The sequence below is a fragment of the Streptococcus sp. 27098_8_99 genome (genome assembly GCF_041431935.1).
Lineage (GTDB): Bacteria > Bacillota > Bacilli > Lactobacillales > Streptococcaceae > Streptococcus > Streptococcus parasanguinis_D.
The window spans coordinates 1-57,671 of the sequence record NZ_JAPVYQ010000001.1; the positions used below are offsets into that span (position 1 = coordinate 1).

At 42.3% G+C, this 57,671-nt stretch carries 51 protein-coding genes, 3 pseudogenes and 1 other annotated feature (1 of these 55 running past the window's edge); of the genes and pseudogenes, 53 read left to right on the plus strand and 1 reads right to left on the minus strand.

The features are described from left to right. Positions 1-127 precede the first annotated feature (127 nt). The 30 genes from O3605_RS00005 (at position 128) to rplL (ending at position 33,600) form a co-directional block, all read left to right on the plus strand. Entirely contained in the window at positions 128-772 is a 645-nt protein-coding gene (locus O3605_RS00005; RefSeq protein ID WP_371585003.1) for a hypothetical protein, read from the plus strand. A 113-nt stretch (positions 773-885) separates the two neighbouring features. Then, on the plus strand, positions 886-1,530 hold the full coding sequence (locus tag O3605_RS00010; protein WP_195311364.1) for a hypothetical protein: 645 nt from the start codon (positions 886-888) through the stop codon (positions 1,528-1,530). Between the two features lie 84 nt (positions 1,531-1,614). Continuing rightward, on the plus strand, positions 1,615-2,109 hold the full coding sequence (locus tag O3605_RS00015) for a YkgJ family cysteine cluster protein (protein WP_003001664.1): 495 nt from the start codon (positions 1,615-1,617) through the stop codon (positions 2,107-2,109). Next, the gene (pynA, locus tag O3605_RS00020; protein ID WP_155198918.1) at positions 2,109-2,798 is read left to right on the plus strand and encodes a pyrimidine 5'-nucleotidase PynA; all 690 of its coding nucleotides are present in this window, start codon (positions 2,109-2,111) and stop codon (positions 2,796-2,798) included. Before O3605_RS00015 ends, pynA begins: the two co-directional genes overlap by 1 nt. A gap of 123 nt (positions 2,799-2,921) precedes the next feature. Beyond that, positions 2,922-3,194 carry a 30S ribosomal protein S16 gene (rpsP, locus tag O3605_RS00025; RefSeq protein ID WP_003007475.1) on the plus strand — a complete coding sequence of 91 codons (273 nt, stop codon included), beginning with the start codon at positions 2,922-2,924 and terminating at the stop codon, positions 3,192-3,194. A gap of 20 nt (positions 3,195-3,214) precedes the next feature. Next, the gene (kphA, locus tag O3605_RS00030; RefSeq protein ID WP_003001620.1) at positions 3,215-3,454 is read left to right on the plus strand and encodes an RNA-binding protein KphA; all 240 of its coding nucleotides are present in this window, start codon (positions 3,215-3,217) and stop codon (positions 3,452-3,454) included. A 43-nt stretch (positions 3,455-3,497) separates the two neighbouring features. Beyond that, positions 3,498-3,830: a MazG nucleotide pyrophosphohydrolase domain-containing protein gene (locus O3605_RS00035; protein ID WP_049507369.1), complete on the plus strand. Its 333-nt coding sequence runs from the start codon at positions 3,498-3,500 to the stop codon at positions 3,828-3,830. 74 nt (positions 3,831-3,904) lie between these two features. Continuing rightward, complete coding sequence (locus O3605_RS00040) at positions 3,905-4,693, plus strand: alpha/beta fold hydrolase (RefSeq protein ID WP_070505545.1); 789 nt, start codon at positions 3,905-3,907, stop codon at positions 4,691-4,693. 30 nt (positions 4,694-4,723) lie between these two features. After that, a complete protein-coding gene (gene rimM / locus O3605_RS00045; RefSeq protein ID WP_014713408.1) occupies positions 4,724-5,242 on the plus strand; it encodes a ribosome maturation factor RimM in 519 nt (172 codons plus the stop codon). Then, entirely contained in the window at positions 5,232-5,948 is a 717-nt protein-coding gene (gene trmD / locus O3605_RS00050; protein WP_003007469.1) for a tRNA (guanosine(37)-N1)-methyltransferase TrmD, read from the plus strand. The genes rimM and trmD overlap by 11 nt, the downstream gene beginning before the upstream one ends. Positions 5,949-6,086: 138 nt before the next feature. Further along, positions 6,087-8,408 carry a CAP domain-containing protein gene (locus O3605_RS00055; protein ID WP_371585009.1) on the plus strand — a complete coding sequence of 774 codons (2,322 nt, stop codon included), beginning with the start codon at positions 6,087-6,089 and terminating at the stop codon, positions 8,406-8,408. Positions 8,409-8,637: 229 nt separating this feature from the next. Next, a complete protein-coding gene (locus tag O3605_RS00060) occupies positions 8,638-9,381 on the plus strand; it encodes a DeoR/GlpR family DNA-binding transcription regulator (protein ID WP_371585011.1) in 744 nt (247 codons plus the stop codon). Further along, entirely contained in the window at positions 9,378-10,289 is a 912-nt protein-coding gene (gene pfkB, locus O3605_RS00065; protein ID WP_003007464.1) for a 1-phosphofructokinase, read from the plus strand. The genes O3605_RS00060 and pfkB overlap by 4 nt, the downstream gene beginning before the upstream one ends. After that, positions 10,286-12,253 (plus strand): PTS fructose transporter subunit IIABC, encoded by a 1,968-nt coding sequence (locus O3605_RS00070; protein ID WP_371585013.1) that lies wholly within the window; start codon positions 10,286-10,288, stop codon positions 12,251-12,253. Before pfkB ends, O3605_RS00070 begins: the two co-directional genes overlap by 4 nt. Positions 12,254-12,385: 132 nt before the next feature. Next, positions 12,386-12,760 carry a DUF1149 family protein gene (locus O3605_RS00075; protein WP_003001888.1) on the plus strand — a complete coding sequence of 125 codons (375 nt, stop codon included), beginning with the start codon at positions 12,386-12,388 and terminating at the stop codon, positions 12,758-12,760. 3 nt (positions 12,761-12,763) lie between these two features. Continuing rightward, entirely contained in the window at positions 12,764-13,612 is an 849-nt protein-coding gene (fakB, locus tag O3605_RS00080; RefSeq protein WP_371585015.1) for a fatty acid kinase binding subunit FakB, read from the plus strand. 10 nt (positions 13,613-13,622) lie between these two features. Continuing rightward, positions 13,623-14,390 (plus strand): 4-hydroxy-tetrahydrodipicolinate reductase, encoded by a 768-nt coding sequence (gene dapB / locus O3605_RS00085; RefSeq protein ID WP_371585016.1) that lies wholly within the window; start codon positions 13,623-13,625, stop codon positions 14,388-14,390. Next, positions 14,387-15,598 carry a CCA tRNA nucleotidyltransferase gene (locus O3605_RS00090; RefSeq protein ID WP_371585017.1) on the plus strand — a complete coding sequence of 404 codons (1,212 nt, stop codon included), beginning with the start codon at positions 14,387-14,389 and terminating at the stop codon, positions 15,596-15,598. The genes dapB and O3605_RS00090 overlap by 4 nt, the downstream gene beginning before the upstream one ends. After that, a complete protein-coding gene (locus O3605_RS00095) occupies positions 15,595-17,463 on the plus strand; it encodes an ABC-F family ATP-binding cassette domain-containing protein (RefSeq protein ID WP_371585018.1) in 1,869 nt (622 codons plus the stop codon). The genes O3605_RS00090 and O3605_RS00095 overlap by 4 nt, the downstream gene beginning before the upstream one ends. Positions 17,464-17,472: 9 nt before the next feature. Next, complete coding sequence (locus O3605_RS00100) at positions 17,473-17,991, plus strand: hypothetical protein (protein ID WP_049474512.1); 519 nt, start codon at positions 17,473-17,475, stop codon at positions 17,989-17,991. A gap of 86 nt (positions 17,992-18,077) precedes the next feature. After that, the gene (locus tag O3605_RS00105) at positions 18,078-19,037 is read left to right on the plus strand and encodes an ROK family glucokinase (protein WP_021153285.1); all 960 of its coding nucleotides are present in this window, start codon (positions 18,078-18,080) and stop codon (positions 19,035-19,037) included. A 90-nt stretch (positions 19,038-19,127) separates the two neighbouring features. Next, entirely contained in the window at positions 19,128-19,967 is an 840-nt protein-coding gene (locus O3605_RS00110) for a thymidylate synthase (protein ID WP_371585019.1), read from the plus strand. Positions 19,968-20,170: 203 nt separating this feature from the next. Next, positions 20,171-27,892, plus strand: coding sequence for a CshA/CshB family fibrillar adhesin-related protein (locus tag O3605_RS00115; protein WP_371585020.1), 7,722 nt, complete (start codon positions 20,171-20,173; stop codon positions 27,890-27,892). A 146-nt stretch (positions 27,893-28,038) separates the two neighbouring features. Then, positions 28,039-28,548 carry a dihydrofolate reductase gene (locus O3605_RS00120; RefSeq protein WP_371585021.1) on the plus strand — a complete coding sequence of 170 codons (510 nt, stop codon included), beginning with the start codon at positions 28,039-28,041 and terminating at the stop codon, positions 28,546-28,548. Positions 28,549-28,756: 208 nt separating this feature from the next. After that, entirely contained in the window at positions 28,757-29,989 is a 1,233-nt protein-coding gene (gene clpX, locus O3605_RS00125) for an ATP-dependent Clp protease ATP-binding subunit ClpX (RefSeq protein ID WP_049496205.1), read from the plus strand. An 11-nt stretch (positions 29,990-30,000) separates the two neighbouring features. Beyond that, entirely contained in the window at positions 30,001-30,603 is a 603-nt protein-coding gene (yihA, locus tag O3605_RS00130) for a ribosome biogenesis GTP-binding protein YihA/YsxC (protein ID WP_003016353.1), read from the plus strand. Between the two features lie 149 nt (positions 30,604-30,752). Further along, positions 30,753-31,457: a glucosaminidase domain-containing protein gene (locus tag O3605_RS00135; RefSeq protein ID WP_371585022.1), complete on the plus strand. Its 705-nt coding sequence runs from the start codon at positions 30,753-30,755 to the stop codon at positions 31,455-31,457. A gap of 167 nt (positions 31,458-31,624) precedes the next feature. Continuing rightward, positions 31,625-32,422 carry a formate/nitrite transporter family protein gene (locus O3605_RS00140; RefSeq protein ID WP_371585023.1) on the plus strand — a complete coding sequence of 266 codons (798 nt, stop codon included), beginning with the start codon at positions 31,625-31,627 and terminating at the stop codon, positions 32,420-32,422. A 61-nt stretch (positions 32,423-32,483) separates the two neighbouring features. Then, positions 32,484-32,618, plus strand: a sequence feature (ribosomal protein L10 leader region). Positions 32,619-32,656: 38 nt separating this feature from the next. Further along, positions 32,657-33,157: a 50S ribosomal protein L10 gene (gene rplJ, locus O3605_RS00145; RefSeq protein ID WP_003001722.1), complete on the plus strand. Its 501-nt coding sequence runs from the start codon at positions 32,657-32,659 to the stop codon at positions 33,155-33,157. A 74-nt stretch (positions 33,158-33,231) separates the two neighbouring features. Beyond that, entirely contained in the window at positions 33,232-33,600 is a 369-nt protein-coding gene (gene rplL / locus O3605_RS00150; protein ID WP_003016256.1) for a 50S ribosomal protein L7/L12, read from the plus strand. Positions 33,601-33,662: 62 nt separating this feature from the next. Here the strand turns inward: rplL and O3605_RS00155 are convergent. After that, positions 33,663-34,370, minus strand: a pseudogene (locus tag O3605_RS00155) (IS256 family transposase); the annotation flags it as partial. A 206-nt stretch (positions 34,371-34,576) separates the two neighbouring features. Between O3605_RS00155 and O3605_RS00160 the strand changes: the two are divergent. The 23 genes and pseudogenes from O3605_RS00160 to O3605_RS00265 all read left to right on the plus strand — a co-directional run. After that, the gene (locus tag O3605_RS00160) at positions 34,577-35,020 is read left to right on the plus strand and encodes a hypothetical protein (protein WP_298619550.1); all 444 of its coding nucleotides are present in this window, start codon (positions 34,577-34,579) and stop codon (positions 35,018-35,020) included. Between the two features lie 147 nt (positions 35,021-35,167). Further along, complete coding sequence (locus tag O3605_RS00165; RefSeq protein ID WP_061455578.1) at positions 35,168-35,620, plus strand: hypothetical protein; 453 nt, start codon at positions 35,168-35,170, stop codon at positions 35,618-35,620. Positions 35,621-35,728: 108 nt separating this feature from the next. Next, a complete protein-coding gene (locus O3605_RS00170) occupies positions 35,729-36,178 on the plus strand; it encodes a hypothetical protein (RefSeq protein WP_049473195.1) in 450 nt (149 codons plus the stop codon). A 177-nt stretch (positions 36,179-36,355) separates the two neighbouring features. Further along, complete coding sequence (locus O3605_RS00175) at positions 36,356-38,092, plus strand: ABC transporter ATP-binding protein (protein ID WP_371585024.1); 1,737 nt, start codon at positions 36,356-36,358, stop codon at positions 38,090-38,092. Positions 38,093-38,105: 13 nt separating this feature from the next. After that, entirely contained in the window at positions 38,106-39,884 is a 1,779-nt protein-coding gene (locus O3605_RS00180; RefSeq protein ID WP_129824911.1) for an ABC transporter ATP-binding protein, read from the plus strand. 190 nt (positions 39,885-40,074) lie between these two features. Beyond that, a pseudogene (locus O3605_RS09955) lies at positions 40,075-40,155 on the plus strand (YSIRK-type signal peptide-containing protein); the annotation flags it as partial. Between the two features lie 117 nt (positions 40,156-40,272). Next, positions 40,273-42,102: pseudogene (locus O3605_RS00185) on the plus strand (glycosyl hydrolase family 28-related protein); the annotation flags it as partial. Positions 42,103-42,214: 112 nt separating this feature from the next. Continuing rightward, entirely contained in the window at positions 42,215-42,745 is a 531-nt protein-coding gene (locus O3605_RS00190) for a GNAT family N-acetyltransferase (protein WP_049497879.1), read from the plus strand. Further along, complete coding sequence (locus O3605_RS00195; RefSeq protein WP_049497878.1) at positions 42,735-43,394, plus strand: DNA alkylation repair protein; 660 nt, start codon at positions 42,735-42,737, stop codon at positions 43,392-43,394. Before O3605_RS00190 ends, O3605_RS00195 begins: the two co-directional genes overlap by 11 nt. Before the next feature lie 269 nt (positions 43,395-43,663). Next, complete coding sequence (locus O3605_RS00200) at positions 43,664-44,740, plus strand: aspartate-semialdehyde dehydrogenase (protein ID WP_049473189.1); 1,077 nt, start codon at positions 43,664-43,666, stop codon at positions 44,738-44,740. A gap of 252 nt (positions 44,741-44,992) precedes the next feature. Next, on the plus strand, positions 44,993-45,928 hold the full coding sequence (dapA, locus tag O3605_RS00205; RefSeq protein WP_049497877.1) for a 4-hydroxy-tetrahydrodipicolinate synthase: 936 nt from the start codon (positions 44,993-44,995) through the stop codon (positions 45,926-45,928). Positions 45,929-46,104: 176 nt separating this feature from the next. Next, positions 46,105-46,443: an ATP cone domain-containing protein gene (locus O3605_RS00210; RefSeq protein WP_003001449.1), complete on the plus strand. Its 339-nt coding sequence runs from the start codon at positions 46,105-46,107 to the stop codon at positions 46,441-46,443. A 113-nt stretch (positions 46,444-46,556) separates the two neighbouring features. Continuing rightward, positions 46,557-47,408 carry a ribosome biogenesis GTPase YlqF gene (gene ylqF, locus O3605_RS00215; protein WP_049473186.1) on the plus strand — a complete coding sequence of 284 codons (852 nt, stop codon included), beginning with the start codon at positions 46,557-46,559 and terminating at the stop codon, positions 47,406-47,408. After that, positions 47,395-48,162, plus strand: a complete 768-nt coding sequence (gene rnhB, locus O3605_RS00220) for a ribonuclease HII (protein ID WP_070505529.1) — start codon at positions 47,395-47,397, stop codon at positions 48,160-48,162. The genes ylqF and rnhB overlap by 14 nt, the downstream gene beginning before the upstream one ends. A gap of 3 nt (positions 48,163-48,165) precedes the next feature. Continuing rightward, complete coding sequence (locus O3605_RS00225) at positions 48,166-49,095, plus strand: ROK family protein (RefSeq protein ID WP_371585026.1); 930 nt, start codon at positions 48,166-48,168, stop codon at positions 49,093-49,095. Between the two features lie 60 nt (positions 49,096-49,155). Continuing rightward, on the plus strand, positions 49,156-50,004 hold the full coding sequence (gene dprA / locus O3605_RS00230) for a DNA-processing protein DprA (protein ID WP_070505531.1): 849 nt from the start codon (positions 49,156-49,158) through the stop codon (positions 50,002-50,004). Positions 50,005-50,090: 86 nt separating this feature from the next. Further along, positions 50,091-52,172, plus strand: a complete 2,082-nt coding sequence (gene topA, locus O3605_RS00235) for a type I DNA topoisomerase (RefSeq protein WP_371585027.1) — start codon at positions 50,091-50,093, stop codon at positions 52,170-52,172. A gap of 106 nt (positions 52,173-52,278) precedes the next feature. Continuing rightward, positions 52,279-52,956 carry a SatD family protein gene (locus O3605_RS00240; RefSeq protein WP_070505533.1) on the plus strand — a complete coding sequence of 226 codons (678 nt, stop codon included), beginning with the start codon at positions 52,279-52,281 and terminating at the stop codon, positions 52,954-52,956. Beyond that, positions 52,940-53,644: a DUF3307 domain-containing protein gene (locus tag O3605_RS00245; RefSeq protein ID WP_070505534.1), complete on the plus strand. Its 705-nt coding sequence runs from the start codon at positions 52,940-52,942 to the stop codon at positions 53,642-53,644. The genes O3605_RS00240 and O3605_RS00245 overlap by 17 nt, the downstream gene beginning before the upstream one ends. 154 nt (positions 53,645-53,798) lie before the next feature. Next, complete coding sequence (gene trmFO / locus O3605_RS00250) at positions 53,799-55,133, plus strand: methylenetetrahydrofolate--tRNA-(uracil(54)-C(5))-methyltransferase (FADH(2)-oxidizing) TrmFO (protein WP_070505535.1); 1,335 nt, start codon at positions 53,799-53,801, stop codon at positions 55,131-55,133. A gap of 93 nt (positions 55,134-55,226) precedes the next feature. Then, entirely contained in the window at positions 55,227-56,054 is an 828-nt protein-coding gene (locus O3605_RS00255) for an alpha/beta hydrolase (RefSeq protein WP_070505536.1), read from the plus strand. A 39-nt stretch (positions 56,055-56,093) separates the two neighbouring features. Next, the gene (locus O3605_RS00260; RefSeq protein ID WP_155199044.1) at positions 56,094-56,834 is read left to right on the plus strand and encodes an esterase family protein; all 741 of its coding nucleotides are present in this window, start codon (positions 56,094-56,096) and stop codon (positions 56,832-56,834) included. 21 nt (positions 56,835-56,855) lie between these two features. Continuing rightward, a protein-coding gene (locus O3605_RS00265; RefSeq protein WP_061455571.1) for an ATP-grasp domain-containing protein crosses the window boundary here: on the plus strand, positions 56,856-57,671 show its 5' portion. 351 nt of this gene lie beyond the right edge of the window; the window shows 816 of its 1,167 coding nt (coding positions 1-816); the start codon lies at positions 56,856-56,858; its stop codon lies off the right edge, out of view.

Consider the following 57,671-nt stretch of genomic DNA (forward strand, 5'->3'; position numbering starts at 1 on the left):
TTGTTTTAGGTTCAAAAGAAATAGACTGAATTAGAAAGGTTGGATCAGATGTGACACTTATCCTATTTTAAAATACCCACTTTCATGGTAGACTAGAGGAAAGAAAACGCTCTCAAGGAGGCTGAGCATGAAACACAAATTATGGGTCACATCACTGACGATTCTTTCTACCTGCACATTAATGGCTTGTAGTCACACCACTCAAAAGGACACAGCAGCTTCTTCTACAAAAGAAAGTAGCAGCAAAGTCGAAAAGCAAACAAGCAGCTCTTCGTCAAAGGATACTGCTTCTACAAAGAAAAACACTTCCAGTCAAGAAACCAAGCGGATTGGAAATGCAGATTATGGATACATCGATATCCCAAGTAAATGGTTCAAGTTCACGGATATCGATGGGACAGAAGCTGTCCAATATACAGATGGCAGTGGCTATAATATTGTCACCTTGAACAGCTTTACGCGGGAAAAGGCCAAAGTTCCTGCGGATATCGAGTTTAATGCTGAATTTCTAGCCAAGAAACTGGCCGTAATGTGGCAAGATAACCAAGATGTTGGGAAGATGACGGGAGCGCGGACTAAAGTCGCAGGTCTGGACGCCTACCAGCTTCAAATTGTCATGAAATCTGGTCAATACCTGATTACTTGGATCTTCCAGAAGGGTGATAAAGTGTATACTATTTCTTTTGAAGGGGATGCAGAAACCTTGAAAACCTTTATCCCATACATTGAAGACACTTGGAGTCTAGATGGAACAGGCGCTGTGACGGATTGATGAAGAGAGGCTAGAATCATTTCTAGTCTCTTTATGCTATAGAAATCGCACTTTCAAATCCTAGAAAATCATGGTAGACTAGAGGAAAGATAATACATCATTGAGGAGAGAACATGAAAAATAAGTTTCTACTCGCGTCTGTTACGTTTTTGTCTGTTGTCAGTCTGTTTGCTTGTACTAGTCCAAAGAAAGAGACTAGTAAATCAAAGGCAGCGTCTAGTTCCACTAATGTGGTGAAAGAGACTACAAAATCGAGTAGCAAGGTAGAGAAAGAAATATCAGATAGTGATAAGGGGACTGTAGAAACGAAACGAATCGGCTCAGCAGATTATGGTTACCTCAATATCCCAAGTGACTGGAAAAAGAATGATAGTATCCAAGTCGGGGATAATATTCAGTATACAGATAAAAACGCCTTCAATATTATTGTTTTAAATGCTGCCACTAGAGAAAAAGCAAATGTCCCCGAAGGAGTTGAATTTAATGCAGAGCTAATAGCTCAAAGGTTGGAGAGTAGGTGGAATGATTATAAAATTGTTGAGAAAATGACAAAATCTACGACGACTGTTGGAGGAAATGAGTCGCTTAAAATACATATATTTCTCAAGTCAGGTCTGCAGGTTGCTGGTTGGGTATTCCAAAAAGATGATAAGGTTTATTTGATTATTGTTGAAGGATTTGAGAAAACAATAACTCAATTTACTCCTTATGTCGAAAACACTTGGAGCTTAGATGGAACAGGCGCTGTGACGGATTAGTCAAGTGAGATAGATCGCAAGATCTATCTTTTTTCACGTTCTTTGTGGTATAATGCTTCTATTGTTTAAAAGAGGAAATAGAGGATGACACAGGAAATTGATATTGAAAAATACCATCAGTTAGCTCTCCAAAAGCAAAAGGAGCACCGCAAGGTATTGGCGAATCTCAAGAAGAAACCGCCTAAGAATTTAGATAAAATAGCGCAAGAAATCCACGATGAAGTTTTCCAAGAAATCGACTGTACGGCTTGTGCTAATTGCTGCAAGACCTTAGGGCCCGATTTTAAGGAAGCGGATATCACGCGGATTGCCAAGTATTTCAAGATGAAACTTCCTGCCTTTGAGGCTGAATTTCTTCAAGTTGACGAAGATGGGGACAAGGTTTTTAAATCCATGCCTTGTCCTTTTCTTGGTGGGGACAATCTCTGCTCCATCTATGATGTTCGTCCAAAAGCTTGTCGGGAATTCCCTCACACCGATCGCAAGAAGATTTATCAGATCAACCATCTGACCATCAAGAATACCCTCACTTGCCCAGCGGCTTATTTATTTGTAGAAAAATTGAAGGATCGTTTGTAATGGCGTATACATTTTTACTTTTTGATTTGGACCATACCTTGTTGGACTTTGAATCTGCTGAAGAAACAGCCTTGACGCAGATGTTAGAAGACATGAATTTTCCAGATGTACAGGCCTTTAAGGATTACTACAAACCCATGAACCAAGGGCTCTGGAAGGATTTGGAACAAAAGAAATTGACCAAGCAAGAGCTCGTGGATAGTCGGTTTGCGATTGGGTTTGCCCACTTTGGGATCACGGTTGATGGGGCTGAGATGGCTCTTCGCTACCAAGATTACATCAGTCTTCAAGGGCAGTCTTTCCCTGGTGCGGAGGACTTACTGGCCCGACTTGAAAAAGCGGGTTACCAGCTCTATGGTGCAACGAATGGAGTGACTGCCATTCAAGAAGGACGCTTGGCTCATTCTACAATCGCACCATATTTCAAAGAGGTCTTTATCTCTGAGCAGCTTCATACTCAGAAACCAGAACCTGCATTTTTTGACAAAGTTGGCCAACTGATTCCAGGTTTTAGCAAGGAAGAGACCCTCATGATCGGAGATTCTTTGACGGCGGATATCGCAGGGGGAAATGCTGCGGGGATTGATACCGTCTGGTATAACCCTGATCATAAGGAAAATACTAGCCAGGTAGTACCAACTTATACCGTTAGCAACTATCAAGAAATCGCAGATTTACTGATAAAATAAAAAATTTTAAATACTGTCAAGTTTTTTTCTTGACAGGTCTATAAAATGTGTTATAATAGATCATGTGCTAAATAGCTTGTCTATTTCACCGAAAATTAAAATATAGAAAAGAGACTTATAAAAATGGCAGTTAAAATTCGTTTGACTCGTATGGGTTCTAAGAAAAAACCTTACTACCGTATTAACGTAGCAGATTCACGTTCACCACGTGATGGACGTTTCATCGAAACAGTTGGAACTTACAATCCACTTGTTGAAGAAAACCAAGTAACTTTGAAAGAAGACCGCGTTCTTGCATGGTTGGCTGATGGAGCTCAACCTTCAGATACAGTTCGCAACATCCTTTCAAAAGCTGGTGTGATGAAGAAATTCCACGATTCTAAATTCTCAAAATAATTTTTTAAGTAGGTTGATGTATGGATACGATTGAAAATCTCATTATTGCAATTGTGAAACCCTTGATTTCACAACCGGATGCTTTAACCATCAAGATCGAAGATACTCCTGAATTCTTGGAGTACCATCTTGACCTTGATCCTAGCGATGTTGGTCGTGTAATCGGTCGAAAAGGTCGCACCATTTCTGCGATAAGAACGATTGTCTACTCTGTCCCAACTGAAGATAAAAAAGTAAGAATCGTTATTGACGAAAAATAAAAAGGCGGGACTTGGTCCCGTTTTTTTGTTGCAAGGAGAAGGAATGAAAGAAGTGACTATTCGGCAGTTACAAGCCTATTTACAAGAACATTACCAGAATACTCGGACAGAAGAAGGTTTGTTTATCAAGCTGGTTGAAGAGGTTGGCGAAGTAGCCGAGGTCTTAAATGGACGTTCTGGACGGAAAGCGGGTGTCCAAGATTCAAATGAGGAATTGGCTAAAGAACTAGCTGATATCATTCACTACACGGTCGCTATCGCGGCCATTAATGAAATCGACCTTACTAAAACTATCTTTGAAAAAGATAAAACAGCAGCCGTAAAATACCAGCACGAGCGGGATTTGGAGCAGTTTCTAGCAGATAAGTCCATTTGAGAAAATCTCTTGAACGTGATAAAATAAACGTAAGAATATTTAGTGAATTATTGTATAGAATGAGTGGTTTTGATATGAACCGATTTGAAGTAACTACAAAGATTGGTTGTCTCTCTGTTACTTATAAAAAAAGAAATAGAGTACTAGTCTGTTTAAATGGTGCTGGTTTGATACCAACTTATGAAAATTTTCTACCAATACTTGAAAAACTTCCTTCTTCAATGGGCTACCTTACAATTGATTTTCCAAATACAGGAAGGAGTTCGATTCATAACCAGGCAGGACTAAATTTTGACAGTCTGGTTGATACGGTATACGAAATTCTGAAAGGATTGGAAATTTCTGATTATATACTATGTGTTCATAGTTTAGGTGGTGTTTTGGCATTAAAGTTGATGAGTAAACCAATTAAGTGTCAAGCATTGATAGCACTTGAACCGACAACAAAAAATATAATGTTTGCTGATTTTTCCAAAAATCCTTATCCAGAAATGGAAGATCAAATGAGGATGATTGAAGAATGTGGGCCCGAAAATTATTTTAAGGGACTAACTCAAGCAACATTTGCCCCTGAAACTGATAGACTGATTTGGGAATTGATGGAAGCAAGGGGATTAGAGTTGGAAAAGCAAGTTCCTGGTTTTCAGATATCTGGAAATATTACTGCTGAAGATTTTGATAGTTTGTCCTTAGCAGATAATATTCCTATTTTCATATTTTGTCAGGCGTATAGAGAAAAAGAGTACAGAGATTCAGAATATTGGAGTACTAAAACAAAACTCATTCTAGGTGGAAATCACCACTATCTACAGTGGTCAGAGTCGGAAAAAATTGCAACTATTATTAGAGACTTGCAGAGATAAACTAATTATAAGAGGAATGTAAAGAATAAAATGAATTACTTTAATGTTGGGAAAATAGTCAATACCCAAGGCTTACAAGGAGAAATGCGGGTCTTGTCTGTGACAGACTTTGCGGAAGAACGTTTTAAAAAAGGAGCTGAGTTGGCTCTCTTTGATGAGAAGGATCGTTTTGTCCAGACGGTGACCATTGCTAGCCACCGCAAGCACAAGAACTTCGACATCATCAAGTTTAAGGATATGTACCATATCAATGCCATCGAAAAATTCAAAGGCTTTAGCCTCAAGGTTGCGGAAGAAGACTTGACAGATTTGGAGGATGGCGAGTTTTATTACCATGAGATCATCGGCCTTGATGTTTATGAAAATGACCAGCTAATCGGTCAGATCAAGGAAATCCTGCAACCAGGTGCCAATGACGTTTGGGTCGTGAAACGCAAAGGCAAACGCGACCTTCTCTTGCCTTATATCCCACCAGTGGTGCTCAATATCGATATCCCAGGAAACCGGGTGGATGTAGACATCTTAGAAGGGTTAGACGATGAAGATTGATATTTTAACCCTCTTTCCAGAAATGTTTTCTCCTTTGGAGCACTCGATTGTCGGAAAGGCCCGTGAAAAGGGACTTCTCGAGATCAACTACCATAATTTCCGTGAAAACGCGGAGAAAGCGCGCCATGTGGACGATGAACCCTATGGGGGCGGGCAAGGCATGCTTCTACGAGCGCAGCCGATCTTTGATGCCTTTGATGCCATTGAGAAAAAGAATCCGCGCGTGATCCTGCTAGATCCTGCTGGTCGGACCTTTGACCAAGCCTATGCAGAAGAATTGGCTCAGGAAGAGGAATTGATCTTTATCTGTGGCCACTATGAAGGCTACGACGAGCGGATCAAGACCTTGGTGACGGATGAGATTTCTCTTGGCGATTATGTTTTGACGGGTGGCGAGCTAGCGGCCATGACCATGATAGATGCGACGGTACGCTTGATTCCAGAAGTGATTGGAAAAGAGTCCAGCCACCAGGATGACAGTTTCTCCTCTGGCCTTCTAGAATATCCTCAATACACACGGCCTTATGAATACAGAGGGATGACGGTTCCCGATGTCCTCATGAGTGGTCACCATGAAAATATCCGTCAATGGCGCCTCTATCAGAGTTTGAAAAAGACCTTAGAACGTCGGCCAGACTTGCTAGAAAACTATGAGTTGACAGCAGAAGAAGAGAAGATGTTGGAACAAATTAAACAAGAAGACTAACAGCGTCAGCTGTTTTTCTTTTGCCTCAAAAATTTATGAAAAAAACTTTTTAAACCTACTAGTTATTGGTAACAAAATGTGGTATGCTAAGGGGTAGAGAAACTTCAAGAAAATGATTAAGTTTTGGGGGTGAGTTTAATGGGAAAGAAATTAGGAAAATCGGTTTTCACGACAGGGATTGCTGCAACAACAGTCCTATCTGGTATGTTTCATCACAAGGCAAATGCCGAAGAGGTCAAGCAAAATGAAAATCCAGAAACCAACAGCACGGAAGTAGTCGAGAAACCAATTACAGTTGATGAGTTGAAGCAAATTACTGCTCAAAAAGGCCAAGTGGTGAAAGATGTCCACTACCAAGAGCAAAAAGTGATCGATGCTCAAACGGAAGTCAAGGTTGCTGGACAAGAACTGGAAGAAAAGAAAGCAGAAGTGACGGATGCGGAAAACCTCATCGCAACGACTTCGGATGCCCAAGTTCAGAATGCAGAAAATGACGTCAAGGTGGCTCAAGCCTATGTGACTATCGAAGAAAATAAGGTTCGAGAAGCAGAAGCTGCCCATGACCAAGTCGTAGAGGCTGTTCGTCAACAGGAAAATCAAGTTACGGCTCAGGAATCTTTGGTCGATGTAGCACAAAATGAATTGAACCAAGCCAAGGCACCGATTTCAAATGATGAGAATGTGCTAAACCAGGCCTTGTTGGAGCAAAGCCAAGTCGAGCAAAGTATTCGAGAATCTCAGAATTACCTTGCGACCTTGCAAGCGAGTCAGCAAACTGGTTCAGATACAGTGGCTCAAATTGAGAACGACATCCAACTGGCTCAAACGCGTCTGACAGATTTGAAAGCGGTCATCGCTACCAAGGAAGCAGAATTGGCAGCCTTAGAACAAGCAGCGGCCAATAGCCCAGTTCAGTTAAGTCAAGCAACCTATGAAGGTTACTTGCAACACCTAGCTGACAATGGCAATGAAGCTGCAGCGAGTGCTTTAGCCCTCTACAAGCGTGGTCGCGAAGAAGACGGCTTGACAGTTGGAGAGTCTGGCTCTTTGCAAGCTAACCTCCGAGCTCTTGAAATTGCGGATGCCATCAATAGCTATCGTCGCAATGCCGGTCTGCCTGAATTGGAGCTGGATCCTTATTCCCTTCCTGCCAGTCAAGTACAGTTGGAATACTTCAAGAAAGCCAACTGGCATATGTTTAAGTATTTGCCAAATGAGAACATTGCTTATGGCTTCTCACCTGCTGGTGCGGTTGACTTTTGGTACAATGAAAAAGCGGCTTATCAAGAAGTTGCAGCTCAATATGGTCTACCAACAGACGAAACTCAAATTGATGCCAATGACATTTATATGAAAATTGGGGCTGAGGCCTTTGCTAAGGTTGGTCACTACCTCCAAATGGTAGACAACAAAGCGACAGCTTTATCAGTTGCTTATGACCCTAGCAATGCCATGTCAGAAGCAGCTTTCTTACACAGCCCGGTCCATTCAGCAGTGTCAACCAGTGCACTCGCTTACCAATTGCGTCAGGGAGCTGGCGCAACGACGACAAGATCAGATGTGAAAGCAAAATCTGATGAAGTCGCTAATCTCAAGTTAGACAAGGCCAATCAAGAGTCTCAAATCATTATCTTGCAAGGCAAATTAGAAGATGCCCGCCATGCTAATTCGAATGTAGCAGTAGAAATGGCCAATGTCCAAAAGACCATCCAAAATTACAAGATTCTTCTGGTCAGCAAGGACCATGCGGTTGAAAAGGCGAAGGCGACTCTGGATGTATCTCGAGGTCGGATTGAAGCAGCTATCCAACCAAAAGAAGCGGCACTTCAAAAAGCGAAAGATTTGTTAGCGGCTGCGCGTGAGAAATTAGATGGTTTAAAAGCGGAAGAAGCAGAAAAAGCCCAAGTCGTTCAAGAAGCGCATGAAGGCTTGAAAGCAGCTCAAGAGCGCTTGGTTGCTGCTGAAAAACGTCTTTCTGACTTTAAAAATGCTCCAGAATTATTGGTCAAAGCCCAATCCGTTTTATCAGCTGCGGTGGCTAATTTAGAGAATAAAAAAGAAAAATTGGAAGCAGAATTCACAACCCTTCAATCTTATCAAAGTGTCGTGGAACTGTTGAATTCCCAATATGAAGATCTAGCGTCACGGATGGATCCAACTATTTTAGAAGCAGCAGATATGCCAATGGATATCCGCTCAAGCAATCCAACAACTTTCTCGGATAGACCAACGGTTCTTCCAACAACTACTAATAGTCCACAAGTGCAAGCACCAACAGCTACTCCGGGGCCAAAACAAGAAGCTAAAGTAGAAGAAATCAAACCGAAAAAAGAAAACAGCCAAGCTGTGGCTGGATCTGATTCCTCCAAATATGCAGCAGCAACAACAGGTGTTGCCGTTGGGCTTCTTGCTGGATTGTTTGGTTTCAAGAAAAAGAAACAATCTTCAAAAAATGATTAAGACATACCGAAGATAGAGTGGATGCTTAGGCACTTTATTGCTTAAACTCTTCAAAGAAGATTGATGAGAGTGGGAAAAGAACTCGCTTAACAAAATGAGTTCTGTCCTGCTCTTTTTTTGTACACTTTTAGAATTCTTGAAAGAAAATGACAGAAAATGATAAAAAGTGTTGACATTTTTTGAAGATGGAGTATAATAGTCCCTGTAATCGATTGCAAAAGGAGGAGAAATGCTTAAGTCGGAACGAAAACAATTCATCCTCGAGAAGGTACTGAAGGAAAAGTTTGTTTCCTTAGAAACCCTTGTAAAAGAGCTGGGGACGTCTGAATCAACGGTTCGACGTGACTTGGATGAATTAGAAGCTGAAAGTAAACTTCGCCGGGTTCACGGCGGTGCGGAAAGCCTGCATTTTCTTCAAGAGGAAGAAAGCAATAAAGAAAAATCTATCAAAAACATTCAAGTTAAGTCAAAAATCGCGGTAAAAGCGGCAGAATTGATCAAAGATCATGACGTGATCTTTATCGATGCCGGGACGACCAATGAACTTTTGGTACAAGAAATTGTCAATCCAACGGTAACCGTGGTGACCAACTCGATTCACCATGCGACCAAGTTGGTCGAGCGAAATGTTCCGACGGTCATCATCGGTGGGAAGGTAAAATCTTCTACAGATGCTAGTATCGGAGGGATTGCGCTCAATCAGATCGGTCAGTTGAACTTTGACAAGGCCTTTCTTGGAATGAATGGAATCGATGATGAATTTTACAGCACTCCAGACCTGGAAGAAGGATCTGTCAAGCGTGCGATTATCGAAAATGCGAAAAAGACCTATATCCTAGCGGATGATTCGAAAATTGGGGTGACATCCTTTGTCAAAGTGGCTCCGATCAAGCGAGCCATGATTATCACCAATCAATGTGAACCGCAACGATTAAAGGTTTTAAAAGAAAAAACGGAGGTTATAGAGGTTTGATTTATACAGTAACACTGAATCCAGCAATTGACTATATTGTCCGTCTCGATCATGTAGAGACCGGTGCAGTCAATCGGATGGCTTCAGAAGATAAATTTGCCGGTGGTAAGGGAATCAATGTCAGTCGTGTCTTGAAACGTCTCGATATCGAGAACACAGCGACTGGATTTATCGGTGGTTTCACAGGACGCTTCATTGAAGACGTACTGACCAGTGAAGCTATTTCAACCAACTTTGTGACAGTGGACCAAGATACACGGATCAATGTCAAGATCAAAGCGGATGAGGAAACAGAGATCAATGGGAATGGCCCAGAAGTGACGGAAGCTCAGTTGCAAGAATTGCTCAACATCTTATCGAGCTTAACAGCAGATGATGTGGTAGTCTTTGCAGGATCTGCCCCATCTTCACTTGGAAATACCGTTTACAAACAATTGATCGCAGCAACTCGTGCGACAGGTGCGCAAGTCATTTGTGACTTTGAAGGGCAAACCTTGATTGATTCCTTGGAGTTCAATCCCCAATTGGTCAAACCAAACAACCATGAGTTGGGAGATATTTTTGGCGTTACCTTGACGGAATTGCCAGAAATTGAACGCTATGCCAAAGAAATTTTGGCAAAAGGAGCACAAAACGTCATTATTTCCATGGCGGGTGATGGTGCTCTCCTTGTCAGTCCAAGCGGCACTTACTTCGCAAAACCAATCAAGGGTCAAGTGAAGAATTCTGTCGGGGCTGGAGATTCCATGGTAGCAGGCTTCACTGGGAAGCTCGCAACGACGGGAGATGTCATCGAAGCCTTCAAATGGGGCGTGGCTTGTGGAACAGCGACCACCTTCTCAGATGATTTGGCAACAGCTGACTATATAAAAGAAACTTATGAAAAAGTAGAGGTAGAAAAACTATGAAAATTCAAGACGTTTTAAATAAAAACGTGATGTTGTTTGACCTTCAGGCAACAGATAAAGAGGGCGTAATCAATGAGATGGTTCAATCGCTCGTTGACAATGGTGTGGTGACAGATTTTGACACCTTCAAGGCTGGAATCATGAACCGTGAAGCACAGACTTCAACTGGTTTGGGTGACGGAATTGCCATGCCCCACAGCAAAAATGAAGCAGTCAAAGAAGCAACAGTCTTGTTTGCAAAATCAAACAAGGGTGTGGACTATGCATCACTTGATGGACAAACAACAGACTTGTTCTTCATGATCGCAGCTCCAGAAGGAGCAAATGACACTCACTTGGCAGCCCTTGCTGAATTGTCTAAGTACTTGATGAAACCAGGATTTGCGGACAAACTTCGCCAAGCAAGCACTCCTGATCAAGTGATCGCTGCCTTTGATGCAGAAGAGAAAGAAGCTGTAGCTGAAGAAGCGAAAAAAGCAGAAGCAGTCAAAGAAGCAGCATCATCTGACAAACCTCTCATCGTTGCTGTTACAGCATGTACAACTGGTATCGCCCACACTTATATGGCAGAAGAAGCCCTTATCAAAAAAGGTGAAGAAATGGGTGTTACGGTCCGCGTTGAAACCAACGGTGCATCTGGTGTCGGCAACCGCTTGACAGCTGAAGAAATCGCCAAAGCTGAAGGGGTCATCATTGCAGCGGATAAAGCAGTTGAAACCGCTCGTTTCGATGGCAAAAAATTGATCTCTAAACCAGTCGCAGCTGGTATCCGTCAGACAGAAGAATTGATCCAAACCATTTTGGATGGCAAAGCAGATGTCTTCCACGCTGAAAATGCTGCCCAAGCTAGCGCTAGCCAAGAAAAATTGAGCTTGGGTGGAGCCTTCTATAAACACCTGATGAGTGGGGTTTCTCAAATGCTTCCATTCGTTATCGGTGGTGGTATCTTGATCGCCCTTGCCTTCTTGATTGACCAAGTTCTTGGTGTGCCTCAAGATCAATTGTCTAGTCTTGGTTCTTATCATGTATTAGCAGCACAATTTAAAACAATTGGTGGAGTAGCCTTTGGCTTCATGCTTCCTGTACTTGCAGGTTACATTGGATTCTCAATCGCTGAAAAACCTGGTTTTGTAGCAGGGTTTATCGCTGGATCTATTGCTAGCTCAGGGTCAGCATTTGGAAATATCGCCTACGGTGCTGCTAAAGGTGAATTACCAGCAGCAGTATCATCTGGTTTCCTTGGTGCCTTAGTTGGTGGTTTCCTAGCAGGTGGAGTGATTCTAGTTCTTCGTAAAGCTCTTGCAGGTCTTCCACGTTCTCTTGATGGTATCCGTTCAATCCTTCTCTTGCCATTGCTTGGTGTTGGTTTGACAGGATTCTTGATGTTCCTCATCAATATTCCAATGGCTGCTATCAATACTGGTCTTAACAACTTTCTTTCAAGCTTGTCAGGTAGCTCAGCTGTCCTTCTTGGACTTCTCGTAGGCGGTATGATGGCTGTCGATATGGGTGGACCAGTTAACAAAGCTGCTTATGTCTTCGCTACAGGTACACTTGCTGAATCTGTTGCTTCAGGTGGTTCTATTGTTATGGCGGCCGTTATGGCAGCTGGTATGGTTCCTCCATTGGCAGTATTCGTAGCAACTGTATTGTTTAAAGATAAATTCACACAAGAAGAACGCGATTCAGGTTTGACAAACATTGTCATGGGTCTTTCCTTCATCACAGAAGGTGCCATTCCATTCGGTGCAGCTGACCCAGCTCGTGCCATCCCTAGCTTCATTGCAGGTTCAGCATTGACAGGTGCCCTTGTTGGTCTTGCAGGCTTGAAACTTATGGCTCCTCACGGAGGAATCTTCGTTATCGCCCTAACATCAAATCCACTTCTTTACATCTTGTTCGTATTGATTGGTGCAGTCGTAAGTGGTATCTTGTTCGGATTGCTTCGCAAACCTAAAAACTAAATATGATTAAAAGGTTGGGAATTCGCCAGCCTTTTCTTCTTGTGCTAGCGAAAAAAACACCTCATTCGGCGTTGGTATCTTGAGCTGAATTATGATATAATAAGCCTATCGCATATTTTTAGGAGAATAAAAATGGATATTCAACGTGAAAAAGAATTTGTCAGCCAATACCACTATGACGCTCGTAATTTTGAGTGGGAAAAAGAAAATGGCATCCCTGAAACAAAAGTAGATGTAAACTTTCAATTGATCAATCGTGATCAAGAACAAAACACGACTTCTTTGATTGTCATCTTGAGCTACATGATCGTTTTTGATGGGTTTGTGATCAGTGGAACCATCACTCAAATCAACCACTTATTTGGTCGTTATGTCAATGAACCAAGTGAATTCAGCAAAGACGAAGTGGAAGAATTGGCTCGCCCTTGCTTGAATATGCTCAACCGTTTGACTTATGAAGTCACAGAAATTGCCCTTGATTTACCGGGTATTAATTTGGAGTTTTAATCAATGAAATTAGCAGTGATCACGGATTCGTCTGCCTATTTACCGCAAGACGTGCTTCATCACGACGACTTATTTATTTTAGAGATACCGATCTATATCGACGGGGAGTCTTATGTTGAAGGGAAGAACCTGACACACGATGAGTTCTACCAAAAGATGGCTGCGTCTAAGGAATTGCCAAAGACTAGCCAGCCGAGTGTTGCAGAGTTAGAAGAAGTCTTATCTGGTTTGACAGCTAAGGGCTATACGCATGCTATCGGTCTTTTCTTGTCATCTGGTATTTCTGGTTTCTACCAAAATATCCAATATTTGAAGGACGAATTTGAAGGCTTGACCGTCGAATTTCCGGACTCAAAAATCACTAGTTTTCCTCTAGGAATGATGGCAGAAGACTGCTTGAAATGGGCTGGTGAAGGCCGTTCCTTTGATGAGATTGTTGCCAATGTTCAACACCAGATTGATGGAACCTCTGCCTATATCATGGTGGATGATTTGAACCATTTGGTTAAAGGTGGTCGTCTGTCAAATGGGGCTGCTATTCTTGGAAACCTCTTGAGCATCAAGCCTATTCTTCATTTTAATGATGAAGGCGTGATTGAGGTCTTTGAGAAAGTCCGGACGGAAAAGAAAGCCATGAAACGCTTGGTAGAGATTGTTGTCTCAGATATCGCAGATGGTCATTACCAAGTCTTTATCATCCATGCCAATGTTCTTGAAAAAGCAGAGGCGCTACGCCAACTGCTCATTGAAGAAGGAGTGGAAGGTGATATTCCTTTTGCTACCTTTGGAGGGGTGATTGGGACGCACTTAGGTGACCATAGCTTAGCAGTTGGGTATATCCCTATCGTTTAAGGAGAATTCTATGTCCATTAAAGTCATTATCGCAGGTTTCAAGGGAAGAATGGGACAAGCAGCCTACAAGATGGTTTCTGAAGATCCTGAGTTGGAATTAGCTGGCTTGATCGATCCATTTACTGATGAGACAGAGGTTGCAGGAGTCCCTGTCTTTAACTGCAAAGAAGATCTTGTGGGGCTAGAGGCAGATGTTTGGGTCGACTTTACCATGCCCAAGGTCGCTTACGAGAATACTCGCTTTGCAATTGAGAATGGCTTTGCGCCTGTTGTGGGAACGACTGGATTCACTCCCGAGCAGATCCAAGAATTGATAGACTTTTCACGTGAAAAGGGCTTGGGTGGTTTGATCGCGCCGAACTTTGCCATCGGAGCCGTGCTCTTGATGCAATTTGCAGCGCAAGCAGCCAAGTATTTCCCGAATATGGAAATCATCGAATTGCACCACGATAAGAAAAAAGATGCACCGAGTGGAACAGCAATTAAGACAGCTGAGTTGATCTCTGAGAAACGCGAGAAGATCCAGCAAGGTGCAGCAGATGAAGAAGAGTTGATGCCTGGAGCAAGAGGAGCAGAGTTTGAAGGGATGCGCATCCATTCAGTTCGATTGCCTGGCTTAGTCGCTCACCAAGAGGTGATTTTTGGTAGCCAAGGCGAAGGGTTGACTCTCCGTCATGATTCCTACGATCGTGTTTCCTTCATGACAGGAGTAAATCTAGGAATTAAAGAAGTTGTCAAGCGTCATGAGCTTGTCTATGGTTTGGAACACTTACTATGAGATTAGAAAAGATGCCTTCTGAGTTTCAGGAGGCTTTACCAATATTAGAGAAGATTAAAGCAGCTGGTTTTGAGGCCTATTTTGTCGGGGGATCTGTTCGAGATGCCCTCTTGGATCGTCCAATTCACGATGTCGATATCGCTTCCTCCTCATACCCAGAAGAGACCAAGGCGATTTTTGATCGCACAGTAGATGTCGGTATCGAACATGGGACCGTCTTGGTCCTTGAAAATGGTCAAGAATATGAAATTACGACCTTCCGGACAGAGGATGTCTATGTAGATTATCGTCGTCCGAGCTCCGTGTCTTTTGTGCGCTCACTAGAAGAAGACCTCAAGCGTCGTGATTTTACGGTCAATGCCTTTGCCTTAAATGAAAAAGGAGAGATTGTTGACCTCTTTCATGGACTAGAAGATTTAGAAAACAAGGTCCTTCGGGCGGTTGGCCTTCCTCACGAACGGTTTAACGAAGATGCACTCCGGATCATGCGAGGCTTTCGCTTTCAAGCCAGTCTCGGCTTTGAATTAGAAGAGGCAACCTTTGATGCCATGAAGGAGTGTGCTCCCTTACTAGAGAAGATTTCAGTAGAACGCACCTTCATCGAATTTGATAAGCTCTTGCTTTCTCCATACTGGAGACAGGGCTTGGAAGCTATGCTGGCCAGTGGAGCCTATCACTATTTGCCAGAGATGAAGGATCGTAAAGAAGCGATCGAGCGTTTGTTTGACATAGAGCTGGAATATACCTTTTCAACTTCTGAGCAAGCCTGGGCAGCTCTGGTCTTGGCACTAGAGATTCAAGATATTCCAAAATTCTTTAAGAAATGGAAGACCTCTAGAGACTTTGCCAAGACGGTGGAGCAGATCGTGGAGATTCTAAAGCTCCGAGAAAATGGAAGTCTAGACAAGCGTGCATGTTACAAGTATGAGAAGCGTTTGTTGCTAGTGGCTGAAGAGCTCCGTGAAGCGTATGCCTTGAGTGTGGATTATTTGGCCATTGAGCGTGTCTATGATAGCTTGACCATTCATGATAAGCATGAAGTCGTGGTTAATGGCGGTATGCTGATCAAAGACTACGGCTTTCAACCAGGTCCAGCCTTAGGAGACATTTTGACAAAGATCGAATATGCCATTGTCGATGGGGAACTGGCCAATGAAAAAGAGGCCATCATCGCCTATATCCAACAAGCAAAAGAGGAGGAAAAATGAGCGATTTTATTGTCGATAAATTAACCAAATCTGTCGGAGATAAGACCGTCTTTCGTGAGATTTCCTTTATCATTCACGACTTGGATCGGATCGGATTGATCGGGGTCAATGGGACTGGAAAAACCACGCTGTTGGATGTGTTGTCAGGTCGCTCTGGCTTTGATGGAGATGTGAGTCCTTTTTCTGCCAAGAGTGATTATACAATTGGCTACTTGACGCAGGAACCTGATTTTGATGATCAAAAGACAGTTCTGGATACGGTGCTATCTAGTGATTTGCGTGAAATGCAGCTCATTCGCGACTATGAGTTCTTGATGGCGGATTACCGAGAAGAGAACCAAGCACGTCTTGAAAAGGTCATGGCGGAGATGGATTCGCTCAATGCTTGGGAAATCGAGAGTCAGGTCAAGACAGTCCTTTCAAAGCTTGGGATTGAAGACCTGAATGCCAAAGTTGGGGATCTATCTGGGGGCTTGCGTCGTCGGGTGCAATTGGCACAGGTTTTGCTGTCTCATCACGACCTGCTCTTACTAGATGAGCCGACCAACCACCTAGACATTGATACCATCGAATGGTTGACCAATTTCTTGAAGAACTCTAAGAAAACCGTGCTCTTCATTACTCACGATCGCTATTTCTTGGATAATATCTCGACGCGGATCTTTGAGTTGGATCGAGGTGGATTGATCGAGTATCAGGGCAACTACCAGGATTATGTCCGCTTAAAGGCTGAGCAAGACGAGCGTGATGCAGCACTTCTTCATAAGAAGCAGCAACTCTATAAGCAGGAGTTGACCTGGATGCGGCGTCAACCTCAGGCGCGTGCGACCAAGCAACAGGCGCGGATCAATCGATTCCATGATCTCAAGCAAGACTTGTCTGGTCAAAGCAACCAGACGGATTTGGAGATGAACTTTGAGACCAGTCGGATCGGAAAGAAAGTCATTGAGTTTAAAGATGTGAGTTTTGCTTTTGAAAACAAACTGATTTTACAGGACTTTAACCTCTTGGTGCAGAATAAGGATCGCATTGGGATCGTTGGGGATAATGGCGTCGGCAAGTCCACCCTACTCAATCTGATCGCTGAGCGACTGCAGCCTCAGTCAGGTCAAGTCATTATCGGGGAAACCGTGCGGGTGGCTTATTTCTCTCAACAGATTGATGGCTTGGATGAGAGCAAGCGCGTGATCAATTTCTTGCAAGAAGTGGCTGAGGAAGTCAAGACGACTGTCGGAACAACTTCGATAGCTGATCTCTTGGAGCAATTCCTCTTCCCACGTTCTATGCACGGGACCCTGATCGAAAAACTCTCTGGTGGGGAGAAGAAGCGGCTCTTTCTCTTGAAACTCTTGATTGAAAAACCTAATGTGCTTCTCCTCGATGAGCCGACCAATGACTTGGATATCGCTACCTTGACGGTTTTGGAAAACTTCCTTCAAAACTTTGGAGGGCCCGTCATTACCGTCAGCCACGACCGTTATTTCCTAGACAAGGTGGCAAGTAAGATCCTGGCATTTGAAAATGGGGGAATTCGTGAGTTCTTTGGCAATTATACCGATTACCTGGATGAAAAAGCCTTTGAAGCAGCTCAAGTAACGGCCAGTCACAAGGTTGAAAAAGAGAAACCTGTCAAGCCCAAAGAAGAGAAGAAGCGCATGAGCTACATGGAAAAGCAAGAGTGGGCGAGCATTGAAGCAGATATCGAAGCCATTGAAAATCGGATTGCAGAGATTGAAGTGGAGATGAATGAAAACGGCTCTGACTTTGGCAAATTGTCAGCCCTTCAAAAAGAACTGGATCAGGAAAATGAGCGACTACTTGAGAAGTACGATCGCTATGAATACCTGAGCGAATTAGATGAATAAGGAGGCCCTATGAATCAATTGAACCGGATATCCCTTGGGATTTCAGCTACTATTTTTACCATTATCGGTATCGTCTTGTTTATCAATCCGATTGAGCACATCGGCTCATTTAGCTGGTTGATTTCCTGTGGCTTCTTTTTAATTTCCCTTTCGCGCTTTTCACGCTATTATAGATTGCGCCAAGCTGGTATCATTCAGCAGCAACAGCTCTTTCACAGTATGGTCGCCTTGGTTTTTGCGGTCTACTTACTGCTTTATGGCTACAAGACTTTGCCGATTGTCTTTCCAGTCACTTTAGGAATTTGGCTGATCTATCGTTCGATTTTGAACTTCCGAAAAGCCAATTTCTACTCGAGGAAGGTTGAGGAACTGTCCAAGCGTTATATTTTCTTTGCCTTGCTACAGCTCTTCATAGGTTTATTCTTAATCGTTAGCCCACTCTCGATAAGTGTCTTTCTTTTAAATATTATTGGCTTGATTTTCCTCATTTTAGGATTGCAATCCTTTAGTCTCTTGTTAAAAAGTTAAGAAAAGTTACGTGCAAACCTTTGCGTTTGATAAAAAGTCTGATATAATAGAACTGTAAGTGTTTACAAGTTTGAAAGGAGTTACAGATGTCTAAAAAAATTATTGGGATTGACCTTGGAGGAACTTCAATTAAGTTTGCCATCCTTACTTTGGATGGGGAAGTTCAAGAAAAATGGTCTATTAAAACAAATATCTTGGATGAAGGTAGCCATATCGTAGATGATATGATCGAATCCATCGCGCATCGTTTGAAGATGCTTGAGCTTGATGCTTCTGAGTTCCAAGGAATTGGAATGGGTTCACCTGGTGTTGTTGACCGTGAAAAAGGTACCGTTATCGGTGCCTACAACTTGAACTGGAAGACCCTTCAACCAGTCAAAGAAAAGATCGAAAGTGCCCTCCATATTCCATTCTTTATCGATAATGATGCCAACGTTGCTGCTTTGGGTGAACGTTGGAAAGGGGCTGGTGAAAACCAACCAGATGTCGTATTCATGACACTTGGTACAGGTGTCGGCGGTGGGATCGTCGCTGAAGGTCGTCTCTTGCACGGTGTACGTGGAGCTGCTGGAGAACTTGGTCACATCACGGTTGACTTTGATGATCCAATCCAATGTACCTGTGGTAAGAAAGGTTGTCTTGAAACGGTTGCGTCAGCAACAGGGATCGTCAACTTGACTCGTCGTTACGCCGATGAGTACGAAGGGGACTCTCAATTGAAAGTCTTGATCGACAACGGAGAAGAAGTAACGGCTAAAACGGTCTTTGACCTGGCAAAAGAAGGCGATGCTCTTGCTTTGATCGTCTACAAGAACTTCTCACGTTACCTTGGACTTGCTGCTGCTAACATTGGTTCAACCTTGAACCCATCTAAGATCGTTATCGGTGGTGGGGTTTCTGCTGCTGGAGACTTCCTCTTGGATGGTGTGCGCAAGGTCTTTGAAGAAAACTCATTCCCACAAGTGCGTGAATCTACTCAATTGGCACTTGCTACTTTGGGAAATGACGCCGGTGTTATCGGTGCTGCATCCCTTGTATTACAATAAGATGAAATGGAGATCTGGCTCGTGCTGGGATCTCCTTTTTTTCTGTCTCCTGTGATATAATGAAGACAAAACTGGATTCAAGGAGAGTATATGACAAAAGCAGATACAATTTTTAAAGAAAGCATTCGAAAGATCATGGAAGAAGGGGTCTGGTCAGAGCAGGCGCGCCCTAAGTACAAGGATGGTAGAACGGCCAATTCCAAGTACATCACGGGAGCCTTTATGGAATTCGACCTCGCAAAAGGCGAGTTTCCTATCACCACCCTTCGTCCCATCGCGATTAAATCAGCTATCAAAGAAATGCTCTGGATCTACCAGGATCAATCGAATAGCTTAGACCTTTTAGAAGACAAGTACAATGTCCACTACTGGAATGACTGGGAAGTGGGAGATAGCCGGACAATCGGTCAGCGCTATGGAGCTGTCGTCAAAAAGCATGACATTACGAATAAAATCCTCAACCAATTAGAAGCCAATCCTTGGAATCGCCGCAATATCATCTCGCTCTGGGATTATGATGCTTTTGAGGAGACCGACGGACTCTTGCCATGTGCTTTTCAGACCATGTTTGACGTGCGTCGCGTAGAAGGAGAGATCTATCTAGATGCAACTCTGACCCAGCGTTCTAATGATATGTTGGTAGCCCACCATATTAATGCCATGCAATATGTAGCCCTTCAGATGATGATTGCCAAACACTTTGGTTGGAAGGTAGGGAAGTTCTTTTATTTCATTAACAACCTTCATATCTATGACAACCAATTTGAACAAGCAGAAGAATTACTCCGTCGCGAGCCCTCTGATTGCCAACCGCACTTGGTCTTGAACGTGCCAGACGGAACCAATTTCTTTGATATCAAACCAGAAGATTTTGAACTGGTCGATTATGATCCAGTGAAGCCACAGTTGAAGTTTGATCTTGCGATTTAGTGATAAATCAAGGTTTTTTGATGCCCTGATCTATGGGTGAAATCCTTTCAGAATTAAAACAATTTTAGCTAAAAATTTTTACTCATTTTTGAGTCAAAACATTTTGAAAATCGTTCGGGTTTTGTTAAAATAGATAAGGTTTGGAAAAACTAAACAATTTAAAAAAGAATGTTAATTTATAGATAAATATGGAGGTCCATTAGATGGGGAAAGACTTATTTAATGATCGTATTAGCAGATTCTCAATTCGTAAATTGAATGTGGGTGTTTGCTCAGTACTTTTGGGAACACTTGTCATGGTTGGTACAGCCGCAAGTGCAGCCGCAGAAGAAAAGACAGATACGACAAGTGAAAATGTAGCAGCAGTGGCAACAGCGTCAGAAGCGACCGCAACATCAACAGCTACTTCAGCAGCATCAACAGCTGAAACAACGAGCACAGCTCCAACAACTTATGAAGCAAATCCAGCTGTTACAGCAGCAGCGACTTCAACAGCACCTGCTTCAACTAGCGAAGTAAGTAGCACAAGTACAGCAGCTTCAGCAACATCTGCTACCTCAACTGCACCGGGAACATCAACCGCTGCAACACCAAAATTAGAAGCAACTACGCCAGCAAACAAGGCAGAAGAAGCAACTGCAACAAGTGCAGATAAAAAAGAAACACCAACTCTTTCAGCTGGACAAGGTGTAACAGCAAACAATACAGTAGCAACGGAAGAGACAGCCCAAACTTCTGGTAAAAAACGTAATCGTCGTGCCCTTGGTGATGCCAATGATCCAAGCTTAATCGGGGATGACGTTGAAGATGCAACTTCAACACCAAAAGTTGAAAAACCAGGCCTTACAACAAATATCGATGCTAAAGACATAGCCAGCCAAATCTCTTGGTTGGACTTTGGCGATACAGCCAACTGGACAGGGACTACTACAACATCAAAAGGTGAACTTGCTCTCCAAGTCGGCGCGACCTACACCAAGGAAATTATGCCGGGCTATGTGGTTACCATCAAAGTCAAGTCTTTGAAACCCTTCCAAGCGACAGAAATATACAAAAAACGCCTTGAAGAACGAGGAGCAACAGAAGCTGAAAAAGCGACCTATGACCCCAATGCTAGAAATGGTTATGTGAATGGAAATGCAAATCCGTTTACCTTGGCGGAATTTAATGCCGGTGAAGAAGCTAAGGTTATTGCCGAGCCTCAAAACCGTTGGACTGAAATTAAAGGCGAGGGGATTGATACTGGTACAACTAAGAAAACTACTATTAGTTCAGAATTAACCGGCGGGAACATTGGGATCCAGTTTGAAGTTTCTGCGACCTTCCGTGGCAAAACCGTCAAACCTGCCATTGTCATGGCAGATGGTGAGTCAGCTAACCCTGGTGAATTGGTTCTGTTTACCACCAATGGAGAAGGATGGAAACACATTGGTGAGTGGTATAAATATGGAAAAACATATACTAGAACGTTTATTCCACAAAATACAGACAATTTATTTGGTTCAAACCCTTCCACCAATATAGACGGCATGAATTTCGGTAGAACTAATCTTGACCAACTTCGTAGAACAACTCAAGTTGGACCAAACAAAAAAGAGGTTGCCTGGAAGTACTTTGGAAGTGCTGATTTAACAACTGGAGGTCTCGGAACAGGAGTCTTCGGACCAAATATTTCTGCAAGTGATGTTGCTGTTCCTCTTGTTATGACAAAGGGAGCTTCTGAAATCGGTCTTTACATTGCTTCAGGTGGTAAACAATCTGCTATGGTTGGATTTTTCCCGCTTGATGAAGGAGATGCGCCTGAATCATACGGTAAAGCTATTCATTCGATTGCAACTGTAGATGGAATTACTGGTAAGAAAGTGAACCAACCTTATCTCGGTCACTTGAGTCCTGATATGGATGAAAACAATACCCTTGATTGGACGGGTGATGACAAGGCGACCACTGCGGATGAAGGCATCGACCAATTACTTCCAAATGATCTCAAAGGAAAAACTAATGAGCTGATCAAGATGGACCGGACACGTCCAGGTAATTACACCATTTCAGTGGAAGCTCATACGGGTGGAGCAGCAAAAGCTAACATCTATGGTTGGATAGATTTCAACCAAAACGGAACCTTCGATGAAGATGAACGTTCTGATTTAACAACTATTACCCAAGATGGAACGGCTACGTTAAGCTTTACAAAGAGTAAAACCTATATTGATCCTAGTGTCAATGAATTGGGTGTTCGGATCCGTATCGCTAAGAATGCTAAAGAAATTGAAAGCCCAACCGGTATGGCCTTCTCAGGGGAAGTTGAGGACTTCAAGACTCAAATCACCCACCCACCAAAAGGGGAATTTAAAGAAACAACTGGCCTTCAAGGTGCGAAGCAAACTGCAACTGTAGCCTTTACCGCTCGTGGTTTGCAAGGCTATAGCCTAACTGAGCCAGCAAAAATTGATGAAACAGTAGCTCCACAAATGATAGATAACCGTACAGGGCAAGTCGTTACACCTGGCGCAGATGGCTACTATGCTGTAGCTGGTCAAGGGAAGTACAAGATCACTCCAAACGGAACTTCTGTGGATGTTGAGTTCATTCCTGAAGATCACTTCCTTGGAACAGCTGACGGTATCTCTATCCGTCGTACAGACAGCAATGGCTACGATACAGGTTGGTCAACAAAATTCCCAGCTGATGAAGCCAATGTAGATACTGTTTTAAATACCATGGATGGTCTTTATATCCCAACTGTTACACCAACGGATATTGAAGGGGTAGATAAGACTTCGACAGATGTCCAAGGTGCTACTCAAACCGGTACACCAACCTTTAACACAACTACAACTAATGCTAATGGCGAAAAGATCTCTGTCACTCCAAGCTTGGAATATCCTGCTAAATTGGTGGACCCAGCGACTGGTCAAGTAACCAATGCAACCTCTGTAACAGTAGCAGGCGAAGGAACATACAGCATTGATGATGCTACTGGTAAAGTAACCTTTGTTCCAGAACCAGGATTCACAGGTACAGCTCAAGGTGTTACCGTATCCGTAACAGCTCCTGTCGGAAAAGATAAAGACGGTACCGTCCGTGATGAATACCTTAAGACAGCAACAGCTAAATACACACCAACAGTTACTCCAATCACAGTGACTCCTACAAACAAGGTTTCTGCGGACATTCAAAACGTTCCTCAAACCCAAACACCAACCTTTGATTTGAGTAGCGATAAGACTGCTGAAATCACAAGCAAGAAATTGGTAGATCCAGCAACTGGCCAACCGACTGACGAAACAACGGTGACAGTAGCAGGTGAAGGAACTTACACAATCGATCCTACTACAGGAGCAGTGACCTTCACACCTGAAAAAGACTTCGTTGGAACTGCAACTGGTGTGACAGTTCAAGCAACTGCTACAATTACCAATGCAGACGGTAAGACTGCAACTATCACATCTGATGCAACTTATACACCAATAGTTGTAGCAGCTGTTCCAACAGCAAAACCTGCAACTTCAAAAGATATCCAAGGTGCGATTCAAACCGGTACACCAACCTTTGCAGGAAAAACTGTTCAAGTAAATGGTGAAGATAAAGAGATCACCATTAAAGAAAATAGCTATAAACTTTTGGATAAAGATGGCAACGAAGTAGCAACTACTCCAGCTTATGCTGCCGATGGTACTACTGAAATCGGTACCTACTCAATTGATCCAGCAACTGGTCAAGTGACCTTCACACCGACTGATAAATCTTACACTGGTGCAGTGACACCAGCCAAGGTTCAAGCGGAAAGTTCTAACGGCATCAAGGTGGATACAACTTACACACCTGAAATCGTTCCTGTCACACCGACAGCAACACCAGCTGAAACAGAAGATATCCAAGGTGCTACACAAACTGGTAAACCTGAATTCAAGGGTGGAACAGTGACTGTTAATGGTGTTGAGAAGACAGTTGCCATCAATGAAAATGTTCCAGCAACCTTCGATGATGGTTCAACTACGAAGACTGTAGATGGTGTAGGTACTTACACTGTAGCTGCAGATGGTACCGTAACCTTTGTTCCTGAAAAAACATTCATCGGTACAGCACCAGCTGTAACTGTTGTTCGTGAAGACATGAACGGAACTAAGGCTTCAGCAACTTACACACCAACAGTTACACCAGTAACCCCAACAGCAACTCCAGCTGAAACAACAGGTGTTCAAGGTGCTACACAAACTGGTAAGCCTGTATTCACTGAAGGCGACAGCCGTGTACCAATGAATGATGATGTTGCTGCAACATTTGACGATGGATCAACAACTAAGACAGTTGATGGCGTTGGTACTTATACAGTAGCAGCAGACGGTACTGTTACATTTGTTCCAGACCCAAGCTTTACTGGTACTGCACCAGCCGTAACCGTTGTTCGTGAAGACAAGAACGGAACCAAAGCATCTGCGACTTACACACCAACTGTAAATCCAGTTACTCTTACTCCAACAAATAAAGTTTCTGAGGATATTCAAAATGTTCCTCAAACAGAAACTCCTACATTTGCATTGAGTGATGATGAAACTGCTCAAATTACAAGTAAGAAATTGATTGACCCTGCAACAGGTCAACCAACCGATGAAACAACTGTAACAGTAGCAGGTGAAGGAACTTACACAATCGATCCAACTACAGGAGCAGTAACCTTCACACCTGAAAAAGACTTTGTCGGAACTGCAACTGGCGTGAAAGTCCAAGCAACTGCAACAATTACCAATGCAGACGGTAAGGCTTCAACCATCACTTCAGACGCAAGTTACACACCAACAGTTGTAGCAGCTGTTCCAACAGCTAATCCAGCTACATCTAAAGATATTCAAGGCGCGACTCAAACCGGTACACCAACCTTTGAAGGTGCAACTGTTCAAGTTAGTGGTCAAGATAAAGCTATCACCATTAAAGATAATAGCTACACACTTTTGGATAATGATGGTAATGAAGTAACAAGCACACCAGCTTATGCGGCAGACGGTACTACTGAAATCGGTACTTACTCAATTGATCCAGCAACTGGACAAGTAACCTTCACACCAACTGATAAATCATACACCGGTGCAGTTACACCTGTTAAGGTTCAAGCTGAAAGCTCAAACGGCATCAAGGTAGATACAACCTACACACCTGAAATTGTTCCAGTAACTCCAACAGCTACACCAGCTGAAACAACGGATATTCAAGGGGCTACTCAAACAGGTAAACCTGAATTCAAGGGCGGAACCGTAACAGTTGATGGCGTTGAGAAAACGGTAGAAATCAATGAAGATGTTCCAGCAACATTTGACGATGGCTCAACTACCAAGACAGTTGATGGCGTTGGTACTTACACAGTAGCAGCAGACGGAACTGTAACCTTTGTCCCTGAGAAATCATTCACAGGTAAAGCACCAGCAGTCACAGTTGTCCGTGAAGATATGAACGGAACAAAAGCTTCTGCAACCTACACACCAACTGTAACTCCTGTCACACCGACAGCGACACCAGCTGAAACAACTGATATCCAAGGTGCGACACAAACTGGTAAGCCTGTATTTACTGAAGGCGACAGCCGTGTGCCAATGAACGATGATGTTCCAGCAACATTTGATGATGGTTCAACAACTAAGACAGTTGACGGCGTTGGTACCTACACAGTAGCAGCAGACGGAACAGTTACATTTGTACCAGAAAAATCATTTGTTGGTACTGCACCAGCGGTAACAGTTGTGCGTGAAGACATGAACGGAACCAAAGCTTCCGCGACATATACACCAACCGTAACACCAGTTACACCAACTTCAGAAGATACAACATCTACTGACAAACAAGGTCAAACGCAAACAGGTACACCAACCTTCACACCAGGTAATGAAAACGTCCCAATGGATGATGATACACCTGCAACATTTGAAGATGGATCAACAACCAAGACTATTCCAGGTGAAGGTACTTATACAGTAGCTCCAGATGGAACTGTTACTTTCGTACCGGAAAAATCATTCACAGGAACAGGTACAGGCGTAACTGTGAAACGTGTCGATAAGAACGGTACTCCAGTTACAGCTAAGTACACACCAACTGTGACACCAGTAACACCAACAGCAACTCCTGCTGAATCAGAAGCACCTCAAGGTGTGGTTCAAACTGGAACTGTAACCTTCACTGAAGGTGACCCAGTTGCACCAATCGACAAGGATACCATTACTCTTCTTGACGAAAATGGTCAGCCAGCAGCATCAGTAGAAGCGAAATCACCATCAGGTGATGTGATCGGTACCTTCACTGTTGATAAAGAAACAGGTGTTGTGACCTTCACACCAACTGATAAATCTTACTCAGGTGAAGTCGTTCCAGTTAAGGTTCAAGCTAAAGACGCTAACGGAACAGCTGTAGAAACAACCTACACACCTAAGATTACACCGGTCGTACCAACTGCTGAACCTGCAACATCTACAGATATCCAAGGTAAAACACAAACAGGCAAACCAATATTCACACCGGGTAACCCAGATGTACCAATGGATGATGATACACCTGCAACCTTTGAAGATGGTTCAACTACGAAGACCATTCCAGGTGAAGGAACTTACACAGTTGCTCCAGACGGAACCGTAACCTTCGTACCAGAAAAATCATTCACAGGAACAGGTACAGGCGTAACAGTGAAACGTGTTGATAAGAACGGTACACCAGTTACTGCAACTTACACACCAACTGTAACACCAGTAACACCAACTGCTGAGCCAGCAACATCTACAGACATCCAAGGTAAGACACAAACAGGCAAACCAACATTCACACCAGGTAACCCAGATGTACCAATGGATGATGATACACCTGCAACCTTTGAAGATGGTTCAACAACTAAGGTAATTCCAGGCGAAGGAACCTACACAGTGGCTCCAGATGGAACAGTTACATTTGTACCAGAAAAATCATTCACAGGAACAGGAACAGGCGTGACTGTTAAACGTGTTGACAAGAACGGTACACCAGTTACAGCTAAGTACACACCAACTGTAACTCCGGTAATACCAACAGCAGAACCAGCTACAACTATTGGACCAAAAGGTAAAGAACAATCTGGTAAACCAGCATTCAAGGAAGGCGATAGCCGTGTTCCAATGAATGATGATGTTCCAGCTACATTTGACGATGGTTCAACAACTAAGACTATTCCAGGAGTTGGTACTTACACAGTGGTAGCAGACGGAACTGTAACCTTCACACCAGAACCTGAATTTACAGGAACTGCACCAGCAGTGACAGTGGTTCGTGAAGATGTGAATGGAACTAAAGCTTCTGCAACATACACACCAACTGTTCTTCCAATCACTAAATTTGTTGATAAAGAAGGTAAGGAAATCCCAGGATACCCTACAGTTGATGGAGAAGAGCCAAAAGCTGAAATTCCAGGTTACCGCTTTGTGGAAACGAAGAAATTGCCTAATGGTGATACTGAACACGTCTATGAAAAAGTTACAACTTCATACGTAGACGAAAATGGTAATCCTATCCCAGGTAACCCTACAGAAGATGGGGAACAACCGAAGAAAGATATCCCAGGTTATGACTTTGTGAAGACTATTGTAGATAAAGATGGAAACATTCAACATATCTACAAGAAGACTGTGACACCAACTCCAACACCGGATCCAACTCCGACACCAGAGCCACAGCCACAGCCTACTCCACAGCCACAACCACAACCTACTCCACAACCAAAACCAGAAGAGCCAACGATTCCTGTCGTTCCAGAAACGAAAGAAGAAGTGAAGTATATCGATCCACAAAATCCTACTGCACAACTTCCAAATACAGGAACAAAAGAATCTTCTACTGCTGGTCTTGCAATCTTTAGTGCTTTAGCAGGTCTCTCATTGTTTGGATTTGCAAAACGCAAAAAAGAAGACTAAGCTAACTTGTGGCTAAGAAAAACCGCGAAAATCTCGCGGTTTTTTCTGTTTGTATTTGAAAAAATATCCTCCAAACTAGATAGTTGAAATCAGTCTTTTATAAGAAAATTTGATAAAATAGAAGTATCAGTGTAAAGGATGAGAGAATGAAAAAGATTATTGGTATCTGGGCTCAAACTGAAAATGGCATTATTGGAAAGGACCAAGTCATGCCTTGGCATCTGCCAGCTGAGCTTCAGCATTTCAAAGAAACGACCATGGGACAAGCAATTCTCATGGGAAGAGTGACCTTTGATGGAATGAATAAAAGGGTTCTACCAGGTCGGACCAGCATTATCTTAACGCAAGATCAGACTTATGATCCTGAAAATGATGCTGTACTCGTCATGCACAGCAAAGAAGAAGTCTTGGAGTGGTATCAGAACCAAGAGAAGAATCTTTTCATTATTGGAGGCAGTCAGATTTTAAGGCTCTTTTCTGACCAATTAGAAGAGTTAATCCAGACCATGATTCATGCAACGATTGATGGCGATACATTGGCACCGAGATTTGAAGAGAACCGCTATGAAAGAGTCCGTCAAGTCCATCATCCGAAAGATGAGAAGAACCCATATGATTTCACGGTCAACTATTATAAGAGAAAGGATTTAGACTAATGGAGCGAAGTGTCTTTGGTTTTTTTACAGCTGTCCTATGTGTCATCTGTTTGATTTGTGCCTTACAAACCTTTCGTAAAAAACGGTTTGGCCTCGCTATTTTATTCTTACTAAATGCTTTTACCAATCTTGTGAATTCCATTCACGCCTTTTACATGACCTTATTTTAAACTAAATAGAAACAGAAAATGACAGAAAGAGGAAATACATGCCAACGAATCAAAACAATGATATGATGGTTTATTGCTCATTTTGCGGAAAGAGTCAAGATGAAGTCCAAAAAATCATTGCAGGAAACAATGCGTTTATCTGTAATGAATGTGTAGAGTTAGCTCAAGAAATCATCCGCGAGGAGCTTGCTGAAGAAGTACTTGCTGACCTTAGTGAAGTTCCAAAACCAATCGAATTGCTCCATATCTTGAACCACTACGTCATCGGTCAAGATCGGGCTAAACGTGCTCTTGCTGTAGCGGTATACAACCACTACAAACGCATCAACTTCCACGATACGCGCGAAGACGAGACAGATGTTGAATTGCAAAAATCAAACATCCTCATGATTGGCCCTACTGGTTCAGGTAAGACTTTTTTGGCCCAAACCTTAGCACGTAGCTTGAATGTCCCATTTGCCATTGCAGATGCAACAGCCTTGACAGAAGCTGGTTATGTAGGAGAAGACGTTGAAAATATTCTCTTGAAACTTCTTCAAGCAGCTGATTTTAACATCGAGCGTGCAGAACGAGGCATCATCTATGTAGATGAAATTGATAAGATCGCTAAGAAAAGTGAAAATGTCTCTATCACTCGTGACGTTTCTGGTGAAGGAGTGCAACAAGCTCTCTTGAAGATCATCGAAGGAACCGTCGCTAGTGTCCCACCTCAAGGTGGACGCAAACACCCACAACAAGAGATGATCCAAGTGGATACCAAGAATATTCTCTTCATCGTAGGTGGGGCTTTTGACGGGATCGAAGAAATTGTCAAACAACGTCTTGGTGAAAAAGTCATCGGTTTTGGTAAAAACAATAAAGCCATTGATGAATCAAGCTCTTACATGCAAGAAATCGTTGCAGAAGATATTCAAAAATTCGGGATTATCCCAGAATTGATCGGACGTCTTCCAGTCTTTGCTGCTCTTGAGCAATTGACAGTTGACGATCTTGTCCGTATTCTCAAAGAGCCACGCAATGCCTTGGTAAAACAATACCAAACCTTGCTCTCTTATGATAACGTTGAATTGGAATTTGATGATGAAGCCCTTCAAGAGATTGCCAATAAAGCTATCGAAAGAAAAACAGGAGCTCGTGGACTTCGCTCCATTATCGAAGAAACGATGATGGATGTCATGTTTGAAATTCCAAGTCAAGAAGATGTCAAACTTGTTCGAATTACAAAAGAAGCTGTAGATGGAACTGAAAAACCAATTCTCGAAACAGCCTAGAAAGATAAAATATGGAAATTAACACACATAATGCGGATATCCTCTTAAGCGCTGCAAATAAGAGTCATTATCCTCAAGATGAAATTCCAGAAGTTGCACTTGCCGGTCGATCCAATGTCGGCAAGTCTTCTTTTATTAATACTCTCTTAAATCGAAAAAACCTGGCCAGAACATCTGGCAAACCAGGAAAAACTCAATTGCTCAATTTCTTCAATATTGATGATAAACTCCGCTTGGTAGACGTACCTGGTTATGGCTATGCACGTGTCTCTAAAAAAGAACGCGAGAAGTGGGGACGGATGATTGAAGAATACCTCACCAGCCGTGAGAACTTAAAAGCAGTCGTTAGCCTAGTCGATTTTCGTCACGAACCTTCAGCAGATGATGTCCAGATGTATGAGTTCTTAAAATATTATGAGATTCCTGTGATCTTAGTTGCTACCAAGGCAGATAAGATTCCGCGTGGAAAATGGAACAAACACGAATCGATCATCAAGAAAAAACTAGATTTTGATCCTGCTGACACCTTTATTGTCTTTTCTTCTGTAACCAGGGAAGGACTAGAGAAGTCATGGGATGCTATTTTAGAAAATGCGTTTTACGAAATAAATTGAAATGACATGAAAATGTCATTTTTGTTTTGGATTTATCTCGCAATTGTAATACAAGTGTAATATAAGTGCCTTTGTTATCTTCTATTTATATGGTATAATCTCTATAAAGATAAAAGATGATAAAAAATTAATTGGAGATAAATTGTATTATGAAAAAGAAAATACGGAATAAAACGAAATTATTTAGTTTGTTCGTTTCTGTATTAGCAGTGGGGACATTTGCTGCTGCTATGAGCGAGTACGTCACATCAGTTGGTGCTAATGATGGAACTTACCAAGCTTATTCAGACCCTACTGAAGCTTTCATCTCACAAATTGGTGAGTCAGCTCGTCAGCTCGGTCAAGCGAATGACCTTTATGCTTCCGTTATGATCGCACAAGCTATCCTTGAAAGTGGATCAGGTCAGTCTGGCTTGTCTTCTTATCCACATTACAATCTTTTTGGTATTAAAGGAAGTTATGCTGGTCAATCTGCAGTGATGCAAACTTGGGAAGATGACGGTGCTGGAAATGCCTATACGATTAATGACGCATTTCGTTCTTACCCATCTTACTATGAATCATTGCAAGACTATGTAGCTGTATTGAAACAAGGACATTTTGCAGGTGCATGGAAGAGCAACACCTCTAGTTACCAAGATGCAACAGCAGCTTTGACAGGGGTTTATGCGACAGACACAAGCTACTATGCAAAACTTAATAATATCATTGAAACCTATAATTTGACTCAATATGATTCACCAAATGTTCAAGGTGGTATTACAGGTTCGGTATACAATCCATATCGTCAACAGTTCACTTCACAAGAAATCTTGAATTTGGATATCGCTTGGGCGAACCGTTTGAATTATTAATACTAAAACAGGCATCTGCCTGTTTTTTTATTTGTTTTTAGCACACATTGATATTCGATATAAAACGTATGTGATGAAAAAATAATAATTCTCCCTGAAAACCTTTTCATTCTTTTCTCTCTATGTTATAATGATTTTATTCACAAACATTATATAAGGAGAATAGTATGTCTGAATCTAATTTTATTCAAAAAGTTGGAGCGGCGTGTAATAAGAAGGAAGATCTCTATCAGAAATCTAAAACGCGCTATGCAGTCCGTTCTATTTTTGCTGGTGGATTTCTCACTTTAAGTACTGCGGTCGGAGCTGTTGCAGCTGACTTATTAAATACCTTTGTACCTGGATCTGGTCGTTTTCTATTTCCATTCATCTTTGCCTGGGGCTTGGTTTACCTCTTATTCTTAAATGCGGAATTAACCATCTCAAATATGATGTATTTGACAGCGGGAACCTATCTAAAGAAGATCCATTGGAAGAAAGCATTGGAGATTCTTCTTTATTGTACCTTCTTTAATTTAATTGGTGCTTTGATCGTAGCTTTTCTGTTCAATCAAACAACAGCCTTTGCTCATATTGATCCAAAAGGATTCCTGGCTACGGTAGCAGAAAATAAACTCCAACGAAGCAATCAAGTGGTATTCTTTGAAGGGGTTATTGCCAATATCTTTGTAAATATTGCTATCCTTTCTTATTTATATTTCAAAGATGAAACAGCGAAGGTGCTCTTAGCTCTCTCTGCTATTTATATGTTTGTCTTTATGACCAATGAACACTTGGCGGCTAATTTTGCTTCCTTCTCATTATTAAGCTTTAATCCAGTTTCTAGCCAATTGCCACATTTTGAATTTTTAAATATATTACGTCACTATGGTGTCACCTTCTTTGCCAACTGGGTAGGAGGAGGAGTCCTTATGGGACTAGCCTATGCTTGGTTGAATAACATCAAGAGTCTCTACAACGATTAAAAAATATAAAAAAAGTTTGCAAAAGTACTTGCATTCTTTTTTTAAATGTGATAAACTAGTTTACGGTTTGAAAAAACTGCCTAAGACAGTAGGGGAGCCCGACTCATAAAAATCCTACCGAGGACAAAACGTATCAATTAAAAGAAGCGTATTGTACTTTCGTGTCTAGGTTTGGGCGCGTTTTTCTTTTGGAAAAATTCCCCAAGCAAAATAATTACGGAGGTGAACACACTAATGAGTGAAGCAATTATTGCTAAAAAAGCGGAACTTGTTGACGTAGTAGCTGAAAAAATGAAAGCTGCTGCATCTATCGTCGTTGTAGATTCTCGCGGTTTGACAGTTGAGCAAGATACAGTTCTCCGTCGCAACCTTCGCGGAAGCGAAGTTGAGTTTAAAGTTATCAAAAACTCAATCTTGCGTCGTGCAGCTGAAAAAGCTGGTCTTGAAGATCTTGCATCTGTATTCGTTGGACCTTCTGCAGTAGCATTTTCTAACGAAGATGTTATCGCACCTGCGAAAATCTTGAACGATTTTGCAAAAGACGCTGAAGCACTTGAAATCAAAGGTGGTGCAATCGAAGGCGCTGTCGCATCTAAAGAAGAGATTCTTGCACTTGCAACTCTTCCAAACCGCGAAGGACTTCTTTCTATGCTCCTTTCTGTACTTCAAGCGCCAGTGCGCAACGTTGCTCTTGCAGTCAAAGCGGTTGCAGACAACAAAGAAGACGCAGCTTAATCTTAAGCTACGCAGCGTAGCCTAGCTACAAAAAAATAAAACATAAAATTAAAACTTATTTGGAGGAAATAACAATGGCATTGAACATTGAAAACATTATTGCTGAAATTAAAGAAGCTTCAATCCTTGAATTGAACGACCTTGTAAAAGCTATCGAAGAAGAATTTGGTGTAACTGCAGCTGCTCCTGTAGCTGTTGCTGCAGCTGGTGCTGCTGACGCTGGTGCTGCTAAAGATTCATTCGATATCGAATTGACATCTGCAGGCGACAAGAAAGTCGGCGTTATCAAAGTTGTACGTGAAATCACTGGTCTTGGTCTTAAAGAAGCTAAAGAACTTGTTGATGGTGCACCTGGCGTTATCAAAGAAGGTGTTGCTACAGCTGAAGCTGAAGAAATCAAAGCTAAATTGGAAGAAGCTGGAGCTTCAGTTACTCTTAAATAATAGAGTTTCCAATCAAAATAAAAACCGAGGTTTAGGCCTCGGTTTTTTGTTTTTGAATGCGATGGGTAAGCCTGACTGACAATCTGCTCAAGCCTCTTGAAGCCATCGGTCACTACAAGAGAAACCTGTTCGATTCCTTGGTTTTGAAGCTTGTCTAACAGGGTAGACAAGAAGCATTGTTTTCATTTGGGGCGATTCCATATCCAAGAACAGCCTTCTGTCCTTCTGGTGTCATGCCAAGTACGATATGAATACATTCTTTACTAACGGTTCCATGTCTTAATGGAAGATAGGTTCTGTCAAGGAATAAAACAGAGTAATTGGCTTCTAAACTTCGCTCATGAAAAGCAGCGACATTCTCCTGAGTTGCTTTTGAGATATTAGAAATTGTGGCAGGACTATAGTACTGACCATACATTCGCTCGATGATATCACTAATTTCTCGAGTCGTTACGCCAGTTTGATAGAGTTTGATCACCATCTCTTCCAAGTGGACATCTCGACGTCCATAAGAGGGAAGCAAAACTGGACTAAAGTTCCCATTAAATTCTCTTGGAATAGTTAAATGAACTGTCCCATATTTGGTTTCAAATTTCCGTGAATAGGTTCCATTTCGACTATTGCCAGAATTATAGCCTATTTTTTCGTAAGGCTGATAACTCTGCTTGAAGCAGATCATTCATAACTGTTTCAAAAGAAGTACGGAAAAATTCATCAATATCTTGCTTTTGGGCTAGGAAGTTAAGCAAGTCTGTAGTAAACTGAGTCATAGGAATAAATTTCTTTCTAGTAATCTGTTACAACTCTACTATAACGGATTTATTCCTTTTTGTGTTTACACAACTTATTTTACACTACCCTCACTTTATATTGATTAGATAAATATACTACAAGAGTATTACATTTGTAATATTTCATTGCCGTGAGTCTGAATTGTTGTTATAATAGGCTTAATCTAACTAAAAAGGAGAAGATGATGAAAAATTTTAAACGTCTTTTATTAGCTGTTGTGGCTGTCTTTGCAGCAATCTTTTTGGTAGCCTGTGGCGCTAAAAGCGATAATGGGACTTACGTGTTTGAGCCTACTAAAGATGAAATCAAAGAAATTATGCCAAGTGAATTTCAATCTTTGATAGGTGATAATTACTCATTTACTATTTCCATTACAATTAAGGATAAGAAAGGTGAGATGAAAGTAGACACGAATGCAGGTGGTCAAAATGTTAATCAAGTGATTGAGTTGGAAGTAGACCAAAAAGCTAAAACTCTTGTCTCAGAAAATGAGTATGGGAAAGCGGAAATTACTTATCAAGTTTCAGGAAATGTGTTAACGATTAAGGATGTGAAGAATTCTTTAATGGGTGACACAGACATGTTTAATAACTACATGAAAATTGCTAAGTTCAAAAAAGTTAAATAATCCATCAGGGCGGGATTTACATCCTGCCTTTTTATTTTTCTTTGTTTATGAAAGAAATATTACAAGAATATGACATTTATAATCTTTCATTGCAGTGCATTGAAATTGTTGTTATAATAGGTTTAATCTAACTAAAAAGGAGAAGTTATGAAAAACTTTAAACGTATTCTTTTGGCTGTAGTAGCTGTTTTTGCAGTAGTTCTTTTGGTGGGATGTGGTGCCAAAAGTGATAATGGGACTTATGTCTACAAACCTACAAAATCTGAAGTGAAGGAGATCCTTGAAGAACAAGGTGCTCCAAGTTCAAGCGTAGATGCATTGATCGACAATGTTAAATTGGAAGTTTCAGTAACCATTAAAGACAAAAAAGGTAGCCTTAAAATTAAAGGTGAAATGATGGGACAAAAAACAGACCAATCATTTGATATGAAAGTTGACCAACAAAAGAAAACTCTTCAATCAAAAACAGGTGAAGGTGAAAAGGTTAAATACAAAGTTTCTGGCGATGTATTCACTTTTGATTTATCTGGAGAGGAAAGTTCAGATCACGCAGCAGCTTTGGAAATGTTCAAAAACGCTAAATTCAAGCGCACAAAATAATACAAGAGAAGGGCAGAGAGTATCTGCTCTTTTTCTTCTTTATAATATCTTGAATCGGTATTAAAATAATGGTAAAATCTGATTATAAAGTACATTAGGAGATGAATTATGAAAAATATTAAACGTATTCTTTTAGCTTTCGTTGCAGTTTTTGCAGCAGTCCTCTTGGTGGCATGTGGTGCCAAAAGTGATAACGGGACTTATGTCTACAAACCATCAAAAACTGAACTCAAGAAAATTCTTGAGGAGCAAGGCTTATCAGGTAGTCAATTAGAGTCTATTGGAGATGTTATTAATTTTGAAGTTTCCATTAAGATCAAAGATTCAAAAGGAACCCTCAGCATCGCGGGTGAAGTCGCTGGTCAAAAGAATGAGCGATCTTATGAAGTCAAAATCGATCAAAAAGAGAAAACAATCGCGTCAAAAGATGGTAGTGGAGAAAAGATTACATACAAGGTCGATGGTGACTATTTGACATTTGATCTTTCTAAGTTAAGTAATAGCAACCAAGGGGATCTTATGATTCTTAAAAATGCTAAATTCAAACGCACGAAATAAAGCAACTGAAGAGCAGGGAAACCTGCTTTTTTGCTTTACTTTTATAGCTAGTTTGGTATAATGAATGAGACTACAGATGGGACTGGGGCAGGAATGATTTTCTTTGAAAATGATTTCGTCTCGCTCCCTCTTTTCTGTGTGATCTAGGAAATTATTTATGGAAAAGGAGAATCATCTATGCAATATATTTGGTCTTACTTGAAAAAGTATCCCAAGTGGCTAGCCCTGAATTTATTTTCGGCCGTCCTTTTTGTCATTGTCAATTTAGGTTTGCCAACGATTCTGGCTCGCATGATTGATGAGGGGATTAACCCACGTGATGTGGATCGACTTTATTTCTGGGGCTGGGTCATGTTTGCGATTATTTTGCTAGGGATTGTGGGTCGAATTATCTTATCTTACGCGGTTGGCCAGCTAACGACGACCATGGTGCGTGATATGCGCAATGACCTCTATGCCAAGTTACAGGAGTACTCGCATCGTGAGTATGAGCAAATTGGGGTATCGTCATTGGTCACTCGCTTGACTTCGGATGCCTTTGTTTTGATGCAGTTTGCGGATTCTATGTTGAAGATGGGCGTCATCACTCCCTTGATGATGGTTTCCAGCGTTCTCTTGATTCTGACAACCAGTCCTTCTCTAGCATGGATTGTAGCAGTATCTGTACCATTTCTTGCTGTCGTTGTCTGGTATGTAGCAGTCAAGACTCGTCCACTTTCTGAGAAGCAACAAAAGACTCTGGACCATCTCAATCAGTTTGCGCGTGAAAATTTGACAGGTCTCCGAGTGATTCGTGCCTTTGCCCGCGAAGAATTCCAAGAAGAAAAATTTGCAGCTGAAAATGAAGTCTATGCGGAAAACTCGAATAAATTGTTCAAACTAACTGGTTTGACTGAACCCCTGTTTGTGCAGATCATCATTGCGATGATTGTAGCGATTGTCTGGTTTGCCTTGGATCCTCTTCATGACGGTAGTTTGAAAATTGGGGATTTGGTTGCCTTTATTGAGTATAGCTTCCACGCGCTCTTATCTTTCCTCTTTTTAGCCAATCTCTTTACCATGTATCCTCGTACTGCAGTTTCTAGCCGTCGTCTCAAGGAAATCATGGACATGCCCATTTCGATTGATCCAAATGAGAATGGTGTAACAGAAACAGCATCTCGTGGCTATTTGGAATTTGATAATGTCACCTTTGCTTATCCAGGTGAGACGGAGAGTCCAGTTCTTCACAACATTTCTTTTCAGGCCAAACCTGGTGAAACAATTGCCTTTATCGGCTCGACGGGTTCTGGGAAATCTTCGCTGGTTCAGTTAATTCCTCGATTCTATGATGTCACCCTAGGTAAAATTTTGGTCGATGGTGTGGATGTTCGCGACTACAATTTGAAAACCCTTCGCCAAAAGATTGGTTTTATTCCACAAAAGGCCTTGCTCTTTACAGGAACCATTGCTGAAAACCTTCGTTATGGGAAAGAAGATGCCTCTGTAGAAGAGCTAGAACAAGCGGCTGAAATTTCCCAAGCCAAGGAATTTATTGATAGCCGTGATGAACGCTTTGATACGCATTTGGCAGAAGGTGGTAGCAACCTTTCAGGTGGTCAAAAACAACGCTTGTCCATCGCTCGTGCTGTAGTCAAAGATCCAGATGTCTTTATTTTTGATGATTCCTTCTCTGCCTTAGACTACAAGACGGATGCTACTTTGCGGAAGCGCCTCAAAGAAGTTACAGGAGATGCGACCGTCTTGATCGTAGCGCAACGCGTGGGAACCATTATGGATGCGGATCAAATTATTGTCTTGGACCAAGGGGAAATCGTCGGTCGAGGAACCCACGATGAATTGATGGAAAGCAATGAGATCTATCGTGAGATCGCTAATTCCCAGCTCGATAGTCCATCATTGACAGAAGAATAGAAAGGAGAAGCAGATGAAACAAGAACAAAACAGTTTTAGTAGACTATGGACTTATTTGAGAGCCTATCGCTTGGAAGTTTGCTTGTCCATTTTCTTAAAAATCCTAAGTGTCATCATGAGTGTTGTCGAACCCTTTGTTTTGGGACTTGCCATTACGGAGTTAACAAAAAATCTCATGGATATGGCAAAAGGCCTTGCGGGAGCTGGTCTTAATACCTCCTATATTGCGATCATTATGACGCTCTATCTATTCCGTGGGGTCCTCTATGAGTTGGGATCTTATTATTCCAACTATTTCATGACCAATGCTGTTCAAAAAACCGTTCAGGACATGCGAAATGATTTGTCTCATAAAATCAATCACATTCCGGTTTCTTATTTTGACCGGCATCAGTTCGGAGATTTACTGGGACGTTTTACTAGCGATGTCGAAACCGTCTCGAATGCCTTGCAACAGTCCTTCTTACAAATCGTTAATGCTATCTTTACCTTGCTTTTTGTCATCAGCATGGTATTATACTTAAACATCCAACTGGGGCTAGTGGTCATTTTGTCCATTCCGATCACTTATTTCAGTGCTCGATTTATCATGAAAAAATCTCAGCCTTACTTTAAAGAGCAGGCAGATGTTTTGGGGGCAATGAACGGCTTTGTGCAAGAAAATTTAACAGGCTTTAACGTCCTTAAGCTCTACGTTCGGGAAAAATCTTCTCAGGAAGAATTTCATGATATTACCCATCACCTTCAAAAAGTAGGGTTCAAGGCTAATTTCATTTCTGGCTTAATGATGCCGATTTTAAATGGGATTTCAGATTTGACTTATCTCATTATCGCTTTGTTTGGTGGCTTGCAAGTGATAGCAGGTCGTTTGACTGTCGGGAATATGCAGGCCTTCGTTCAATATGTTTGGCAGATCAACCAACCGATTCAAAACTTGACCCAATTGGCAGGTCAGCTACAAAGTGCTAAGTCGTCTCTAGACCGGATTTTCCAAGTCATGGATGAGCCAGATGAAGTAGCAGATGTGACAGAAACCCTCTCTGGAGATTTGACAGGGCAAGTAAGCTTTAAAAACGTTGATTTCCAATACGTAGCGGACAAACCCTTGATTCGCGATTTCAATCTAGAAGTCAAACCAGGTGAAATGGTGGCTATTGTCGGACCGACCGGAGCAGGGAAAACAACTCTGATTAATTTGCTCATGCGTTTTTACGATGTGACTGCGGGATCGATTACGGTGGATGGCCACGATATTCGCCATCTGTCACGCCAAGATTACCGCAAGCAATTTGGGATGGTACTTCAGGATGCCTGGTTGTACGAGGGAACCATCAAAGAAAACCTTCGCTTTGGTAACCTAGAAGCAACGGATGAAGAAATTGTGGAAGCCGCAAAAGCAGCCAATGTCGATCACTTTATCCGGACGCTTCCTGGTGGTTACAATATGGAAATGAACCAGGAGTCTAGCAATATTTCTCTAGGACAAAAGCAACTCCTAACCATTGCGCGTGCGCTCCTGGCCGATCCTAAAATCTTGATTTTGGATGAAGCGACGTCTTCTGTCGATACGCGTTTAGAGCTCTTGATTCAAAAAGCGATGAAGAATTTGATGAAAGGCCGGACTAGCTTTGTCATTGCTCACCGCCTGTCTACCATTCAAGAAGCAGATAAAATCCTTGTCCTCAAAGATGGCCAAATCATCGAGCAAGGAAATCACCAATCCTTGTTAGCAGATAAAGGATTCTACTATGAGCTCTACAATAGCCAATTTTCAAATAAAAAAGCGGAATAAGCTTGTGTCATCGAAAGAGGTTTGAGAAAGCATTCTCAGCCTCTTTTTTCTTACTCACTTTTATTACTACATAAAAAGGTTAACATTTCTGCAACAAATTGATACAGAATATTCACACAATTCACCTTGTTTGTCATGATAATTTTTATTAGGATAGAATCGTTGTAAAAAATAAAAGGAGAAATGTGTGATGAATCATTTAAACAAAGATATCATTTTTGGCATTCGCAAGTCTAAGCTTGGAGTCTTTTCTGTCGTGATTGCGATCATGGGGGCTTGTTTTTTGACTGGACAATCTGTGGCAGCTGATCAAGCTGGAGAGCAGGCACAAGTCCAAACACAAGGGCAAGAAGCGACAACCTCTGATCCCGCAGGCTCTCAAGTAGATACCAGCCAATATGGCGCATCTATGCCTTACACCCGTTATGAAGCAGACAAAGGGAACCTCCTTGGAAAGGCAGAGGTAGAGCAGTCTCAAGACAGTCACTCAACAGCTATTGAAGCTTCTGATCAGACTTATGTCGCTTTAAAAGAAAAAGGAGATGGTGTTTCCTTTAAGGTCAATGAGCCAGCCAATGCCTTAACTGTACGCTACACAGTGCCAGATGGAGCCAGTGGACAACTCGAGGTACAGGTGAATGGTCACAGTGTTCAACAATTGGATCTTTCGTCCTCATCTAACTGGCAGTACTTGAATGACAAAGGTGTACACGATAGTGCCCAGGCGGATACACGCGCTCGGTTCCAATTTGATGAAGTGCATAGCCTCCTTCCAGGACTTCAGCTTCAAAAAGGAGATGTGGTTTCACTGGTGAAAAACAGGTCAGACGACGTTCATTACGGCCTTGACTTTGTGGAATTTGAGCAAGCTCCAGACCCAATTGCTCAAGGGGATAATGCTATCAATATTGTTTCTAAAGGAGCTACGCCAAACGACGATACTGATGACAGCCAGGCCCTCTATGATGCGATTTATGAGGCCAAACAAACCGGAAAGAATGTCTATATCCCAGCTGGGCGATTTAATCTCAATCGAAAAGTCGGTATCGATGCTTCTGATATGAAGATTTCAGGGGCTGGTATCTGGCATACCCAACTGCATTTTACTAGTGACCAAGCTGGTGGCGGTGGATTTGACTTCCTTCACCAAGACAACCATGTTGAATTTAGCGATGTCTATCTGTCCTCCAACCTTCGTTCACGCTATGGTGAAAAAGCTCAGTACAAGGCCATTTCTGGAACGCCAGGGAAGAACTCTCACATTCACGATATTTGGGCCGAGCATTTTGAAGTTGGCATGTGGATTGGCGATTATGCTGGCAAAAACGATATGAAGTACACAGATGGTCTAGTAGTAGAAAATGTTCGTTTGCGAAACAACCTGGCTGACGGAGTCAACTTTGCCCAAGGGACTAAGAATTCGATTGTCCGCAATTCTAGTATTCGTGGAAATGGAGATGATGGACTAGCCAGCTGGTCAAGTATTGCGGATGGGACAGAATCGGCAGTAGCAGAAAATAATAAATTCTTGTACAATACAATTGAACTCGGTTGGCGCGCTGGGGGTGTTGGAATCTTTGGTGGAAAAGGTCATGAAATTGCCTACAATCGGATTAAAGACAATATCGGGGATTCCGGAATTCGCTTGACAACTGTCTTTAAGGGCCATAACTTTGATTTGAATGAAGAAGGAATTCGGGTTCACCACAATCTCTTGGAGCGTACAGGAACGAAGAGTGATATCTACAACAAGCATCGTGGATCAATTGATGTTGAAACGCGCTATGGAGATATTAAAAATGTCACCATTGAGGACAATGTATTTATAGCGCCATTTGATACAGGTGTGACCGATCACCTCAATCCAAATGGAGGTATCCTAAACCGTGTAGAAGTTAGAAACAATCAGACAATAGCGCAACTCACTCAAGCGACTGAAGGAGGAGTGTCTGCCTCCGCTTCAAAACCAGTTGGACAAGTCTTGAAAGTGAAAGAAAAACCACTTCAAGTAGGTGCAGTGAAAGCTTCCCTTCAACCTTCGAAAGTTCAACTGTCTAAAAAACAAACCGGTCTGAATCTTAAACAAGCAAAGACAGTCACCAAAACAGTCAAACCTAACTATGTCTTGAAAGCAACAAATTCCAAGCAAAAGAGCTTTTTGAAAGCTCCGAGTGCTTTATTCCTTTACCGGATGACGGGGTTACGTCAAACGGTTTAAGAAGGATGGAAATCCTGGATATAATTCCAGGATTTTTTGCTTGCTGCTAGTCCTTCATTGACAGTGAGAAGGCATATCGGTATACTAGGTATAATCTAATTAGGAGGCCACCATGATGATTCGATCCGTTCAGCTTAGCGATGCAGCAGCTATCCGAGCGATTTACCAACCTTATGTGACAGAGACAGCCATTACCTTTGAGGTCGATGTTCCGACTGTCCAGGAATTTGAAAGACGCATCACAAAAACGCTGACTCAATTTCCTTATTTGGTCGCAGAAGTTGATGGGAAAGTGGTGGGGTATGCCTATGCCTCGACCTATTATGCACGCGCTGCCTATGATTGGACCACTGAATTGTCTATTTATGTAGCAAAAGAAGCTCGTGGACAAGGGATTGGATCGGCTCTTTATACTGCCCTAGAAGAGGAGTTGCAAGCACGAGGCTACTTACGCTTTCTGGCCTGTATCGCAGTTCCGAACGAGGCCAGCATTTCCATGCATGAAAAGCGGGGCTATGTTCAAGTCGCTCATTTCCCAAAGATTGGCTATAAGTTTAACAAATGGCATGATATCGTCTGGATGCAAAAGACGATCGAAGGGCCAGTAACACTCTTGAAATGTGAGGAAGAAGATGAAGATTGAAGACTTGATTCCCATTTTAGAAGCAGCAACAGTTCCTGAAAAGGTCCCTGATATGGAAGCTTATATGAAGGGGCATTTCAAATTTCTTGGTATTCAAAAGCCTACCTTACGTAGGATTGAGAAAGGATTTTTTAAAGGCCACATAGGAAAAACAGTCGATTGGCACTTTGTTGAAGCCTGTTGGACACAACCCTATCGGGAGTTTCAGTATGTAGCCATGGATTATTTAGATCGAGTGAAAAAGAACTTGAAGCCCGAAGATTTTCCAAAGCTAAAGAAATTGGCTCAAACCAAATCATGGTGGGATAGTATTGATCAGTTGGACCGCATTATCGGAGAGATTACTTTCACCTATCCAGAAACCAAGCAGATTATGCTGGATTGGAGTAAGGATCGGGACTTTTGGTTGAGGCGGATTGCCATTGATCACCAGCTTATGAGGAAAGAAAAAACAGATACGGATTTGTTAGAAAAAGTGATCCTCAATAATCTAGGTCAAAGCGAGTTCTTTATAAATAAGGCAATCGGCTGGAGTTTACGCAATTATTCCAAGGTTAATCCAGATTGGGTAGAGGCCTTTATCGACCGCTATCGAGAACAGTTATCTCCTTTAAGCATTCGAGAAGGAAGCAAGTACCTACCTTCTTGACAGTTTGTGGATGTTCATGGTAAACTAGATTTATGCGATGAGTCGATTGGCTCTTAGGAGCCTTTTGCGCTGAGGAGGTCTACATTCAATTGTAACGCAGGAGCGGACCTTGAACAGTTGTGTGAACCGGCTGTTCTCACCGAAAGGTGCCTCGAATCCTGATCTTCGGATCAGGATTTTTTGTGCCTTCAGGACTTTTCATTTATGTCAAAAAATTGTATAATAGTACAAATACTCAATTTTTAGAAAATTTTGAAAGAGGATTTACTATGGGATACACAGTTGCTGTTGTCGGTGCTACAGGTGCCGTTGGTGCTCAAATGATCAAAATGTTGGAAGAATCTACTCTTCCAATCGATAAAATTCGCTACCTTGCGTCAGCACGTTCTGCAGGAAAAGTCTTGCAATTTAAAGGGCAAGACGTGACCATTGAGGAAACGACTGAAGATGCTTTCGAAGGGGTTGATATTGCTCTCTTCTCAGCTGGTGGTTCAACATCTGCCAAATATGCACCTTATGCGGTGAAAGCAGGCGCAGTAGTGGTTGATAACACTTCTTATTTCCGTCAAAATCCGGATGTCCCATTGGTTGTTCCTGAAGTGAATGCACATGCGCTTGATGCTCACAACGGAATCATCTCTTGTCCAAACTGTTCAACCATTCAAATGATGGTAGCGCTTGAGCCCGTTCGTCAAAAATGGGGCTTGGACCGTATCATCGTGTCTACTTACCAAGCTGTTTCAGGTGCTGGTATGGGAGCTATTCTTGAAACCCAACGTGAGTTGAAAGAAGTCTTGAATGACGGCGTTAACCCACGCGATGTCAAAGCTGAAATCTTGCCATGTGGTGGTGATAAGAAACACTACCCAATTGCCTTTAACGCTCTTCCACAAATCGATGTCTTCACAGAAAACGACTATACTTACGAAGAAATGAAGATGACAAACGAAACCAAGAAAATCATGGAAGATGATAGCATTGCCGTTTCAGCAACATGTGTGCGGATTCCAGTCTTGTCAGCTCACTCAGAGTCAGTCTACATTGAAACAAAAGAAGTGGCACCAATTGACGAAGTGAAAGCTGCTATTGCAGAATTCCCAGGTGCAGTCCTTGAAGACGATGTTGCTCACCAAATCTACCCACAAGCCGTTAATGCGGTCGGTTCACGCGATACTTTCGTTGGACGGATTCGTAAAGACTTGGATGCTGAAAAAGGAATCCACATGTGGGTGGTTTCAGATAACCTCCTTAAAGGAGCTGCTTGGAACTCAGTCCAAATCGCAGAAACTCTTCACGAACGTGGACTCGTACGTCCAACAGCTGAATTGAAATTTGAGTTGAAATAGGGAGAAAAACAGAAATCAGTAACTCGAAGAGTTTGATTTCGTAGTTTTTCCCCCGCACAGTTGATTAGGAAGTACGAATGTTGCAAACATGAGTAGTTCCAATCAACCACTGCGTCACGAAACAGAAATCAGTAACTCGAAGAGTTTGATTTCTTCCTCAGCTTTCTAACGAATCAACTTGTTTTATGAACAGATCATGAGGCAAAGGCAAGCAAGCCCCAGCCTCTTTCTTATATAGAGAAAGGTTTTTCTATGTCTTATCAAGATTTAAAAGATTGTAAAATCATCACTGCATTTATTACCCCCTTCCATGAAGATGGAACCATTAATTTTGATGCTCTTCCTGCCTTGATCGAGCACCTCTTGGCACATCATACAGATGGGATTCTCTTAGCTGGAACGACTGCAGAAAGTCCAACTCTGACCCACGATGAGGAATTGCAACTCTTTGCGGCCGTTCAAAAGATTGTCAATGGTCGAGTTCCTTTGATCGCTGGTGTCGGAACCAATGAAACACGCGACTCGATTGAGTTCGTTAAAGAAGTGGATGCTTTTGGTGGCTTTGCAGCAGGATTGGCTATCGTCCCTTACTACAACAAACCATCCCAAGAAGGAATGTATCAACACTTTAAAGCGATTGCGGATGCATCTAATCTTCCGATTATTATCTACAATATTCCTGGACGCGTGGTAGTAGAAATGACACCTGAAACCATGCTTCGTTTGGCAGAACACCCAAATATCATTGGGGTCAAAGAGTGTACAACTCTTGCTAATATGGCCTATTTGATTGAACACAAGCCAGAAGAATTTCTCGTCTATACAGGGGAAGATGGAGATGCTTTCCATGCGATGAATCTTGGTGCAGATGGAGTGATCTCAGTGGCTTCTCATACAAATGGAGATGAAATGCATGAGATGTTCCAAGCTATTGAACACAACGATATTAAAAAGGCTGCGGCTATCCAACGTCAATTTATCCCTAAAGTCAATGCTCTCTTCTCTTATCCGAGTCCAGCTCCTGTCAAAGCTGTCTTAAACTATATGGGCTTTGAAGCAGGACCAACTCGTTTGCCATTGGTGCCAGCACCTGCAGAAGAAGCGAAGCGCATTATCAAGGTTGTAGTGGATGGGGATTACCACGCGACCAAAGAAATCATTACGGGAGTTTTAAGACCAGATTACTAATATTTTATTGTAGAAAATGTGTTTGAATAAAAATAACTTAACTTCCCAATCAATGAATCTATTTTTTGAAAGACCTTTGATTCTTTGTAAAAAAATTATATAATAAAGTAGTAGGTCTTCATTTCTTTATAAAGGAAATGGAGTATTCATGAAAATTTAAAATAAAGGAGACTCCGATGGAAGTCATTAAACGTAGTGGAGAAGTGGTTGAATTCAACCCAGATAAAATTTACCAAGCTATTTTGAAAGCTGCGCAAGTTGTCTATGTTTTGACAGATGATTTGCGACAAAACCTAGCTCAAGTAACGAAGAAAGTTGCCATGGATTTGGATGAAGCCCAAGTAGAACGTGCAACCATCAGTATGATCCAATCATTAGTGGAACAACGCTTGCTGGGAGCAGGTTATATTACCATTGCAGAACACTACATTTCTTATCGCTTGCAACGTGATTTAGAGCGTAGTGGCTACGGAGACCACATCGCCGTCCATTTGCATTTTGAACAAATTCGCTAGAATATAAAATAGAAGTTACTTCGGTGGCTTCTTTTTAGTATTTTTATTAATCACTGAGAATTCAAGAAAACATGGTATAATAGAAGAGATTGAACTGGAAAGGAAGTGAGATTATGGCAACTATTCAATGGTTTCCTGGACACATGTCCAAAGCTAGAAGACAAGTACAAGAAAATTTAAAATTTGTGGATTTTGTGACGGTTTTGGTAGATGCTCGTTTGCCACTATCAAGCCAAAATCCTATGTTAACAAAAATTGTTGGTGATAAGCCTAAATTAATGATTTTAAACAAGGTAGACTTGGCCGATCCTGTGGCGACAAAAGAATGGCAGGACTATTTCGAATCACAAGGGATCAAAACCCTAGCCATTAACTCCAAAGAGCAATCTACGGTTAAGAAGGTCACAGATGCTGCTAAGAGTTTGATGGCCGATAAAATTGCCCGTCAAAAGGAACGAGGGATTCAGATTGAAACCCTTCGGACCATGATCATCGGGATTCCTAATGCTGGGAAATCAACTCTGATGAACCGCTTAGCGGGGAAAAAGATTGCTGTTGTTGGGAATAAACCAGGCGTGACTAAGGGGCAACAATGGTTGAAAACGAATAAGGATCTTGAAATCTTGGATACTCCAGGGATTCTCTGGCCCAAGTTTGAAGATGAAGAAGTGGCCTTAAAACTCGCCTTAACAGGCGCCATCAAGGACCAGTTGCTTCCAATGGATGAAGTGACCATCTTTGGCCTTAACTATTTTAAAGAGCACTACCCAGCAGTTTTGCAGGAACGTTTTAAACAAATGGATCTGGAACAAGAAGCTCCTGAAATCATTATGGAGATGACCCAGAAATTAGGATTTCGTGAAGATTACGACCGTTTTTACCAACTCTTTGTCAAAGATGTTCGCGATGGAAAATTGGGACGGTATACGCTGGATCGAGTAGGGGAAATTGATGGCAACCATTAAGGGAATTAAAGAACGATTAGCAAGCATTCAGCGGTTAGACGATCCTTTATTGACTGAATTGGAACAGGATAGCCGATCTGGTGTGATCCAAGCGATCGCAAAGCGAAAAAAAGAAATCCAAAAACGTTTAGATGAAGATGAGCGCTTAGAAGGAATGCTGGCCTATGAAAAAGAATGCTATGCGCGTGAGATTGAGCTCATTGCAGGAGTAGACGAAGTGGGACGTGGCCCATTAGCGGGACCAGTTGTTGCAGCTGCCGTGATCTTGCCGAAAGGTTGCAAGATTTCTGGCCTCAACGATAGTAAAAAGATTCCGAAATCCAAACATAAGGAAATCTATGAGGCTGTTCTCCAAAACGCCATTGCGATCGGAATCGGCGTCAAGGACAATCACGTGATTGACCAGGTTAATATCTATGAAGCTACGAAGCTAGCCATGATGGAGGCCATTGGTCAGCTAGAGCCTCAACCCCAGCATCTTTTGATTGATGCCATGAAGTTGGATCTTCCTATTTCCCAAACTAGTATCATCAAAGGGGATGCTAACTCCTTATCCATTGCTGCTGCCTCTATTGTAGCCAAGGTGACTCGGGATCAGATGATGGAAGAGTTTGATAAAGAATATCCGGGTTATGATTTTGCGAAGAACGCTGGCTATGGGACGGCTAATCATCTGGCTGGCCTCGACCAGCTGGGAGTAACCCCTATTCATCGGCGTTCCTTTGAACCCGTCAAATCAATGTGTGAGGATTAGGTTATGCTATTCACTATCGACATCGGTGGTACCTTTATAAAGTACGGTCTGATGGACACGGACTATCAATTGATCCATACAGACAAGATCCCAACACCACCTACGATTGAGGAGTTTTGGCAAGGATTAGAAGAAATCATTGCTCCTGTACGGGAAGAAATCGAGGGGATCGCCATTTCGTGCCCTGGTGAGATCCAAAAGAGCCTTGGCTTTGTCTTTCGAGGTGGTCTCATTCCATATTTGCGAGGCATTCCTCTAGCAAGTAGACTAGAACAAACATTTCAAGTCCCAGTCACTGTTCTCAATGATGGAGAAGCCGCTGGTCTAGCGGAAGCTAGGCTTGGTAACCTAAAAGCTTGTCCATGTGGTGCAACCTTGGTACTAGGGACAGGAGTTGGCCTTGCTCTTCTTTCTAATGGTGACCTATTGAGAGGTTGGCAACTGACAGAATACATTCGATCTATTGATAAGGCAGGAAGAACACCAGAAAATCGCCGCTTTCATCGCGAACTCTTTTTGCAAGGCATTTCCAATCTTTTGGAAAACACTGGTTCTGCTGTTCAATTTGTTGAGAATGCTAGTCACATCTTAAACTTAGAAAAGGCAGATGGTATTGCTGTTTTTAAGGTTCTTAATCAAGGTGATAATGAAGAACTGAAAACCTTGTTTCAGGCCTATTGCCACGATATTGCTATTCTGATTTTTAATCTTCAATCTTTGCTCTTGCTTGAAAAGGTGACGATTGGAGGGGGCATTAGTAGTCAACCACTACTGATCGATGTGATCAATCACCAATACCATGACCTGCTCTCTCAAAAAGGGCATAAACAATTTGAGGCCTTGCCCATCCAAGCGGCTCGCTTCCACAATGAAAGCAACTTGATTGGTGCTGCATCTTACTTTTATTCTTCTACACATCAAAAAAAGTTCTAGAAATAGAGCTTTTTTTCCTTTTTTTTCGAATAAATAAGTGAGAGGAAGTAGAAGGTAACCATGGAGAAATTTGAAATCTTTAAATTAAAAGAAGCCGGTTTATCAAATGAGCAAGTCTTGAGAGTCTTGGACTACTGTAGGAAAGACCAAGCCTTACCAAGCTTAGAAGAGATAGCAAGGATCGCTCGCTGTCGCAGTATTATTCATTTTGTAGACAAATACCGGCAACTGGATGAAGACCATTTACACAAGGAGTTTGAACGGTTCCCATCTCTATCCATTTTTGATCCTGAATACCCTGAGGAATTGCTACAGATTTACAATCCTCCTGTAATCCTTTTTTACCAAGGGAATTTGCAACTGCTAACCAGACCGAAGATTGCAGTTGTTGGAGCTCGCGAGACCACGCGAGAAGGGGTTCGTTCTGTAGAGAAGATTATTAAGGAACTTGGGAATGAGTTGGTTATCGTTAGTGGACTTGCTAAGGGAATTGATGCGACAGCTCATTATGCCAGTATACGAAATGGTGGTAAGACCATCGGAGTGATTGGAACAGGGCTAGATGTCTTTTATCCAAAGAGCAATCAAAGGCTGCAAGCGCATATGGGAGAACACCATCTGATCTTGAGCGAGTATGGTCCAGGGCAGGCACCACTGAAGTTTCATTTTCCTGAGAGAAATCGCATCATTGCAGGCCTCTGTCAGGCTGTGATTGTGGCAGAGGCTCGACTCCGTTCAGGTAGTTTGATTACTTGTGAGCGTGCTATGGAAGAAGGCCGAGACGTTTTTGCTATTCCAGGAAATATTTTAGATGGAAAATCTGCAGGCTGCCATCACCTGATTCAAGAAGGCGCAAAGCTTGTCACCTCAGGCCAGGACATTCTTGATGAAATGAAATACGATTTGTGATTTTCCTATAGGAGAAGTTCCTAGTTGACATCTTTCTTAAAATGTATTAAACTCAATGAGATTTATACAATACAGAGGGATAAAACGTGGTAACAAAAAAGAAAAGCAGTACAACCAAGAAAAATTTGGTGATTGTGGAGTCTCCTGCTAAGGCCAAAACAATCGAGAAATACCTTGGTCGTAACTACAAAGTCATGGCTAGTGTTGGCCATATTCGGGACCTGAAAAAATCAACCATGTCGATCGATTTCGACAATAACTATGAACCGGAGTATATCAATATTCGCGGAAAAGGTCCCTTGATCAATGATTTGAAAAAAGAAGCTAAAAAAGCCAAACAAGTCTTTCTCGCAAGTGACCCGGACCGCGAGGGAGAAGCTATTTCTTGGCATTTAGCGCATATTTTGAACTTGGATGCCAAAGAAAAGAACCGTGTGGTCTTTAACGAAATCACCAAGGATGCCGTTAAAAATGCCTTTAAAGAACCGCGCCAAATCGATATGGACTTGGTCGATGCCCAACAAGCACGTCGGGTCTTGGACCGGATTGTAGGGTATTCCATTTCGCCTATTCTTTGGAAAAAGGTTAAAAAAGGACTTTCTGCAGGGCGTGTGCAATCTGTTGCCCTCAAATTAATCATTGATCGTGAAAATGAAATCAACGATTTCAAGCCGGAAGAATACTGGACCATTGATGGCGTCTTCAAAAAAGGGACCAAGCAATTCCAAGCTAGCTTCTATGGGATTGATGGCAAGAAGATGAAGCTCAACACCAATGAAGAGGTGAAAGCTGTTCTTGAACGCATAGATGGCAAAGATTTTACCGTTGAAAAAGTTGAAAAGAAAGAACGTCGTCGGAATGCGCCACTTCCATACACCACCTCTTCCATGCAGATGGATGCTGCCAATAAGATCAACTTCCGTACACGCAAGACCATGATGGTCGCCCAGCAGTTGTATGAAGGAATTAATATTGGCTCTGGTGTTCAAGGCTTGATTACCTATATGCGTACCGATTCCACACGGATCAGTCCGGTTGCGCAAAATGAGGCAGCGAACTTTATCGTGGATCGCTTCGGTGAGAAATACTCTAAGCATGGAAGCCGTGTGAAGAATGCTTCCGGTGCCCAAGATGCCCACGAAGCGATTCGTCCATCCAGCGTCTTCAATACTCCTGAGAGCATTGCTAAATACTTAGACAAAGACCAATTAAAACTCTACACCTTAATTTGGAACCGCTTTGTAGCTAGTCAAATGACAGCAGCTGTCTTTGATACCATGAATGTCCGTTTAGGTCAAAATGGGGTTCAGTATACTGCAAACGGAAGCCAAGTGAAGTTTGATGGTTATTTGGCTATTTATAACGACTCAGATAAGAACAAGATGTTGCCGGATATGGTAGAAGGCGATATCGTTAAGCAAGTCAATAGCAAACCGGAGCAACACTTTACCCAACCACCTGCTCGATATTCTGAAGCGACTTTGATTAAGACCTTGGAAGAGAATGGTGTTGGTCGTCCTTCAACCTATGCTCCGACGATTGAGACCATTCAAAAACGCTATTATGTGAAGCTGGTAGCCAAACGCTTTGAACCAACAGAGTTAGGGGAGATCGTCAATAAACTGATCGTTGAATTCTTCCCAGATATTGTCAACGTGACCTTCACAGCAGAGATGGAAGGGAAACTCGATGATGTCGAACTTGGAAAGGAAGAGTGGCAAAAGGTCATTGATGCCTTCTACAAACCATTCTCTAAAGAAGTCGCAAAGGCTGAAGAAGAGATGGAAAAAATCCAAATTAAAGACGAACCAGCTGGTTTTGATTGTGAAGTCTGTGGCATCCCGATGGTGATTAAATTAGGACGTTTTGGAAAGTTCTATGCTTGTAGCAATTTCCCAGATTGTCGTCATACCCAGGCCATTGTCAAAGAAATCGGCGTGGAGTGTCCTGAGTGTCATCAGGGACAAATCATCGAACGCAAAACCAAGCGCAACCGTATCTTCTATGGATGCAATCGCTATCCAGAGTGTGAATTTACCTCTTGGGATAAGCCGATCGGTCGGGATTGTCCAAAATGTGGCCACTACTTAGTTGAGAAAAAAGTTCGTGGTGGCGGCAAACAAGTCGTATGTAGCAATGGCGACTACGAAGAAGAAAAAGTGAAATAAGTTTTTAAACGCTTCAATGTCTATTATAACGGCAATTTTTATAAATGTCTGTTATAATAGACATTTTTTGGTATTTTCGTTATAATAGACATAAGGAGGTGGGCTTATGTATCTTGCTTTGATTGCAGATGTGATTGATTCCAAAATCGTACAAGAACGTTTTGACCTGCAAAAACAGTTAGAAAAAACGCTTCAAAAGATCAATGAGCTTTTTAAAGGCTGCCTAGCATCGGCTTTTACCCTAACTTTGGGCGATGAGTTTCAGGCGCTTTTAAAAGTGGATGCTCCGATTTTTCAAATCATTGATACCCTGCGTTCAGAACTAAAGCCGACTCAACTTCGATTTGGTATCGGGCTTGGAGAAATTGTAACGGATATCGATCCCCTGCAAAGTATCGGTGCAGATGGGCCAGCCTATTGGAATGCTCGTGCAGCTATTAATCTGGTTCATCAGAAAAATGATTATGGCAACACCCAGATCTATTTTTTGAGCGGTAATGACAGCCAGGACTCATTGGTGAATGCGCTCATCGCTTCCGGAGAAGCCATACGTTCGGGCTGGAGAGAGAGTCAGGAAGAGATCCTACTCAATCTGCTAAAGAGATCTGTCTATAGTGAAACCTTTAGCCAACAGGAATTGGCCCAATCGCTAGGGCTTAACCCAAGTGCCCTGTCCAAGCGCTTAAAGAGTAGCAGTATTCGCGTTTATTTACGGGGACGAGCAGCAGCACTAGCTAGCATTCAAAGCTTAGAGAAAGGAGAGGCCCATGAGCGGATTGTCTAGTATCGTAACGAATCCATGCTTGATCCTCTTGTTGATTTGTCATTTATTATCGGATTATTATTTTCAAAGTCAGAAGATGGCGGATCGTAAGTATCAGGATAAGAAGGTTCTCGGGCTTCACATTCTATATGTAGCTCTGCCTCTGATCGTGGTTTCTATCTATCATCTGAACTTGTGGTGGATTTGCTTGGTCATTTTACTGACTCATGCTGGAATAGATTTCTTAAAACCGATCGTGCAGAAGCAACTGAAATTACCAATCTCATGGACCTTTGCCTTGGATCAAGTCTTGCATATCGGCATCATTAGCTGTCTAGTCCTTTTAGGAGCGAAGAATGGCACGACCTATCTGCCTTTGGACAGTTTAAATCTGATCTTTTATGTCCTCCTAGTTGGGAAGCCAAGCAATATTGCCTTTAAAATTCTGTTTGCCAAGTATCAACCCACCAGCAAGAAGAAAATGGATACGATCACTGGGGCTGGTTCCATGATTGGCTTTTTAGAGCGTTTGGTGATCGGTGCCTGTCTCGTCTATGGGCAATTTGCTTCTATCGGCCTAGTATTTACAGCCAAGTCCATCGCCCGCTACAATAAAATTTCCGAGAATCCAGCCTTTGCAGAGTATTACTTGATCGGCTCTTTATTTAGTATCCTATCTGCTCTCCTAGCAGCCTGGCTATGTTCATAAGAAAATAATTAGTTAAAGTATAGACAGGAAGGAAAAGCCTCCCTGTCTTTTTACTTGGCTTTTTGGTATAATGGACCAAGTAGAAAATTAGAAAGATTTGTGGGTGTCTAACAGTCCAGTTGGGTGTTTTGATACCCAAAGAGGTATTAGTGTCATGTCTCAATCTTATATCAATGTTATTGGTGCGGGCCTTGCAGGCTCGGAAGCAGCTTACCAGATTGCCCAACAGGGGATTCCGGTCAAGCTTTATGAAATGCGTGGCGTTAAATCTACTCCGCAACACAAAACAGACAACTTTGCTGAGTTAGTGTGTTCCAACTCTCTTCGCGGGGATTCTCTCACCAATGCTGTCGGGCTCCTCAAAGAAGAAATGCGCCGTCTGGGTTCTGTCATCCTTGAAGCAGCGGAAGCGACCCGGGTACCGGCCGGTGGAGCACTGGCTGTGGACCGAGAAGGTTTTGCTAGTCGAGTGACGGAGAAGGTATCCCAACACCCGCTCATCGAAGTCATTCGTGATGAAATTACGGAATTGCCGACAGATGCCATTACAGTGGTCGCAACGGGGCCTCTAACTAGCGATGCCTTGGCAGAAAAGATCCATGCCCTCAATGGTGGCGACGGTTTCTATTTCTATGATGCAGCAGCTCCAATCATCGATGTCAATACTGTCGAAATGGACAAGGTCTATCTCAAGTCACGCTATGACAAGGGAGAAGCAGCTTATCTCAACTGCCCCATGACCAAACAAGAATTTATGGACTTCCACGAGGCCTTGGTTAATGCAGAAGAAGCCCCACTCAACTCTTTTGAAAAAGAAAAGTATTTCGAAGGTTGTATGCCCATTGAAGTCATGGCCAAACGAGGCATCAAAACCATGCTCTATGGCCCTATGAAACCAGTTGGACTCGAGTATCCAGATGATTACAAAGGGCCACGTGATGGGGAGTTTAAGACACCCTATGCAGTTGTTCAGTTGCGCCAAGACAATGCGGCTGCCAGCCTCTACAATATCGTTGGTTTCCAAACTCACCTTAAATGGGGCGAACAAAAACGGGTCTTCCAAATGATTCCAGGTTTGGAAAATGCGGAGTTTGTGAGATACGGAGTCATGCACCGCAATTCTTACATGGACTCTCCAAATTTACTAGAACAAACCTACCGTTCTAAGAAACAACCGAACCTCTTCTTTGCAGGCCAAATGACAGGTGTAGAAGGCTATGTTGAGTCAGCGGCCTCAGGTTTGGTAGCTGGAATCAATGCAGCTCGCCTTTTCAAAGGAGAAGAAGCAGCGATTTTCCCTGAAACGACAGCTATCGGAAGCCTGGCTCACTATATCACCCATGCTGACAGCAAGCATTTCCAACCCATGAATGTCAACTTCGGGATTATCAAAGAGCTAGAAGGACCACGCATTCGGGATAAAAAGGAACGTTATGAGAAAATTGCCGAACGTTCTTTACAAGATTTGGCTCAGTTTATGGAAAAATAACCCAAGAAAGGAAAAAGTTTGGAGAAAATCCAGACTTTTTCTTCTAAAAATGGTATAATGAATAAAATTTAGAATATAGAGAGTTTTCTGACAATGAACAAATCCTATTTTTATTTAGATATGAAGACACACGAGTTGAAAGTGCCTTATACCGGAAAACTCCGTCGTGTGCGAGTCTTATTACCTAAGAATTATGAAACGGATACAGATAGACGTTACCCTGTGGTTTATTTCCACGATGGGCAAAACGTTTTGTACAGCAAGGAAGCTTATGCGGGTCATTCCTGGAAGGTGATTCCAGCCATTAAGCGGAATCCCGATATTAGTCGCATGATTGTCGTTGCGATCGATAATGATGGTTTCCAACGCATGAATGAATACTCTGCCTGGAAGTACAAGGAATCTAATATTCCTGGCATGCAATTTGGTGGCAAAGGGGTTGAGTACGGCGAATTTGTCATGGAGGTGGTGAAATCTTTTATCGACCAAGAATACCGGACTCTTGCTGATCGAGAACATACGGCCATGATTGGATCTTCCTTGGGGGGAAATATTACCCAATTCTTGGGATTAGAGTACCAAGATCAAATCGGTTGTTTAGGGGTCTTTTCATCCGCCAACTGGCTACACCAAGATGCCTTCAATCATTATATCGAACGTAAAAAATTATATGCAGACCAACGGATCTACATCTATGTGGGGACTGAAGAGGCGGATGATACAGATAAAACTTTAATGGCAGGAAACATCAAGCAAGCCTATATCGATTCATCCCTTCGTTATTATCACGACGTCATCCAGCAAGGGGTGGAACTCAATCATATTGCCATTCGGATTCAATCTGGTGCTATTCACCACGAAGAAGCGTGGGCAGAGCACCTACCAGAATGCCTTCGCTTTTTGGCTGAGAATTGGGATTAATGGACTCAAAACAAATCAATAGAGAGAAAGAGGAAACTTATGAATATTGAACATTTAAGCCACTGGAGTGGCCAACTTAACCGTGAAATGTATGTTAATCGCTATGGACACGCAGGAATTCCTGTTGTGGTCTTTGCTTCATCAGGTGGAAGCCATAACGAGTACTATGACTTTGGTATGATTGATGCTTGTGCCCAGTTTATCGAAGAGGGACGAGTTCAATTTTTCACCCTTTCTAGTGTGGATAGTGATAGCTGGCTTTGTGATTGGAAGAATCCTCATGATCGAGCTGAGATGCACCGTGCATACGAGCGCTATGTGATTGAAGAAGCCATTCCTTTTATCAAACACAAAACAGGCTGGTTTGATCCGATGATGACAACTGGTTGCTCTATGGGGGCCTACCACGCGCTCAATTTCTTCTTGCAACATCCAGATGTCTTTAACAAAGTGATTGCTTTGAGTGGTGTCTATGACGCTCGTTTCTTTGTTGGTGACTTTGGAGGCGATGAAGCCATTTACCAAAACTCTCCATCTGATTATATTTGGAACCAAAATGATGGCTGGTTTATCGATCGTTATCGTCAGGCGGAAATCGTTGTTTGTACTGGTTTAGGAGCTTGGGAACAAGATGGACTTCCATCTTTCTACAAACTGAAAGAAGCCTTTGATCACAAAAATATTCCTGCATGGTTCGCTGAATGGGGACATGATGTCGCCCACGATTGGGAATGGTGGCGCAAACAAATGCCATATTTCCTAGGTCAAATGCATCTATAAGTAAAAAGGGAGGAGACCTCAATGAATTATATCGTTATTTCACCATATTACCCACAAAACTTCCAACAATTTACAATCGAGTTGGCTAATAAAGGGATCACTGTCTTGGGAATTGGTCAAGAGCCATATGAACAGTTAGATGAGCCTTTGCGCAACAGCTTAACAGAATATTTCCGTGTTGAAAATTTGGAAAATCTGGACGAAGTGAAACGTGCAGTAGCCTTTCTCTTTTACAAACATGGCCCAATCGATCGTATCGAATCCCACAATGAGTACTGGTTGGAATTGGATGCGGCGCTTCGTGAGCAATTCAATGTCTTTGGTGCCAAACCAAAAGATTTGAAGAAAACCAAGTTCAAATCCGAAATGAAGAAACTCTTCAAGAAAGCAGGTGTTCCTGTCGTTCCAGGCGCTGTTATTAAAAAAGAAAAAGACATTGATAAGGCTGTGAAGAAGATTGGGTTGCCATTGATTGCTAAGCCTGACAATGGGGTAGGAGCAGCAGCGACCTTCAAGATCGAAACGCCAGAAGATGTGGACCATTTCAAGGCTGAGTGGGATGGCCATACAGAGTACTTCTTTGAGAAATTTGTCACTTCTAGTGAGATTTGTACCTTTGATGGTCTAGTGGATCGTGACGGCAACATTGTCTTTTCAACTACCTTTGACTATGCACATACGCCACTCGATTTGATGCTCTACAAGATGGACAACTCTTATTATGTCCTTAAAGAAATGGATCCAAAATTGCGTCAATACGGGGAAGCGATTGTTAAAGCCTTTGGCATGAAAGAACGTTTCTTCCACATTGAGTTCTTCCGCGATGGGGATGACTAT

Bases quoted from the DNA above. Each gene is read 5' to 3' on its own strand.
- O3605_RS00160 (WP_298619550.1), top strand. From the start codon at position 34,577: ATGAAAAATTTTAAACGTCTTTTATTAGCTGTTGTGGCTGTCTTTGCA.
- O3605_RS00070 (WP_371585013.1), top strand. From the start codon at position 10,286: ATGAAAATTCAAGACGTTTTAAATAAAAACGTGATGTTGTTTGACCTT.
- yihA (WP_003016353.1), top strand. From the start codon at position 30,001: ATGGAAATTAACACACATAATGCGGATATCCTCTTAAGCGCTGCAAAT.
- rplJ (WP_003001722.1), top strand. From the start codon at position 32,657: ATGAGTGAAGCAATTATTGCTAAAAAAGCGGAACTTGTTGACGTAGTA.
- pynA (WP_155198918.1), top strand. From the start codon at position 2,109: ATGGCGTATACATTTTTACTTTTTGATTTGGACCATACCTTGTTGGAC.
- O3605_RS00055 (WP_371585009.1), top strand. From the start codon at position 6,087: ATGGGAAAGAAATTAGGAAAATCGGTTTTCACGACAGGGATTGCTGCA.
- kphA (WP_003001620.1), top strand. From the start codon at position 3,215: ATGGATACGATTGAAAATCTCATTATTGCAATTGTGAAACCCTTGATT.
- rnhB (WP_070505529.1), top strand. From the start codon at position 47,395: ATGGCAACCATTAAGGGAATTAAAGAACGATTAGCAAGCATTCAGCGG.
- O3605_RS00180 (WP_129824911.1), top strand. From the start codon at position 38,106: ATGAAACAAGAACAAAACAGTTTTAGTAGACTATGGACTTATTTGAGA.
- O3605_RS00210 (WP_003001449.1), top strand. From the start codon at position 46,105: ATGGAAGTCATTAAACGTAGTGGAGAAGTGGTTGAATTCAACCCAGAT.
- fakB (WP_371585015.1), top strand. From the start codon at position 12,764: ATGAAATTAGCAGTGATCACGGATTCGTCTGCCTATTTACCGCAAGAC.
- O3605_RS00110 (WP_371585019.1), top strand. From the start codon at position 19,128: ATGACAAAAGCAGATACAATTTTTAAAGAAAGCATTCGAAAGATCATG.
- O3605_RS00225 (WP_371585026.1), top strand. From the start codon at position 48,166: ATGCTATTCACTATCGACATCGGTGGTACCTTTATAAAGTACGGTCTG.
- O3605_RS00005 (WP_371585003.1), top strand. From the start codon at position 128: ATGAAACACAAATTATGGGTCACATCACTGACGATTCTTTCTACCTGC.
- O3605_RS00090 (WP_371585017.1), top strand. From the start codon at position 14,387: ATGAGATTAGAAAAGATGCCTTCTGAGTTTCAGGAGGCTTTACCAATA.
- O3605_RS00165 (WP_061455578.1), top strand. From the start codon at position 35,168: ATGAAAAACTTTAAACGTATTCTTTTGGCTGTAGTAGCTGTTTTTGCA.
- O3605_RS00170 (WP_049473195.1), top strand. From the start codon at position 35,729: ATGAAAAATATTAAACGTATTCTTTTAGCTTTCGTTGCAGTTTTTGCA.
- O3605_RS00040 (WP_070505545.1), top strand. From the start codon at position 3,905: ATGAACCGATTTGAAGTAACTACAAAGATTGGTTGTCTCTCTGTTACT.
- O3605_RS00015 (WP_003001664.1), top strand. From the start codon at position 1,615: ATGACACAGGAAATTGATATTGAAAAATACCATCAGTTAGCTCTCCAA.
- dapA (WP_049497877.1), top strand. From the start codon at position 44,993: ATGTCTTATCAAGATTTAAAAGATTGTAAAATCATCACTGCATTTATT.
- clpX (WP_049496205.1), top strand. From the start codon at position 28,757: ATGCCAACGAATCAAAACAATGATATGATGGTTTATTGCTCATTTTGC.
- O3605_RS00140 (WP_371585023.1), top strand. From the start codon at position 31,625: ATGTCTGAATCTAATTTTATTCAAAAAGTTGGAGCGGCGTGTAATAAG.
- rplL (WP_003016256.1), top strand. From the start codon at position 33,232: ATGGCATTGAACATTGAAAACATTATTGCTGAAATTAAAGAAGCTTCA.
- ylqF (WP_049473186.1), top strand. From the start codon at position 46,557: ATGGCAACTATTCAATGGTTTCCTGGACACATGTCCAAAGCTAGAAGA.
- rpsP (WP_003007475.1), top strand. From the start codon at position 2,922: ATGGCAGTTAAAATTCGTTTGACTCGTATGGGTTCTAAGAAAAAACCT.
- O3605_RS00175 (WP_371585024.1), top strand. From the start codon at position 36,356: ATGCAATATATTTGGTCTTACTTGAAAAAGTATCCCAAGTGGCTAGCC.
- O3605_RS00060 (WP_371585011.1), top strand. From the start codon at position 8,638: ATGCTTAAGTCGGAACGAAAACAATTCATCCTCGAGAAGGTACTGAAG.
- O3605_RS00035 (WP_049507369.1), top strand. From the start codon at position 3,498: ATGAAAGAAGTGACTATTCGGCAGTTACAAGCCTATTTACAAGAACAT.
- dprA (WP_070505531.1), top strand. From the start codon at position 49,156: ATGGAGAAATTTGAAATCTTTAAATTAAAAGAAGCCGGTTTATCAAAT.
- O3605_RS00240 (WP_070505533.1), top strand. From the start codon at position 52,279: ATGTATCTTGCTTTGATTGCAGATGTGATTGATTCCAAAATCGTACAA.
- O3605_RS00200 (WP_049473189.1), top strand. From the start codon at position 43,664: ATGGGATACACAGTTGCTGTTGTCGGTGCTACAGGTGCCGTTGGTGCT.
- O3605_RS00120 (WP_371585021.1), top strand. From the start codon at position 28,039: ATGAAAAAGATTATTGGTATCTGGGCTCAAACTGAAAATGGCATTATT.
- O3605_RS00255 (WP_070505536.1), top strand. From the start codon at position 55,227: ATGAACAAATCCTATTTTTATTTAGATATGAAGACACACGAGTTGAAA.
- trmD (WP_003007469.1), top strand. From the start codon at position 5,232: ATGAAGATTGATATTTTAACCCTCTTTCCAGAAATGTTTTCTCCTTTG.
- dapB (WP_371585016.1), top strand. From the start codon at position 13,623: ATGTCCATTAAAGTCATTATCGCAGGTTTCAAGGGAAGAATGGGACAA.
- O3605_RS00105 (WP_021153285.1), top strand. From the start codon at position 18,078: ATGTCTAAAAAAATTATTGGGATTGACCTTGGAGGAACTTCAATTAAG.
- trmFO (WP_070505535.1), top strand. From the start codon at position 53,799: ATGTCTCAATCTTATATCAATGTTATTGGTGCGGGCCTTGCAGGCTCG.
- O3605_RS00195 (WP_049497878.1), top strand. From the start codon at position 42,735: ATGAAGATTGAAGACTTGATTCCCATTTTAGAAGCAGCAACAGTTCCT.
- O3605_RS00100 (WP_049474512.1), top strand. From the start codon at position 17,473: ATGAATCAATTGAACCGGATATCCCTTGGGATTTCAGCTACTATTTTT.
- O3605_RS00075 (WP_003001888.1), top strand. From the start codon at position 12,386: ATGGATATTCAACGTGAAAAAGAATTTGTCAGCCAATACCACTATGAC.
- rimM (WP_014713408.1), top strand. From the start codon at position 4,724: ATGAATTACTTTAATGTTGGGAAAATAGTCAATACCCAAGGCTTACAA.
- O3605_RS00095 (WP_371585018.1), top strand. From the start codon at position 15,595: ATGAGCGATTTTATTGTCGATAAATTAACCAAATCTGTCGGAGATAAG.
- O3605_RS00260 (WP_155199044.1), top strand. From the start codon at position 56,094: ATGAATATTGAACATTTAAGCCACTGGAGTGGCCAACTTAACCGTGAA.
- O3605_RS00115 (WP_371585020.1), top strand. From the start codon at position 20,171: ATGGGGAAAGACTTATTTAATGATCGTATTAGCAGATTCTCAATTCGT.
- O3605_RS00190 (WP_049497879.1), top strand. From the start codon at position 42,215: ATGATGATTCGATCCGTTCAGCTTAGCGATGCAGCAGCTATCCGAGCG.
- O3605_RS00245 (WP_070505534.1), top strand. From the start codon at position 52,940: ATGAGCGGATTGTCTAGTATCGTAACGAATCCATGCTTGATCCTCTTG.
- O3605_RS00010 (WP_195311364.1), top strand. From the start codon at position 886: ATGAAAAATAAGTTTCTACTCGCGTCTGTTACGTTTTTGTCTGTTGTC.
- O3605_RS00135 (WP_371585022.1), top strand. From the start codon at position 30,753: ATGAAAAAGAAAATACGGAATAAAACGAAATTATTTAGTTTGTTCGTT.